Origin of the sequence: Catelliglobosispora koreensis DSM 44566 (assembly GCF_000379685.1) — a bacterium.
In the GTDB taxonomy this organism is placed as follows: Bacteria; Actinomycetota; Actinomycetes; order Mycobacteriales; family Micromonosporaceae; genus Catelliglobosispora; species Catelliglobosispora koreensis.
This window is the reverse complement of record NZ_KB903254.1, coordinates 1-56,223: the sequence shown is the minus strand read 5'-3', so window position 1 is coordinate 56,223 and position 56,223 is coordinate 1. Positions and strand designations below refer to the sequence as shown.

Below are 56,223 nucleotides of genomic sequence, written 5' to 3'. Positions count from 1 at the left end.
CAGTGCTGATACAGACGAGCTGGCGTTCGCGCATCGTGGTCAGGGTGTTGCCTTCGCCATAACGCGCCGCGAGCAAGGTGTCGATGTCGCGGACGATGGCTTCGGTCAGCCCTGCTGCGGTGGCGACTGTGACAAGGTGGGTACCGGATAGGCGGATGCCGTAGCGGTGGGCGCGTTCGGCGAGGTGGCCCGGGTCGGCCCGGCCGGCAAGTAAATCGTTGACGAATTCGGTGCGCTGGCTGTCGTGATCGGACAGTTCGTGGCGCAGGCGTTGGTGAAAACCGGTGATGGCTGCGTCGATAAGGTCCGTTGTGACGGCGAGGAGATCAGCGGCGCGTGCGTGGATTGCTGCGGCTGATTCACCCGATGATGTGGCGCGGGTGGACCAGGTCTGCGATGCCGCATTCAGCATGGCCGTCACGAGGCCGTCGATGCTGTTGGCGTGATCCGCGGTTTGCGCGCCCAATGCGGTGGCCTGCCGGAGGCGCTGCGCCCCTTGTGGCGTGTGCAGGAGCGTGATGCATTGCTGGGTAAGCGTTTGCGGGTCAGGGGCGGTCATCGGGTCTGTCCTTCGCGTGGGGTGGCCGCCACATCTGGGTGGCGGCCACCGGGTCCGGGGTTAGACGCCGACATCACGCCGGTCGAACAAAGCAACTCCGGCAACCGCTGTTGCCACACCGATTCCAGCGAGCAGGAGCAGGTGTGCGGGGTGCCATCCGGTGTGGAGCGGATCGGCGCCGATGAAGTAGTAGAACGGCGAGAGCCATTTCAGCCACGACATGCCATCGCTGACGTTCGACAGCGCATTGGCCATATATGTGGCCACACCAATAGTGCCGGCCACAGCCAAGACGGTGCCGCGTTTGCCCGACATGGCCCCGGCGAGAAAAGCGATCCCGGTGAAACACCACGCCAACGCGATCAGGCCCACGCAGGCAGCTGACACGTTCCCAAACGGGACATCCATGCCGATGGTGGGGATGAGGATCGCCAGCAGCAGCCACGGCACTGCCGCCACCACGCTGATCGCCGATGCGGCCGCGGTGAGTCGCTGAATAGCGAATGCCTTACGCGATAGCGGGTTGGCCAGCAGGAACTCCATGCCGCCGTCTTCTTCCGGGCGGGCGATAGTGCGGGCGGCCAAAGTGATAGCGCACATCAGGATCAGCGCCGGCCCTATCAAAGAAAAGACAGTGGCTTGCAAGTACCCTGCTGGCGAGAGCATGTCGGCGATACCGAGGAAATCCAGCATCCCTTGGGGCAGCGCATCCTGTTTGAGCTCGGCGGCGCCCTGGAATTGGCTGTAGAAGCCAGTGTAGATCGCGGTGAACGCGCCGACGCCTGCGGCCCAGCCGATGATGGCACGGCGGTCGTCGCGCCAGGTTTTACGCACCAGCGGCGGCAACATCGGGTGCTCCTTCGGAGTGGTAGTAGTACGACAGGAATGTCTCCTCGAGGTCGGGTTCGGCCGAGAGCAGGTCGATCACCTCATGGCATGCGGCGGCTTTAATCAGTGGATCGAGGCGGCCATCAACAGTGCACCGCAGTACCGGGCCAGCGACTTCCACATTGGACACGCCGGGCAGGCCTGTGAACTCGGCGGCCGTGACGGGGTCGCCGAAGTGGATTTCGACGCTGCGCACCGCACGGCGTCCCAGTGATTCCACTTTTTCCACCGCCGCTAGGCGGCCGTCGCGGATTATGGCGACGCGGTCGGCGGTGGACTGGACTTCGGCCAGGACGTGCGAGGACATGAAGACGGTTTGCCCGTTGTCGCGGGCGTCGCGGACCATTGCCAAAAATTCTTGCTGCATCAACGGGTCTAGGCCGCTGGTGGGCTCGTCCAGGATGAGCAGGGCGGGCTGGTGCATGAACGCCTGAACCAAACCGACCTTTTGCTTGTTACCCTTGGACATGGCCCGCACCGGCCGGGACAGGTCCAGATCGAGCAGTTCGGCCAGCCCGGTGACCCTACGCCATGGCACGCCACCCCGGGCGTCACCGAAAAACTTCAGGAGTTCTGCGGCGGTTTCCCTGCCAGGGAAAGCGAGTTCGCCGGGCAGGTAGCCGATCTGGCGGTGCAGCACCGCTTTGTCCCGGCGGGGGTCCAGGCCCAGGACGGTGGCGTGCCCGCGCGTCGGGCGCAGGAAATCCAGCAGCAGGCGGATGGTGGTGGTTTTCCCGGCGCCATTGGGGCCCAGGAATCCCATCACCTCACCTGTTTTGACGTCGAGGTTGAGGTTTTCGATGCCGCGCCGGGTGCCGTAGAACTTCGTCAGGTCTTCGGCCAGGACGGCGATATCGCTGGTCATGCCATACAGCATTCGTGTACTCCTGGTTCGGGTTCTAGGGCGGCACCCGGACAACTAACCGCAGGTGTTGTTGCCGGGTTCCGGCAAACACCCAGCTCATTGCTGTGATCTGGCTATGCGGATAGCAGCAGCGGCATGATCAGTGCATATGCGGCAAGCAGTATGAGCCCTTCGGGTTTGGACAGGGCAAGGCCGCGCCGCAGCAGGGCCCAGGCCAGCCCACCGGTGAGGATCATCGCCAGGACAAGTGTCACGCTGGCGCCTTGCGCGCCGGTGGGTGCGGCGAAGGCGATGACGGCACCGCCGGCGAGGCTGTTGAACAGGTTGGAGCCGAACAGATTGCCCACCACGAGGTCGGTTTCGCCGCGCCGCTGCGCCTGAATCGTTGTCACCAGTTCCGGCAGCGACGTGCCCAGGGCGACGAGAGTGAATCCGATGATCAGCTGCGGCACGCCCAGATCAGTGGCGATGGCAGAGGCGTTGGCGACGAGCAGCTGTGCCCCTGCCAGCACTCCGGCCAGGCCGAGGAGAGCACGGACCGGCTCGAACCACGCCGGAGGATTCCAGCGTGCCCTTGCTGGCATCGCCGCAACCGGTTCGGCAGCGTCTGCTTCGGAGGACTCCTCGGTGTAGGAGATGACTTCTTTGGCCAGTTCGGTGTTGCGGCCCTGGCGTGCCCAGCGCAGCAGCAACAGCAGCGCCCCCACGGCGGCAACGATAAGAACGATACCGGTGGCGAGGGTGAGCCCGGCCCAGGCCAGAAAGCCGAACAAGACCACCGCCCCGACGGCGAGCGGCACCTCTCGCTTGATTACCGACGAGGTGACCGCGACCCTGGCGACCAGCGCGGCGACGCCGAGGATCAGGGTGAGGTTGAGGATGTTGGAGCCGGTGATGTTTCCTAACGCGATGCCGGTGTCGCCGCGGGCGGCGGCAACCCCTGAGACCAGGAACTCCGGGGCGGAGGTGCCCAGGCCGATGACGACGACACCGACGACGACGGGGCTGATGCGCAGCCGGGTCGCGAGCCTGGACGAGCCCAGGACGAGGTGGTCGGCGGCGAAGGTCAGCAGCACGAGACCGGCGGCAGCGTAAAGGATTTGAGTAAGCATAGGGGTGCTCCAGGGTCGGCAAACAGAAACGTATTGCTTTGCCGACCAGGCTTCCCGGCACACCGGCGATCAACATACCCCACGGGACGCAGACCCGGCATCGGCTAGCCGGCCGCTAGCCTGCTAGGTGCGAGGTTGTGCGTTTAGCGGGTGTGATCGGCGTGCAGCCACCACCACGCCGTCGCCGCGACGCTGATCACCGTCACCGCCGCAACGCCCAGGTATCCCGCTACTGCGGGGGCGGGCTGGCCCGAGCCGGTGATTCCGGCGTGCAATGCCGGCACGGAGAACGGAAACCACTGCCCGTACCCCAGTGCCGCGACGATCTGTGCGGTAAACAGCACCACGAAGAGGGTGCCGATCGCTGGCAGATAGCCGCGCCCGGCACTGGCAGCCAGTCCGAATAGGGCAGTCAACGCGATGGTCAGCGCGGCGGTGATTACGACCCGTGCCACGCCTGCGCCGATGACACCGCTTCCGGCGGGCCCGGGGATGCCGAGCCACCAGCCCACCCCAAGCCCGGCCACGATCAGGTAGCCGGTAAGCAGGAAGCACCATCCTGCCGCGACGGTGAACTTCGCTAACACGATGGCGGTGCGGGAAGTAGGCAGCGCGAGGAGGTCTTTGGCGGTGTGCTCAGCGAACTCGCGGCCGAATACCCACACCATCAGCATGCCGAAAATCCCGATCCCGCCCACGGCGGAAATCTGTGCCAGCAAACCAAGATAGGAATCCCAGGTAGGTTCCAAAGTGGCTAGCTGGGCTTTCGCACCGAGTAGGCCGAGGTCGCGGGCGGCATCGGGGTGCAGGGAGATGAACATGAAAAGCCCGCCTGCTGCGACACCGATGGTGATGGCCAGCAGTGTGGTCCACGGCAGTTTCGAGCGGCGCAGCTTGAGGATCTCGGCGTACAGGGCGGCGTTCACGCTGGCACCTCCTGCCCGGTCAGCCGCAGAAACAGGGTCTCGAGGTCTTCGGTGTGCACGGCCAAATGCAGTGGCGGGCAGCCGGCATCCACGAGCAGAGTGGCGATCTGATCGGGGAACTCCAAAGCCTGCGCCCCTTCTACCGTGATGGCGCCGTCGGATGTGGTGTGCGGCTGATGGCCTGCCTGGCGCAGGATCCAGGCGGCGCTGTCCTGGTCACGCGTGCGGATTTCCAGCCTGCGCGCCACTTTCTCGTGCAGGTCTTCGGCGGTCATTTCAGTGATCAGCTTTCCGCGGTGGATGATGCCGATCCGGGTGGCCAGGCGGGCGACTTCGGCCAGGATGTGGCTTGACAGCAGGATCGCTGTTCCTTGCGCGGCAAGGGTTTTCAAAAGCTGGCGGATCTCGTTTACGCCCGCCGGATCGAGCCCGTTAGCCGGCTCATCCAAGACCAGCAGCTGCGGCTGGCCGAGCAGTGCTTTGGCTAGGCCGAGGCGCTGCTGGTTTCCCAGCGACAAATCGCGGGCTCTGCGGCGCGCATAGGACTGCAAGCCCAGCTGCGCAATAGCCGTTTCAATGGTGTTGGCGGGCAGGCGTTTGAGCCGGGCCATGACCTTCAGGTTTTCGGCTACCGTCAGTTCCGGGTAGGACGCGGGTGTTTCCACCAGAAAGCCCACCCGCGACCACACCGTTGCCGCTTGGGGGCTCACGGTCTGGCCGAACAGCTCCACCGAACCCGCCGATGGTTTGATCATCCCTAGGAGGGTGCGGATCGCGGTGGTCTTGCCCGCGCCGTTTAGCCCGAGCAGGGCATAGATTTCACCGGCTTTGACCTCCAGGCTGATTCCGTCAACCGCCCGGACGTCGCCGTAATGCTTTGCCAGGTCACGGAATCGGGCGGCCGGAGTATCGGTGCTGGCATCTGAGGTCATTGTTTACCGCCGTTGACTAGAGGCTGCGCGAGTCCGTCCGGGCCAGCGATCAGGATGGTGCCGTGTCGCGGCAGGGCATCGCCTGGCCGCCAAGGTCGAATGGTGCTGCCGTCTTTGACCGCTGTGATGGCTCCGGCGGGCAGGCCAGTTCCGGCGAGTGTGGCGGCGATCTGTGGCGCGATGCTGGTGGCGGCGGCGGACAAGCCGGTGCTGGAGTACCGGATCTGCCATCGCCGCCGCCCACCTGCGTGCTGTGCTGTCTGGAGGCCGGCATCGTGTGATGGCTGTACGATCCGGTGTGCGCCAAGGCGCTGCAGCAGGGCCGAGTGTGCCGGGCTGGACGCTGCGGCCCAGATCTGCGGGACGTGCGGCTCCGCTAGGGCGAGGGTGCACAGCATGCTGTCTTCCAGCCTGGAGCTGAACGCCACGATCGCATGCGCGGCGTTATCAACGCCAAGCTGTTTGAGCACCACCAGATCGGTGCCATCAGCGCAGACCACCTGCGGCAGCTCGTCTGCCAGCCGCTGCACCACATCCTCGGCGATATCGATCGCGAGGACATCCGCGCCGCGGCGGGCCAGGCCGAGCGCCACCGCCGTACCGAAGCGGCCCAAGCCGACGACGACCACTGTGTCCCGCCCCGTCATGGCCTCACTCCCGGGTTTCGGGTGGATAGCTGCTGGGCGGCTGGCCGGCGGTCAGAACCTCTTGCACCGGCGGGGCGTCTTGGGTTCCTAGTGCCCATGCGCCGGCGGCTTTGAGACCGTTGATGTAATCGCGTACCCGCTGGGCTGGCGGTGTTGTTTCGGCGTTGCCGTTCTGCGCAGCATCGTCATACCAGGACCGGTCGGGGTCCATGTTCAGCGCCCGCATCAGTCCCAGCACGAGGCCTTCGAGGTAGTCGTCCGGGTGGGCCCGGTACTGAGCGAGGGCTTCGGTGAGCATCGCCTGGATCTCGTCTTCGTGCGGGGCCGATACCGGCATCTGTTGCCTCCCTTCAACTGTCGGCGGTTAGGCGAAGGCGAAGTAGCGCAGCCACAAGTAGGGCACACACAAAGCGATGGTGATGACGGCGACGATCAGCCCATACTTGGTGAACTCCCAGAAGCTGATGCGCTTTCCAGCCCGTTCAGCCATGCCCAGGATCACCACGTTGGCCGACGCGCCGATCGCGGTCGCGTTTCCGCCGAGGTCAGCTCCCAAGGCCAGAGCCCACCACAGCACGTTGCCCTTGCCGTCAGGGAATCCAGCCACGAGGTCGGCCACAATAGGCGACATGGTTGCCACGTAAGGAATGTTGTCAACTATCGCGGACAGGAACGCCGACCCCCACAACAACACCAGTGTGGCCGGCCACAACTGACCGCCGACCGCATTCGTTGCGGCCGTGGAGATCTGGCCGATGACACCGGTGTTCACCAGAGCGCCAACCATGATGAACAGGCCAGCGAAGAAGATGAGCGTCGGCCATTCGACGTCTTTTGCCACAGCCTCGGCATCCAAACGCGACAGGGCGAGTAGCAGCAGCCCACCCACCATCGCCACCACGGATGGTTCCAGATGCAGCACGGTATGAAGCACGAAAGCGGCCGTGACCAAAGCCAGGACGCCCAGGCTGATGATCAGCAGCCGGAAGTCTTTGATGGCGTCTTTCTCGTTGAGCTGCATCACCTTTTCGGCCTTGGCCGGATCGTAGGTGAATGACTTGCGGAACAGCCACCGGCACAGCCCAACGAACACGATCATCAGCAGGATGACGATCGGTGCCATGTGGATGAGGAAGTCGTTGTAGGTCAAGCCCGCACGTGAGGCGATGATGATGTTGGGTGGGTCGCCGACCAATGTTGCAGCGCCGCCAATGTTGGAGGCGAGGGCTTCGGCGATCAGGAACGGGATTGCCTTGACCCCGAGGCGGTCACAGACCAGGAACGTCACGGGTGCAATCAGCATGACGGTGGTGACGTTGTCCAAAAAGGCCGACGCGACTGCGGTCACCAGTACCAGGATGACCATGATCCGGAAGGGTTTGCCTTTGGCTTTTTTTGCCGCCCAGATGGCGACGTATTCGAAGCCTCCGGTGCGTTTCATGACCGCGACGATGAGCATCATTCCTAATAGGAGGAAGATAACGTTCCAGTCGATGCCGGTGTGCTCGTCAAAGAATGCGTGATGCGCGTCGGTGGCGCCGATGAGCAGCATCACCGCGGCGCCACCCATCGCGGCGGCGACGCGGTGAATCTTTTCGGTGGCGATCAGAATGTAGGCGACAGTGAAGACGGCCACAGCCGCCCAGGCAAGAAGGGTCACTTGCCGTCACCGAGGATCCGGTCGAGGAGGGCGTGCATTGTCACGACACCGGCGAGGGTTCCGTCCGGGTTGGTCACCGCTACTAGGGGGCTGCGGGTGCGGGCCATCAGCGCCGACATCTCCAAAGCCGTGGCCCGGCCATCGACTATCGGCGGTTCCTTCGGCTGGTCTGGCAGGCACTCCTGCACGGTGCGGCCGTCGAGCTCGCGGACGAACACATCCGCCGCGGCTTCGTCGATGACACGGGCAAGGGTGGGGTCATCCTGACAGTACGACGGCACCGCCAGCCGCAAAACCTGCGTGCCCGGCAGCACCACAAGGGGTTTGCCGGCGTCGTCGACGACGATCAATCCGGGCAGGTCGCCACCGGCCAGGATTTGGGCGGCCTCGATCGCGGGCGTAGACATGGTGACGGTCGGGTACTCGACGGCAAGATCAGCAGCGCGCATGGCGTTAGCCTCATTCGGGTCTGGTATGGGCGGATACGAAACATTCGCCGACCAGACTTCCCGGCACGCCAGATCTGACCTTATCGGCCGCCGACGGCCGCTGTCCAACATCGAGTCTTCAAGACAAGCAAAGAGGTGCTGGCAGCAGCGGCGGCGCCGAAATGCATGGAATGCTGACGACCGCACGGGTGGCGCGCTGGATGATGTTCTTGACGAAGTTCGGCGCATGGTTCCCGACGTTGTAGTCGAGCGCCTCGACGTGACTCATCCCAGCGATGATGACAATGTGTACTTCCTCGGCGAGGATTCAACCCTTGATCTAGTGCAGGTCGATACGGGGTTCCGGTGGCCAACTCCCGTTGTCCATCGCCAGCTTTCACGGGACCATCATCAGTGCTAATGGCCAAGTCGAAACACACGACCCCACCGAAGCCGTCCAGCTCATCTTCCATGGCGTGCGTCCGGCTATGGAGCAGCTCGATGTAACGGGCTGTGCCCTTTTGTGGGCGTGTCTTTGGGTGCGTTTGGGATGTCGTACGCATCGCCTAGGGTGCCGCGCATGAAGATCGATCACGAAGTTGCGTTCGTCGTTCTCACCGACCGGGTCGGGCGGGTGTTGATGCAACACCGTGGCCCTGATAAGCGTGCGGAGCCGGGACGGTGGTCGCCGCCCGGGGGATTGGTTGAGCCCGGAGAGGACGCCCTGACCGCTGCCCACCGTGAGTTGCTGGAGGAGACCGGGCTGACCGCCACCCTTAAGCCCTGCCGCGTGCTGGATCAGGCCGGTGCGGACGGAACCTGGGTCCGCTTCCATGTGTTCGAGGGCAGCACGGACGCCCGCCAGGAAGACGTCGTTCTTGGTGAGGGGCTCGCGATGCAGTTCCTCACCCTTGAGGAGATGGGAACCAGGGAGCTGGCCAGCAACGCTTGGGCGTTGCTCGGCCGGGAGTGACGACACTTCCGATCATGAACCCCTGCGACTCATAGCACCACGATGCCACCTAGCCCCATGCCATGGCTGTTCAGCTCGATGTCTTCAGGCGGGCCTGGTTTGAACGGGCCGCTATCTGGATTCGTTACGTGAGTGGCGAACCGTCGAGTTGACGTTGTGCTAGGAATGTGATGCCCGGTTCCCAGATCCGCCAATCATTACCGGCATTCGTGGCACAGGATCGTTGCCATAAGCAGTCGGCAGCCAGGGCCAATTGCGCATTTACGTTTTACGATGAGTTCGGCGGAGTGAGCCGCCCGGGGGATGCGGGACGCAGGGGCGGAGAGGTTGAATGACTGTCAATGGGTTACGCCTTCATCAGCTATAGCCGGTCCGACCAGCATTATGTCGAGCAGCTGGCCGGTCACCTGCACGAGGCCGGGGTACCGGTCTGGTACGACTTCGAGATCGAGACGGGTGAGTCCTTCTCTCAGCGAATCGCGGCCGCTATCGACGGCTGCTCGGCATTTGTTGTGGTTTTGACACCTGCTTCGGTGAGCTCGCGCTGGGTTCTGCGTGAGATCGCGCGCGCCGACGCGCAGAACAAGCCGCTGTGGCCACTGATGCGGGCCGTGTGCGCGCTGCCGCTGGAGCTTGATGGCCTGCATTATGAGAATGTCGTGGATGGACGGTTGCCATCGGCCTCGTTCGTCAATGGCCTGATGGTGCACACAGGCTATGTCCCGCCGGAGCCTAGGCCGGACCCGTACTCCAGCTATCCGGTACAGCCGGCTGTTTACGGCGCCTACGGCGACACCACACCTCCCTATACCGGTTACCCGCAAACGGCTGGTGGGTACCCGGTACCGGCTTCTGGTGACCCCTATGGTTACCCGCCATCGACAGGCGGCTACCCATCTGCGCCCTATGGGGAAGACGAAGGCTCACGCTGGCGGTGAATCCGTAGCCTCGCGTTCTTCGAGGGCAAGCGCCGGAAGGCACGTGGCACCACGCGGGAGGCGCCCGATCCCGCCCGACGGCACCGCCCGGCCAAGCCAGTAGGAACCGGCCGATGCGGCATCACCTGGCGGGTACCGACGCCGAACAAGCCGCGGCTGGGTCCGGGGCCGCGGCGACCCCAGGCGGGTTGCCGTCACGGGGCATGCCAGTGAGCCCTCGCGCGGACACCGGACCATTCGTGACACTGCCTTCTGCGTGTCCCGTGGCTGAGCTGGTCACGGGCTTCACGCCGTAGGACTTACACCGATGCCCGCTGTCGAAGGTCGGCCGTCGCCGGACCGGCTGAGGCGGGGGTACGAGGCCATGTCCACGCGGAGCGCAGGATGAAGGCCAGGAGCAGTACCTCGATGCCGATGGAGAGGCCGTAGAAGGCGGCCCAATTCCAGGACTCACCTGCCCCGTTGATCGCCGAGAAGGGGATGTAGAGCGATGCAATGACGAGGTTCGTAGCGCGGTTAACCCGGGCGGGCAGCGCCATGGAGAGCATCACCATCAGGGCCGGGATCGCCACGGACGCCAGCAACATGGTCAACAACGTCGGGCTGATGGCGAACTCAAGGATGAGGCCGGCGCGGAGGTTGTCGATGATGCCGGGCTTGTGGAGGTGGAAGTAGTCGACGTAGATGTAGAGGAACATGAAGCTGGTCCATGCGGCGGCGAGCTTGGCCTGCACGGGGACCGGCGGGTTGTCGAGCGGGGCTTTCGTTCGGATGGTCATCGGTTCTTCTTTCGAGAGGAGCGGTCCGTCCGCCGGAGTGGCGGCGGGTTTGGGCGTGTATACGCACGGGTGGTCGAGATCGAGGCTGTGGCTGCCATTCCCGGGCGGCCCTTCACGGAGTCTTCGCCCGCGTGCGCGACCTCGGCGCTGCCCTCATCTCGGTCACGACCGGACGAGGCGCACGCCGGTCACGAGCACCCAGACGAGCCAGGCGACGAACCCTAGGAGCCCGACGAAGATCAGCGGCGAGCCGTCGGCGATCGCGAGGTTGCCCACCCCCGCGACGAGCAGCAGGCTCCCGCCCACGAGACCCAGCAGGCGCTGCCAAGCCGGAGTCAGCCCGCTCGCGTGCGTGGCGAGGGCGGAGCCGATGCAGGTGGTGCCAAGCATCGGCAGCGCCAGCGCGTACGCCGCCGCGTGAATCTGCCAGATGAGCCCGAACGCGGGCGTCGGCTCGGCGAGCCCGTCGGCGGAGAGCGCGAGCCCGATCTGCAGGACGTTGACAAGCACGAAGATGGCCGACAGCGTCGCGCCAGCGGCCAAGGAAAGGCGCGACCAGTCGGTGCCCGCTCCGCCGCGCCGCTCCACGAGGCCGTGCAGGCCAGTCAGGAACACGAGTAGCAGCGGCAGGTACAGGGCTACCAGACCGGACTCGATCGCGACCGCGTCGCGGTTGGCCGCATAGTAGGCCAGCACATCCTCGATCGGAGCGTCGTAGGGCGGCGAGCCCGTTACCGCAAACAACACGTTCTCTGCTATCAACAACACTGCGAAGGCGATCGCCGCGGCACCGACGAACCGGCCTCGAACGAACCAACTGCGGGATGGCGTGGCGGCGGCGTTCTCCGGTGATCTCATCTCTTACTCCTTCGTTACGGTCGGATGATGCCGGCGGCCCGCATCGTCGTCGCCCCGGCCGGACTCGCCCCCGGCACCACGTCCGAGCTGCGACTCTCGCTGGTTCGTACACCGTACTTCGTACACTGTACTACAGATCGTACACCGTACCAATGCCGTACTCTGGACGATTGTCAAGCCCGTTGGAGCGAGCGAGGAGACCCGTGTCTGCAAGGGAACAAAGCCAGGTCGCGTCGGATGCGGGGCTGAGCAAGCAACGCGTGGTGGCCGAGGCGCTCCGGCTCGCCGACCGCGAGGGGGTCCACGGGCTGAGCATGCGCCGGCTGGCTAACGCGCTCGGCGCGGGCGCGATGTCGCTCTATCACTACGTGGCGAGCAAGGAGGAGTTGCTGGACGCCATGATCGACGTCGTGTTCGAGGAGATCGAGCTCCCGTCGGCAGAGATCGACTGGCAGTCAGCGATGCGACGGCGCTCGGTATCCGCCCGCCGGGTTCTCGCAAGCCACCCGTGGGCGATCGGCCTGATGGAGTCGCGGACCTCGCCCGGGCCCGCGAACCTCCGCCACCGCGAAGCGGTCACCGCCTGCCTGCGAAGGGCAGGCTTCACGGTCTTGATGGCGACGCACGCCAACTGGTTGCTCGACAGCTACGTCTACGGTTTCGCCCTGCAGGAAGCCAGCCTTCCGTTCAAGACCGCTGACGAGCTCGCGAACATGACCGAGGACGTCTACCTGCCCCAGCTTCCTCCCGACGAGTTCCCCTACCTCAACGAGTCCGCCGCGGCGCTCGTCGCTGCCGGCTACGACCCAGCGGAGGAGTTCATCTTCGGCCTCGACCTCATCCTCGCCGCCCTTGAGCCCCTAAGAGCCTCCGCATAGCGACGCTCACGGACCATCGCGCGCGCCCTCTGTGCCGGGCGACCAAACACGACGGTCCTATTTGGAGTCCGCTTAGGACCAGGCAGAAATACGCCCGGCCGTTAATTGACCACGGCTAATGACTTCATCGAGATGGTCGTCAATGCGGTGCGCCTGTCGAAGGAAATTGCGGCGTTGATTACTTTCGATGCCGTCGCTAGGATAGGCAAACTGATTGCCTATTCTGGGAGGCTGCTTCATGGAACGCCGGTCCTTATTACGCGCAGGAGTTGTCGCCGGTGGCGCGCTCGCGCTTGGTGGTGCGGCCTGGAAGGAAGCCCTGGCCGCACCCGCTACACCCGGCGCTAGCCCGTACGGCCCGCTGCAACCGGCTGATGCCAACGGGATTGCCCTTCCCGCTGGCTTCACCAGCCGGGTTATCGCCCGGTCTGGACAGGCCGTCGCCGGCACTGGCTATGTATGGCATGGCGCGCCGGACGGCGGGGCGTGTTACCCAGACGGTTCTGGCTGGATTTATGTGTCCAATGCCGAGCTGGGCAGCAATGCCGGTGGTGCGTCAGCGGTACGTTTCGACGCGGCCGGAGCGGTGACCGCGGCATACCGCATTCTCGGCGGGACAAGCTATAACTGTGCCGGCGGGGCGACACCCTGGAACACGTGGCTGTCGTGTGAAGAGATCTCCAAAGGCTACGTCTTCGAGACTGATCCCTACGGCACCAACGCACCCGTGCGCCGTGACGCGATGGGCCGCTTCTCGCACGAGGCGGCCGCCTGCGATCCGGTGCACCAGATGGTTTACCTGACCGAAGACGAAAACGACGGCTGCCTCTACCGTTTCGTTCCTGCCGTCTGGGGAGACCTGTCCGCGGGCGTGCTGCAGGTCGCCATCGGCACCTCCGAAACCGCCACAACGCTGACGTGGGTGAATGTCCCGGATCCGCTGGCCACCAAGAAAAACACGCGTAAGCAGGTCCGCGGCGTCAAGCGATTCAGCGGAGGAGAAGGGGCCTGTTTCGCTGGCGGGATTGTTTACTTCACCACCAAGGGCGACAACCGGGTCTGGGCCTATGACACGGCAACCTCGAAGATTGATCTGTCCTATGACGACTCGCTGATCAGCAACCCGCCGCTGACCGGAGTGGACAACATCATGGGTGCTGGATCTGGCGACCTGTACGTGGCTGAGGACGGGGGCAACCTCGAGATCTGCATCATTGCCCGCGAAGGCACGGTCGCGCCGTTCCTGCGTGTCGACGGCCAGTCCAGCTCCGAGATTACCGGGCCCGCGTTCAACCCCGCAGGAAACCGGCTGTATTTCTCCTCGCAGCGCGGCACCACAGGCTCATCGTCGGGTGGGATCACCTATGAGGTCACCGGTCCCTTCCGCGCCTAGCCAAGACAACTCACAGCCCACATCAATTCAGGGAGGCCCCATGCGGAAGGTCCTGTTTGTTCTCTCCACTGTCCTTTTAGGACTGATGCCCGTTCCGGCGCAGGCATCGTTAGCGACACCGGTGGCAGTCAATGGCCAGCTGCGGGTGTGTGGCACCAAGCTGTGCAACCAGTACAATCTGCCCATCCAGCTGCGGGGCATGTCCTCACACGGCCTTCAGTGGTACTCACAATGCCTCAACACCGCCTCACTCGACGCCCTGGCAAACGACTGGCAGGCCGACGTGCTGCGCATCTCCATGTATATCCAGGAAGGCGGCTACGAGACCAACCCCCGCGCGTTCACCGACCGGGTCCACAGCCTGATCGAGGAAGCCACCGCCCGTGGCATGTATGCGATTGTCGACTGGCACATGCTTAGCCCCGGCGACCCGCACTTCAACTTGGCCCGTGCCAAGACGTTCTTTACCGAAATCGCCAACCGGCACAAGAACAAAGTCAATGTCATCTACGAGGTCGCCAACGAGCCCAGCGGCGTTTCGTGGCCCACCATCAAGTCCTATCACGAGCAGATCATCCCGGTGATCCGTGCCGAGGACAGCGACAGCGTTATCCTACTGGGCACCCGTGCCTGGTCCTCTCTGGGCGTGTCCGATGGCGCCAATGAGTCCGAAGTGGTGAGTAACCCGGTCAGCGCCACGAACGTGATGTACACCTTCCACTTCTACGCCGCCTCACACGGCACCGAGTACCTCAGCGCTCTTTCCCGTGCCGCGGACCAGATCCCCATGTTTGTCACCGAATTCGGCACGCAGAGATACACCGGTGACGGGAAGAACAACTTCACCCGGGCACAGGAGTATCTGGACCTGATGCGGGCCAAGAAGATTAGCTGGGTGAACTGGAACTACTCTGACGACCGTCGCTCCGGCGCCGTTTTCAACCGTGGCACCTGTCCCGGCGGGCCTTTCGCTGGCACGTCATCCCTCAAGCCGGCCGGGGTGTGGATACGCGATCACATTCGCGTCCCGGCTGACGATTTCCCGACGAGCTAAAACCATTCGCCGGTACGTGTAAGGAGCCCAGGCCATACGGAAATCCTTGTGGGCCTGGGCTTCTCACCCCTGCTGCTATATTTGTGCGAGCCGTACTTCGCGCTGCGCCGGTGCCTCGGTGAGCAGCAGGGCATTGGCGGCTGGTGAACGCCGTGTTGTTTAGGTAACGCAGATGGCCCTAGCCTTGACAGTCCAGTCGTGGGTCGCGCCGCTGTCGATGGCGCCGATGGTGACGGCTGTGCCGCGTGGCATCGCCGGAATTCCCAATGGTGACGTGACTTGGGCGTCGACCAGGAACAGGCGGCCCAACGACAAGCTGATGTAGGCGCCTGCGCCGGTTACGCGCTTGTAGCCCGGGCAGCTGAACCCGGCCTGGTACCCGTTGGGCAGGCTTGACGAAAAGACAGTTTCCCAGCCGGCGGGTTGGGCGGCGCAGACCGACCAGGTCTCCAGCTTCCAGTCGGAGTTGTAACCGCCCGCCATTTCGACAGCGCCGGCTTGGGAGCCGTTGCCGGTGCCAGTCGGCTTGACATAGGTGAGGAAGAGTTTCCCGGGGTTAGCCGCGGTGATCAGCGCGCCCGATCCAAGTACGACACTCCCGGGAGGACAGAACGCGTAGTCCGAGATGGACGATACGTTCGCCGGCGTTTCGACCGTCTCGTGGGCGTACCAAAGATCATCTGGTTCCTCAGCGCAGACCGCCTGGGCGGTCAGTGTCCACGGCATGTTCGTGGCGTGATGTTCAGCGGCTTTAGCGACATAGGTGTTGGTCAAACCGTTGGGCACCATTCCCGTGATGTGCACGTCGTTTCCGCCGCCGGTGATGTTCGCGCCGCCGCCAATGACCCGCATGCCCCCTGGACAGGCAGCGATAACGGTTCTGTTGTCGGACGCGCTCGCGGCGGAGCTCACGACAACCCTGGTCAGCGTCAAAGTCTCCGCCGCCACGGCGGGGCTCGGCGCGACTAGCACCGCGGCTACTCCGATGGTTGCCGCAAGCAGCCTGTTTCCTAGCATTGGTTCCTCCTTAAGGATCGACTCATTTACATGAGCTTCAGGAGGATGGATGGACAACAGTTTTAGCCGGAGAAAAGTCTGAACCCGCTCACCGGGCGAGGCGAGCATGACCCACGACCGCACTCACTGACCGGATAATTCCGCTATCCGGCAAAGAATCAAGGCCGGCGACCTGGGAGTTTGCCCAGCTCACCGGCTCCTGTGTTCGGGATTCGAAGGTGACCACCTCACCGTCCTTAGGCCGTCAAATGGCGCGGACGTGGAAGATCGCCAGGCGCGCGTCATGCCCGTCGACGTTCATGTTGATGGTCTTGGTGGTGTTCAAGGTGATCTGGACGGAACCGTTGCCGGGCAACCAATGCAGGCGATCGATACCGGTACCGAACGCTTTCTGCTCCGCGGCCAGATCCGACGCGGTGCCGAAGTTCGGGCGGTTGGTGTCCGCGCCCCAGATCACCAGCCGGCCCACGTTGTGGTGCGCGAGTGCCCTGGCCTTGTGAATGTCACGCATCAGCCACCATTCGTCGCGCAGGTCTGTGCGCTGGTCGCCGTTGAACGCGTTCGCGATGTAGTGGGTGTTGAGCACCGCGAACTCTACGGCCGGATGGTCCTCGTGCTGGACGACGACCTCGTTGAACCAACGCGGTGGGGTTACGCCGGGGATGCCGCCGTGCGCACGCTGGGTCCGGCTGGACACGACAACCCACGGCCTGCCGACGCAGATCGGGATCCGGAACGACGTCTCGTGGCGCAGGAAAGCCTTGGTGTAGAGCGGACCGAAGTAGTGGTCGATCATATTTTCTTCGCCGGTGTCGCCCTCGCTGATCTCCTGGAAGCAGACCAGCGGCCTATGGTCGCCGTCGGCGTTGCGAACGGCGTCGAATGCGGCGTCCCGGGCGCCGAGGTTGTCCCGGCCGATGTTCGCTGTGATCACCGGCAGCCGGAACCAAGCGGTCGCCGCCGATGCGGTGCCCGTGCCCGCGATGGCGGCGGCGAGTACGCCGCTGCCGACCGCGAGTGCCTTGCGCCTGCTCATCATGCTGGTCATTTTCGGACTCCTGTATTTGCCGAATGTGGATGGGATGTCGGACGGGCGAGGCGGCCCTTGCGCCGTAGCCGCGCAACTGGAGGATCGAGCTCGCCTCACCCGCACTGCGAAGCAGTGACAGGACTCGGGATGCGCGTCACTCGACGTAGAAGCCGCCGGAGTTGAGCTTGAGTTCGCCGATGATCGGGTGGCGCTTGCCGGTCGCGGGGTTGTACCAGGCCCAGACGACGCACCGGCGGTTGCCTTCGGTGTAGAAGGCGGCCATGGCTCCGGGGCCGGGGTGGTTGCCGGGCAGACCCCGATACGGCCCAAGTCCGCCAGTCCCCGTGTAGCCGAAGTATGGCTGGCTGGCGCCGTTCTTCAGCAGTGTGCACCGGGTCGACGGGAGGGGGTTCGTGCCGCAGTCAGCGATACCGGTCGCGTACCTGGCGCTGTTCCAGTTGTTGCCCGAGAACAGCAGGTAGTAGTGGCCTGCGCCGCCGACAAAGATCGAGGGATTCTCGATGACGTGGGTTCCGCCAGCCGCGTTCTCGGTGTCCCACGTAAGGTCGGTGCTCTTCAGCGCGTCGCGGCGGGTGCTCCAGATGGCGAACCCGTCTGAGCCGACCTGCACGATGGAGATGCCGGTCTCCGGGTACGAGGTGATGGCGTCATCTCGGTAGGCGACGTAGAGTTTGCCGTCGGCAACGAAGGGATTGGCGTCGATGGCCCATCGGCCACCGCTAGGGCAGGCCCACTCGCCCTTATTGGTGAATGGCGACTTTGCTCCGCCGGAGGTGGCCAGCCCGATGCACTTCTGCCCGGTGCCCGCCTTCGTCGCTGTGTAGTACATGTAATACGTGCCGTTGAACGATGCCACACCTGGCGCCCAGATGGCACCGTTATCCACAGCCCATGAGCCTGGGCCGGAGGGCAGCGCGTCGCCGGCGACGCAGTCGGACATGCCGACCGCGTCACCTTGTCCGTGATTGAGGAACGGCACGTACAACGTCACCCCGGTCGGGGCGCCGCAGCGGGGGCCGGCGCCGGAGCCGACCGTTGTGCCGTATGTGACGTAGGTGCCGTCTTTGGCCTGCACGGTGCTCGGATCGGCAAGGCTGAAAGACGACGATCCGGTGGATGCCAGGGCTTCCGGTGCGCCCCATGACACAGCTGCTGTAACCGTCAGCACCGTTGCCAGTGCTGACGCAAGCAGCGACTTCTGCCGAGGTTTGGTCATGAACCCTCCTTGGTCGAACCCGGATCTCCGTCCGGGTTCGTGAAATCCGCGACTTCTATCGCCATCGATTTAGGTGTGCGGCCTGACCGTAGCGAGCCTGCGGCCGGGGAAATATAGCGTCCGTATAGGCGGCGTATAGGTCAGCGAGCAATCCTCGGCTGACCGGGACGGCCGGCATTAAGCGCGTGCCGGTGGCACTGCGGCGACAGCGAAAGGCGTTGGCTCCCATGCGGTTCAATCTGCTCGGCCCGCTGACCGTCGACGACGCCATGGGCCGGGCCCTGCCGCTACGCTCCGTCAAACAGCGCACCGCACTAGCGTCCTTGCTCCTCCAGCCCAATGAAAAATTGACAAATGCCGATCTTATTGTGGCAATGTGGGGCGATGAGCCGCCGATCTCAGCTACTGCCAACTTGCGAACCCACGTGCTGGGCCTGCGCCGGCTCCTCGACGAACCGGATGCGCCGCCGCGAATCCAGGCCAAGGCCGGTGGCTACCTATTGCGGGTGGGGCCGCAGGAGAGGGACCTGGACCTGTTCGATCTCGCCGTCGTTCGCGGCCGGACGCATCTGGCCTCCGGAAATCCGGCCACGGCGCAGGCCGAGCTACAGGAGGCGGTTGGCCTGTGGCGCGGTGACCCGCTGGCCGATGTACCGCCATCGCCATTGATCGCTGGAAAGGTCGCTGGCCTGGAAGAGCGGCGCCTGCTGGCGGAGGAGGATCTTGCCGAAGCACTGCTACGGTCGGGCGCCGTGGCCGAAGCGGTCCGGCTCCTGCGTACGTTGCTTGAGCGTAATCCCTTGCGGCAGCGGGCCTGGGAGCATGTCATGCTCGGCCTGTACCACCTCGGTGACGTTTCCGGTGCGCTCGACAGCTACCGCGTGGCGAGACACAGCCTGATAGAACAGCTCGGTCTTGAGCCGGGACCGCGTTTACAACGCCTGCACGAAGACATCCTGCACCGCCGCGACCCGGCTGGCACTGCCGTGCAGGTGGCCCCGCCAGCGGGCCCAGTAATCCACGATCTGCCGCCGTCGGTGGCGCCGTTCACCGGCCGGACCGCCGAGAAAGCAGCGATTCTTCAAGAACTTCATGGGAGTACCGGATCAGTGGTGGCCCTGCATGGGACAGGTGGAGTAGGCAAGTCCGCTCTTGCTGTGCACGTCGCGCATGCCGTCGCCGCTGACTTCCCCGACGGCGTGCTCTACCTTGATCTGCGCGGCACCGCTTTCGATGGCGTCCCCGTCCGCCCGCTCGACGCGATCGCGCGGTTGTTGCGGGCGCTCGGCGTACCCAATGGTGCCGTGCCCATCGATGAGGCCGAGGCGGCAGCGGCCTACCGCCGCCACACGGCGCATCGCCGTCTCCTTCTGGTCCTCGATAATGCGCACACGGCGGCTCAAGTCGCCGCGCTGCTGCCTACCGGACCGGGCGCTGCCACGATCGTCACCAGCCGGCGCCACCTGGCAACCCTGCCGCGTGGCCATCATCTGTGCATCGAGGTGCTGCCTGAGGCCGAAGCGATGGACCTGCTTGGCCGGGCTGGCGCAGGTCACCGGGTCGCCGCCGATCCTGTTGGCGCACAACGGTTAGCGCGGTTATGTGGCTATTTGCCGCTGGCCCTGCGGATCGCTGCGGCACGGATGGCGAGCCGGCCGGCCTGGCCGTTGCGCGCGTTCGCCGACAGACTAGCCGACCCGGCCCGCCGTCTCGACGAACTGTCCTATGACGACATTGGTGTCCGGAGAACGTTGCGCCTCGGCTACGAGGCCCTGTCCGAAGGTGGCCCGCATGAGCAACGGTGCGCGCATGCATTTGGGCTCATTGGCGGCGCGCCGCTAACGATAGTGAGCGTGGGCGCCATGGCGGCCCTGCTTAGCGAGGAACCTGAGCAGGCTCACGATGTGCTGGAAACCCTTGCCGACCACCGGCTACTGGAACCGCGCCAGCCTGGCCGCTACGAGTTGCACGATCTGCTGCGCATCCTGGCCCGGGAGGTCTCGCACGCCACTGTGAGCGCCAATGAAAACGAGGCCGCATTGCATCGGCTAATGGAGACTTACATCGCGGCGGCCGAGCGCGCCATCGCGTTAGACAACGACAGCATGAAGCCCCGCGGCTTGCTGCGCGGACCGGCTGGACCATGGCAGACCTGGCCCGAGACGGCGGCCGATGTCACCGGCTGGCTGGACACTGAGCACCTCAACATGGCCGCGACGGTGCGGCGCGCCAGCGAGATCGGAGGCGAGCTGGCGCATCGCGCGGTACGGCTGGGCTGGCTGAGTTACGCGCTGTGCTGGCGCCCCGGCTACTCGGCGGAAGCCCCTGCTCTGACTGACCACCCCCTGGCCAGGACCGCAGCCGCGGACCTGGCCACCGATCACGCGGTGACATTCTTCTATCGTGCCAGCCTGCGCCGTGTCCGTGGCGACCTGATCGGTGCCGAGGCTGAGTTGCTGGCCGGCATTGACATGGCTAGGCGCCTCGGGGATCACCGGTACTTGTCCAACTGTCATGACGCCCTCGCCTGCCTGCACTATCTGAGAGGGGACCCGCTGCAGGCGTTGCGCTGCCACGATCTGGCACTGGAGCTGCGACGGCGGCACGGAACACCGCTTCAGGCGGCGGGGAGCCTGAGCAATATGGCGGATGCCCGATTCGACGCAGGGCAACAGGAACTGGCGCTTGCCGGGGTTCGGGAAGCGCTGAGTGTCGCCCACCGCATCGGTTCAACGGCTCTGGAGGGCGCCGCCCTGGCCATGCTCGGCCAGCTCGAGTGCCGCCTGGGTGAGGTCACTGCGGCAGAGGCGAACTTGACAGTGGCGATCGAACGCACCGGTGCCATCTTTGATCTGCCAACCCGATGTGAGGCAACACTTGCCCGCTGTGCGGCGCGATTGGCCTCAGGCCAGGCGGCCGAAGCCCTCGGCGATGCGGTGGCGGCACGCGAGCTTGCTGTCCGGATGGGCGATCGCTACCTGCGGGCCATCTCCGGCAAGGCGATGGCAATGGCGACGTTCGCCACGGGCGGCGAACAGGAAAGCCGGCGGCTGGCAGGGGAGGCTGAAGCAGACCTGTTGCGGCTCAAAGGTTTCCGCTCACCCATGTATGCCGCACTCTTCGGCGCCTGATTCTGGCTGATTCACGTTTGTTCGGCTGCGACGCGAGACGTCGCGTTAGCTCATGACGGCCTGTGCCACCGCGGCGATCGCCTCATCAAGGTGGGCCGGGCTCATCGCACCGAACCCGAGCACAAGGCCTGGAGCTAGGTCCTCGCGGTGGGCGAACTCGGACAGGCCTGAGACCTGAATGCGTTGTGCCGCAAGCAGATCGACGACGTCCTCGGTGATCCCCGGCGGGAGTAGCACGACGACGTGCAGGCCGGCGTCGATGCCGACGACGCCCCAGTTCGGGACATAGCGGCGCAGCGCCTGCAGGAGGGCGTCGCGGCGCTCCCGGTAGAGCAGGCGGGTGCGGCGCAGATGCCGGTCGTATGCCCCGTTACCCAGCAGCGTCGCGAAGGCCGCCTGCTCGAAGGTGCCGCAGGAGCGGGTGGCGTGCCAGCGACGGTCCGGCAGATCCTGGCGAAGCGCGGCGGGCACCACCATCCAGCCCAGCCGGATCGCGGGCACCAGCGTCTTCGACAGCGTGCCAACATAGACCACCCGATTCGGGCAGAGTGCTTGCAGCGCCCCGACTGACGGCCGGTCATAGCGGTATTCAGCGTCGTAGTCGTCTTCAATGATGATGCCGTCACAGGCGATGGCCCACTCCACCAATGCCCGCCGCCGTTGCGGATGCAGGGCGACACCCATCGGAAACTGATGGGCCGCAGTCACAATGACCGTCCGGCAAGCGGTTTGGGCCAGCAGGTCCACCCTTATCCCATCCTCATCCACCGGGATCGGCGCGTAGTCAAGACCATGCATGGCCAGCATTTCGGCCTGGTCTGGGCCGCCCGGATCCTCGATGGCGACCGGTCCATTCAGCGATGGCGCGAGCAGACCGATCCCGTCGAAGGTGCCGTGGGTGATGACGACGTCCTCGGCGGTCGCGGAAACAGCCCGCACGCGGCCGAGGTAGGCGGCTAATACCTGCCGCAGCGCTGGAAAGCCGAGGGGGTCGGCGTAGCCGAGATCGACATCCGGCAACCCGGTCACCGCGCCACGCAAGGCCGAAGCCCACGCCTGGCGCGGAAAGCTTGCCAGGGAAGGCATTCCCGGACCGAGGTGGTACCGCCAGGCAGGCTGCGCCGCGGCGACAGGCTGCTCCGGGGCGATAGCGGCCACGCGCGTGCCCGATCCACGCTGAACGACGACGTAGCCTTCAGCGGCAAGCTGGTCATAGGCGGACGTCACCGTCCCGCGCGCCACGTTGAGCTGCGCCGCAAGGTCGCGAGTGGACGGAAGCCGCAACCCCGCGGCGAGCCGCCCAGACCGGATGGCGTCCCGCAGCGCCCGCTCCAGCCCGCGCTTGCCCGAAGCGGTCAACAGCGTCTCTCGCAAAGTGGACCAGTCTGATGCCATGAATGTGGACCTTAAGCATGGTCCAGCGACACGGCAACCTAAGGGACATGTACACCAATCTTGGCCGCACCGGTTTGCGCGTGAGCCGCATCTGCCTGGGCACCATGAACTTCGGTTCCTACACCGGCGAAGACGCCGCTGAAGGCATCATGGACCGGGCACTCGACCACGGCATCAACTTCTTTGACACTGCCAACAGCTATCCGTCGCCCGGTGGGAAAGGCGCGACCGAGCAGATCATCGGCCGCTGGTTTGGCCGCGGTGGGGGCCGGCGGGAAAAGGTAGTGCTCGCGACCAAGGCCTATAGCGCCCTTGACTCCACCGCGCCCGCCTGGCCAAACGATCGTGGGCTCAGCGCACGCAACATCATCGCCTCGTGCGACAGCGCTTTGCGGCGGCTCAACACCGACTGGATCGACCTGTTTCAGATGCACCACATCGACCGCAGCACACCCTGGGAAGAAATCTGGCAGGCAATGGATCTGCTTATCTCCCAAGGCAAAATCCGCTACGTCGGATCGTCCAACTTCGCCGGGTGGCACCTAGCCGCGGCTCAGGAGGAAGCTATCCGGCGGAACCTGCTCGGCCTCGTGTCGGAGCAGCCGATCTACAACATGATCACACGGCTTCCCGAACTCGAAGTCATCCCAGCCGCCGTCCACTATGGAATCGCGGTCATTCCCTGGTCGCCTTTGCAGCGAGGACTTTTAGGCGGCATCTTGCAGAAAATCGAGCTGCACGGCTCGGCCCGCGATTTCATCCAAGAAGACCTTAAACGCCATTTAGAAGCCATTCGTGGGTACGAGAAACTCTGCGCCGAAGCAGGCATCGCACCCGCAGCGGTCGCCATAGCCTGGCTCCTGAGCCGGCCAGGTGTTACCGCACCAATCGTCGGCGCCAGGGTCAGCGAGCACCTCGACCAGGCGATCCAAGCGCTCAGCGTGGAGCTCACGCCGGACGTCTTGGCCCGCATCGACGAATTGTTCCCGCCACCGGGTCAGGGCCGCCCAGCACCCGAAGCATGGGCCTGGTAATTACTCACGCGACAGATGGTCCGCGCACCGGTTTGCTTGATCGCGGTCAGGCAAACCGTTCGCGGCGTCGCGACTTCCGGACAGTCCGGTTGCCCTGGAAGTAGGCTCCGCGTATGGCAGATAGCGGATTCCTTCCATCGCCAACCGCTTTGGCGCCGCTCGTTCGTGAGATTGAACTGGTGGCCGCGGCAAATGCTATGCCCGTCTTGACATTCGGGGCTTACGAAGACTATTTCCGCACAGGCCGGCGGCTGGTCTATGAAGAACTCTACTTCCGCCGTCGCGCGACGCTGACTGCCCAGGTGGCTGAGGCCTTGCTGAAACCCGGTGTCAGCACCGCGATGCTCTGCGACACCTTGTGGTCAGTGTGCGACGAGTACACGTGGGCATTGCCAGCGCACGTTGGCGGCTGCGCTGATCCCCGTCAGTGCGTCGATCTGTTTGCGGCTGAGACCGCGCATACGCTTGCCGAAACCGTTGCGGCGCTGGATAGCCGGCTGGATCCGATGGTAACCGCCAGAGTCCGCGAAGAAATCGACCGCCGTGTGTTCGTGCCCTATTCCGGCAGCCTTCCGCTGGCGTGGGAGGGGTTTGGCAACAACTGGGAGTCCGTGTGTGGTGGGGCGGTCGGCATGGCGGCGCTGGCTTTGCTTGGCCGCTCCACAAAGGATAGTGACCGGCTGACCGTCATGCTGGACCGCAGCCGTCGTGCGATGGATCGTTTTCTGGCCGGTTTCGGCGACGACGGCGGTTGTCTGGAGGGAATTAGCTACTGGGTTTACGGCTTTGGATACTTCGTCTATTTCGCTGAGGCGCTGCGGGAGCACACGGGCGAAGATTTGATGGTGGCACCGAAGATACGCGAGATCGCGGCGTTTGCGAGCCGGGTCGCTTTAGGCGGTGGCGCCTACGCATCGTTTTCTGACACGACCGATAGGCCCTGGTTCCCGGCCGGATTGCTGACCAGGCTCGCTGAGCGATTTGGCACTCCACCGCCGGAAAAGGTTCCGTCATTTCACGACGATCACTGCTACCGGTGGGCGCACGTGTCGCGCAACCTCGCCTGGTTCGATTCGATCGTGCCGCAGGTGCGCGGCCAGTTAACGTCATTCTTGCCGGATGCGGGCTGGGTGATCGACCGTGGCCGGCATGCGTTCGCTGCCAAAGGCGGCCACAACGACGAGCCGCACAACCACAACGACTTGGGGCACTTCATCTTGCATACGCACGGCGAGAGCGTGCTAGCTGACCTCGGCGCGGCTGAATACACCTCAGAATACTTCGGTACCAACCGCTATGAGTCGCCATATGCCTCTGCCCTTGGGCATTCGGTTCCGGTGGTTGATGGTAACGAGCAGTTGCCCGGGCGCGAACGAGCGGCGAGAGTCCTTCATTACCAAGCCAATGATGACGGGGCCGAATTCGACCTCGAGCTCACCGCGGCATATGAGGTGGCCGGGCTGCGTTCGCTGGTGCGGCGATTCAGGTGGTCGCGGTCGGGCCGGCTAGAACTGACCGACGAGGTTACGGCCGACCGGCCGCTGACCGTGGACGAGATGTTCATCAGCAGACACCGACCGTCGCTTTCGGACATTGGCGCTAACTGGAGTGGTCTCGTTGTCCTAGAACATGAAGGCGCAGAAGCATCGGTTGATGAGCTACTTCTCACGGACCACTTTCAGCGCCCGGACCGGGTGTTCAGATTGCGCTGCAGGCGGCTGGCGCCCGCCGGGTACTCGGCCCACCGGTTCGTGTTCAGGCTGGATTAGGTTCTGCTTGAATCCCGGACCACCAGTTGCGGGCTAATCCGGATGCGGTGCACCGGACGGCCGGGCTCGGCGAACAGCCGCCTGGCTTGAAGCTGTACCGCCGCCTCACCAATCGCGTATTTGGCCGGCCGGATCGCGCTGAGGGCCGGGTTGGCCAGACCCGCGACCTCATCGTCGTAAGCGACGACAGCCAAGTCGCCGGGCACCTTTATGCCGCGCTCTTCACAGCGCGCGACTAGGGATATCGCTTCGCGGTCCGAGTGGACGAGCACGGCCGTGGTTCCCGTTGCCAGACATGTGTCCAGTGAGCTATCCAATTCGTCGTGCCAGCGTGGATCGCGGTAGTCCGGCGTAGTGACGTCAAGGGTTGCCGTGACGTCAAGGTCGGTCTCCGCTGATGTTTCCATCCAGCCGCGGCGGACCGCCGGTGTCGTTGGGCTGGTAGATGATGCCAGGAAGCCAATTTTGGTGTGGCCAAGGCCAACGAGGTGACGCACGGCCAGGCTGGCGCCAAACGCGTGGTCGGTCGACACCGATTCGACGTGCTCGCGGTAAGGCCCGACCGTCGCGGTGCGCTCCACGAATGTGACAGGGATAGCGAGGGAGGCTAGCCAGGTGATGAGCCGGGAAGCCTCGTCGCCGATCGTGGGCGGAGCGATAAGAAGCCCTTGGATGCCAACGGTTTCCAGCAGCCAAGTGACCTGGCGGCGAACGTCATGGACGTCGTCGTAGGACGAGCCGCGAAGCACAAGGCGCACCCCGGCGGCCGGTGCGGCGTCTCGTGCGCCGCGGATGATTTCTGGCCAGTAGTAATCCAGGGAGGGCACGACCATGCCCACTGCCGGGTGGCCGCCTTCCTCCAGGCCCGGGGTGGCTTCAGGATCTTCAGACATTTCCTGGGTACGCGGAAGCCTGATCCCGCCGTGGACACGCTCGATGGCGCCTTCGCCGGCAAGTTGTGCGATGTCTCTGCGTACCGTGACCGGGGTGACGCCCAGAGCCCTTGCTATGTCACTGACGCGCAGAGTGCCTCGCGCGCGCAGGTCGGCTAATAGCCGCTCGCGGCGCTGAGCCGCTAGCAGCGGAGGTTCGGACACGGTCACTGTTGCGCCTCCATCCCGATGCCGTGTAGGCGCCATTGAATGTCCTCGGTCGCTCAATACGAACATATTCGATCACAAGAAGCCATTTCCAATCCACTGCGCACATGTCACGGATTGGTAACAAGCTCTTGCAGTGGTGTTACGTGATGCTGTCTACTTCCTGGCACTGATCGAACACACATAAACGAACATAATCGCTCGGACTTCTTCCCGGGCGATGTCGGGAGGGCAAGGCGCATGTACCGTCCGCAGGCACTGCTCGTGATGCGGCCTGACACGTTCCGGATGCAGTTCGGTGACCGCGAGATGCAACGGCTTCGCTCGCTTGCCGACCTTGGCGATCCGGTTTGGTCAGACGACATCGACGCGCCATGTACGCGGACTCGCCTGGCCGAAACAGAAGTGCTGTTCACCTCCTGGGGCTGTCCTTCCCTTACGGCGGAGCGTCTCGACGCGGCGCCAAAGCTGCAGGCGGTGTTCCACTGTGCGGGCAGCGTGCGTGGCTTGGTCTCAGATGAGTTCTGGCGGCGGGAGATCGTTGTCACCAGCGGTGCCCAGGCCAATGCCACGCCCGTCGCCGAGTACACGCTGGCGGCCATCATCTTCGCTGGCAAGAAGGCGCCTCTGCTCGCCGCTCAAACGCGCATGGCACGCAATGACTGGTATTCCGTGGCGGCTCGCGAAGATCTATCGAATTATGGCCGGACCATTGGCATCCTGGGGTTCTCACGCATCGGCCGGCTGGTGGCGGAGCGGCTGCGAATGCTCGATACCGCGGCGGTGCTCGTGACCGATCCCTACGCCGATCCGGCCGCGGTAGCCGCGGTGGGTGGCCGTCTCGTCAGCCTTGACGAGCTTCTGTCCACTTGCGACATCCTGTCACTGCACCTGCCAGAATTGCCGCAGACCCGGCACACCATTGGCTCGCGCGAGCTGGCGCTGATGCCCGATGGGGCCACGGTTATCAATACGGCCCGCGGCGGCGTTATCGACACCGCCGCGCTGGAGCGTGAGTGCGTCAGCGGCAGGCTCAACGCCATCCTCGACGTGACCGACCCCGAGCCATTGCCCGCCAGCTCACTGCTCTACCGGCTGGACAACGTAATGATCACTCCGCACATCGCGGGCTCGCTTGGCTCGGAAACCCGCCGTATGAGCGCGCTGGCGCTAGACGAGCTGGAAAGGTTCATCAATGGATTGCCGCTAGCCGAAGCCGTTACCAGTCAGATGCTGGAGGTGAGCGCATGACGATTTCGCCTTACACGGGCTGGACTCGCGGCGACTGGGCGAGCCTGGCTGACCGGTTACTCAGCTCCGCGTGGCGCTATGCGTCACCTTCCGGTGCCACGATCACGCTGCCCGGCGTACCAGGAGGATATGGGTCTGCTGTCGATGGCCTCGAAGGCTTCGCGCGGACCTTTCTGCTCGCGGGTTTTCGCGTAGCGGGGGAGTGTGGGCGCGATCCGCGCAATCTGCTTGAGCGGTATGCGTCCGGGATCGCCGCGGGAACCGATCCCCAGTCGCCCGAGCGGTGGGTGACACCCAGGGAGCACGCACAGGCCAAAGTGGAGGCCGCCTCGATCGCACTCGTTCTTGACCTCACCAGGGAGTGGCTGTGGGACCGCCTCGATCCTGGGGTGCAGGAACGGGTTGTCGCCTATCTGGCCCAGATTGTCGGTGACCACACCTATCCGCAGACGAACTGGGTATGGTTCCGGATCGTTGTCGAGCAGTTCCTGTCATCGGTTGGCGGGCCATGGACGCTTGCGGATATGGAAGCCGACTTGGCCGCGCACGAATCGTTCGCGCGCCGCAGTGGGTGGTATTGCGACGGAGACGAACGCAGCTTCGACCATTACAACGGCTGGGCACTGCACGTCTACCCTCTGCTTTGGAGCCGCATGCGGGGTGCGGAAACGCTTGCTGCCCAACGACTCCCCGTTTACCTGGGCCGGCTCGATGAGTACCTGCTGGATGCTGTCCGCCTGGTAGGAAGCGATGGAAGTCCGCTTATTCAGGGCCGCAGCCTGGTCTACCGGTTCGCCGCCGCGGCACCATTCTGGGCCGGGGCACTGGCTGAAACCAAGGCCGTCCACCCAGGTTTGTTACGCCGGGCGGCATCCGGGATCGTGAAGCACTTCGCCGATCGTGGTGTCCCCGGCGCCAATGGGTTGCTGACGCTCGGCTGGTTTCACCCATGGCGCCGCATGGCGCAGCGGTATTCCGGGACTGGCTCGCCGTACTGGGCGTCCAAAGGCATGCTCGGCTTGATGCTCCCGGCGGAGCATCCTGTGTGGACGGAGACCGAGCAGCCGCTACCGGTCGAGCTTGGCGATCAGCTCGCTATCGTCGCGGCGCCGGGCTGGGCCGTCGCCTCGACCGCAGCCGATGGCATTGTGCGGGTCTACAACCATGGCACGGACCATGCCCGCGAAGGCGACCAGACAGGCGACTCGCCGCTGTACGCACGGTTCGGCTACTCCACGGCCACCGCGCCCTTGATGGACGATGCCGGGTGGGATGAACCATTGGACCAGTCAGTGGTTCTGCTTGACGCACAAGGAAAGGCGACCCATCGTACGGGATTTCAACTCCTGCAAGCGTCTAGCGATGGGGTTGCCGCCGTGCTGGCGTCCCGCGCCATGTGTCACTGGGTGGATCCAGATAGGACTGTTCCCGACCACGGCTCTGGCAGGCCAGGAGCGGCCATCGATGCAGCGGCTGTCACCACCGTTTCCGTAGTTCGCGGGGCGTGGGAGGTGCGTCTTGTGCGCATCGAATCACCGGCGGCGGGGTGGGAACGAGTGGCGGCGTTAAGACTTGGCGGCTGGCCGGTCACGGCTTCGGGCAACCTTCCAGACCGCGTCTATGACGGGCCGTTCGCAGTCGCCGCCGGAATGGCGCAAACATCTGCGGTGTATGGACTTTTCGGCTTCACCACGGCTGGCGTTCATACGTCACACAATGCGACTCCGTTGGGGGAAACGACGCTCACGCCCTGGCTGCGAACAACACCGGTACTTGGCTCCTGGGTCGTGGCGGCCCTCGCTCTCAACGGAGAGGAAAACCCGCCAGCCGTAAAGGTTTCTCCCGGTGTGCCGGTCGTCGAGATTTCGTGGCCCGACGGCGTGGTCACGAAAGAACAACTCCTTTGCCGCTGAAGCGGCCGCGCTATAGGAAGGAACGCTCGTGAACAGAAGGAAAATGCTGGCGGCCGTGGGCATGGCGGCTGTCGGCCTGCCATTAGCGGCATGCGGTTCCAGCGATGAGAGCAGTGAAACTGGCCCCGTTGAGCTGACCGTCAGTGTGTGGAGCCTGGCTTCGACGCCGGAGTTCCAGGCCTTGTTCGACGCCTTCCAGAAGGCGAACCCAAACATCACCATCAAGCCGGTCGACATCGTGGCCGCGGACTATCCCACGAAGGTGACGACGATGCTCGCCTCAGGCGACACCACCGACGTCATCACTATGAAGAATGTCATTGACTACGCCAGGTACGCCGGCCGTGGCCAGCTCAAGGATCTCACTTCCCTTGCCACCACAGGCAATGGCGCCAAACTCAACGGCCTGGACGCGTTCCAGCAGAACGGCAAGTACTTCGCCTTGCCATATCGCCAGGACTTCTGGGTGCTGTACTACAACAAGAAGCTCTTCGACGCGGCAGGAAAGCCATATCCGGCAAACCTGACCTGGGACCAGTATCTCGAACTGGCGAAATCATTAACGTCGGGGTCGGGCCAGAACAAAGTCTATGGCACTTATCAGCACACGTGGCGTTCCGTGGTGCAGGCCGTTTCGGCCGCGCAGACCGGCGGCAACCTTCTCGGCCCCGATTACGGGTTCTTCGCCGATCAGTACCAGACGGCTCTGGCATTACAGGACGCCGGGGCGACCTTGGACTACGGAACCGCCGTCACTCAGAAGACCGGCTACGCCTCGATGTTCGAAACCCAGAAAACCGCGATGCTTCCCATGGGTACCTGGTACATCGCCAAGATTCTATCCGAAAAGAAGAAGGGCACGACGGCCGCCGACTGGGCCATCGCACCCTTCCCGCAACGGGCCGGATCGCCTGGAGTGACGACCTTTGGCTCACCAACCGCCTTCGCGGTCAACAAGAACGCCAAGCACGCGGCGGCGGCCCAGAAGTTCATCGAGTTCGCCACCGGCCCCGAAGGTGCCAAAGCGATCGCCGACATCGGAGTTGTCCCGGCTCTGCTTTCCGACGAGATCCGCCAGGCGTATTTCGGCCTGCCCGGCATGCCAACAGATGAGGCGTCTAAGAAGGCGTTTACTCCTGACAAGATCGTCCTGGAGATGCCCGTCAGCGACAAGACCTCGAAGATCGACACCATCCTTAACGAGGAACACCAGCTGATTATGACGAAGGACAAATCCATCGCCGACGGAATCAAGCAGATCCAAACCCGGGTCAAGAACGAAGCTAGCTGAGTTTGTCTGTTGGGGGCGGAACGCCGTCCCCAGCAAACCGCAGGAGGGCCAACGATGGCAGACCTAAGCACACCCGCGCGACGGTGGCGCAAATCGCTGATCGGCTGGAGCTTCATTCTGCCGAATTTCCTCGGCTTTGTGGTGATTACCTTGCTACCGGTTATCGCCGCCTTCGGGTTGTCCTTTATGGACTGGGACTCCTACAACCCTCCTAAGTGGATTGGGCTGAAGAACTTCGAAAGGTTGCTCAACGACGAATCCACCATGGTGGCGTTGCGCAACACGGCCTATTACGCGCTCGGGCACGTGCCGCTGACAGTGCTGGCGTCACTTGGTCTCGCTTTGCTACTCAACCGCAAGCTCGCCGGAGTCGGGTTTTTCCGTGTGGCTGCGTTCTTCCCTTACGTCACCTCGCTGGTTGCGGTCGCCGTCGTTTGGAACATGCTGTTCAATCCGGAATTCGGTCCGATCAACCAATTCTTGTCGTTCCTGGGAATGGACGTTCCGCCGCGCTGGACGACGAGTACCACCTGGGCGATGCCTGCGGTGATCATCACCAGCGTGTGGCGTGACATGGGTTATTACATGATCCTGTTCCTGGCGGGGCTGCAAGCCATTCCACAGGAACACTATGAAGCGGCCAAAGTGGATGGTGCCACCGCGTGGCAGCGTTTCCGCGCGGTGACCTTGCCCGGTCTGCGGCCCGTGACCTTCCTTGTGCTCATTCTGCTGACCGTGCAGAGTTTCAAGGTATTTGACCTCATCGTCGTGATGACCGACGGCGGCCCGGGGCGCGCCACTCTGGTGTTGTCGCAGCAGATCTACCGTCAGGGCATCATCGAAGGCGAATTCGGTTATGCCTCAGCCATTTCCCTGGTGCTGTTCCTGCTGGTGCTCGTCCTGACGCTGACGCAGTTCTGGCTCAACAACCGCAGGGAGCGCTAGATGAAGACCATCGCTGGCCGCGTGACGCTGTATGCCGGTCTTATCGCTGCCGCGGCAGCCGTTCTCGTGCCATTCCTGTGGATGATCAGCGCCTCGCTCAAACCCAACAACGAGGTCTTTACTGTTCCCATTCAGTGGATTCCGCAGGAGTTCCGCTGGGACAACTTCATCAGCATCTGGCAGCGGGTGCCATTGGACAGCTACCTGCGCAACACGGTTTTCCTCAGCAGCGTCATCACCTTGCTTCAGGTGCTCACGGGCAGCTTCGCGGCATACGGGTTCGCCAAACTGCGTTTCCCGGGGCGGGACATCTTGTTCTTTGGGTACATCGCCACCATCGCCGTGCCGTGGCAGGCGTACATGATCCCGCAATACATCATGATGCAGAAGGCTGGGCTGACGGACACCTTCTGGTCGCTGATCCTGCTACAGGCCTTTGGCGCGTTCGGCGTATTCCTGATGCGCCAGTACTATCTGACGATCCCAGACGAGCTCTGCGAGGCTGCCCGGATGGACGGCCTGTCCGAGTACGGAATTTGGGCCCGTGTCATCCTGCCCTTATCCAAACCCGCGCTGGCGAGCCTGGCTTTGCTCACGTTCGTCAACACGTGGAACGACTATATGGGCCCGTTCATCTACCTGACCAGTAATGATCTGTGGACGATTCAGCTCGGCCTGCGTTCGTTCGCCGGTCAGTTCGACGCCGACTACGCGATGATCATGACTGGTTCAGTGCTTTCAGTACTGCCTATTCTCGTCATCTTCCTGCTAGGCCAGCGGTACTTCATCCAGGGCATAGCGACTTCCGGGATGAAGGGGTAATCAAAGATGTCCTTCTTGGCGAGGCTTCCGTATGACACCATCTTCAGTACCGTCTACTTTGGACTCCGGCTGAACCTGTGTCTGGCAGCCGCGTGCTCGCCGCTACTGCTCGCGCTCGCGATGAGCCAGGATCCGCTCGCCGCATGGCCATTCTTTGTCGCCTTGGCCTCGCTTTGCGCGCCCGCAACCGCGGCGGGATTCGCCACCTTCACCGGTTCTTCATTCTGGGCGGCCTACCGGCGCCGGTTCTGGCGCTCTATGGCCGTCGGCGGTGCCGCGTCAACGTTTGCGGTCGTCCTTGGCATCGAGGTCACATTCGCGGCCCGAACCCGTTTCGCGGTCGTTGTCCCGATGCTGCTCGTGCTGGCCGCCCTCATTCCCGTTGTGTCGGCGCAGCTGCTGGCAGCAAACGAAAGCCGTCTTCTCGCGGCCGCTTACCAGTGTGTGCGCAGGTGGTACCTGAGCCTGGCGAACCTTGCTGTGCTCCTCATGGTCGCGGCGGCTGTCACCGTAAAACCCGCAGTGGGGCTGTTCCTGCTGCCCGCTCCGGCTCTTTACCTCGTGTGGGCAAACGCCCGCCACATGGCCAGCACAACGGGGTGATGGCCGCTCCCGGCTCTTCGAGAAAGGAAAGGCGATGGCTAGCTCCCGTCCCAAACGCTCGCTCGCCCGGACCCTCGCCTGCGCACTGACGGCGCTTACGGCGATTCCACTTGGCATTGTTGGCAGTGCCACGCCCGCTGCCGCCGACACCAGCCAGTTCATCGGCGTCAACTGGGCCCGTACCGGGGACAACTTCCACGGCGGAACCCTTGTCCTGCACGGGCTCAGCAGCACAGATAGCTACGCGACGGTCAAGGCCAAAGCCGACGTCATCTACGCCGGTTTCCAGAACAATCTCGGCATCAACACCGTCCGGCTTCCCATCAACACGTACACCGTCGGCACGGCCTGGTGGAACTCGTACACGGGCGCGATCGACGCCGCCACCGCGAGGGGCATTAAAGTCGTTCTGTCCTATTGGGAGGATGGCGTCGCCGCCAGCGGCGGCAGGGTCGTCAACACCTCGGCGTTTAACTCCATGTGGAACACCGTTGTCGCCAAGTACGGCGCCAACAGTCTGGTCTACTTCGAGCCCATGAACGAACCCGGCGGCCACAGCGCCACCGAGTGGGCCAACATCGCCGCGACCTGGATCACGAGCCGCCCATCCGTTCCGCGGAACCGCATTTTCGTCAGCGGTGCCGGCTTGAACACCAACACCAAAGCCATGTGTGCTGATAGTCGTCTCGATGGCACCGTCTTGTCTCTGCACCACTACACCTTCTTCAGCGGCGCGAAGACTTACGACCAGTGGGTGAGCTACCTCAAAGACGCGATCGGCACCTGTGCGTCGAGGACGGTGATCGACGAATTCGGCGCGCCGATGGACACCGGACTCAATTATCACGACGCCAACAGCACCGACAACTTCGTCCGCTATCTGCGCGCGACCACCGCGGTGCTGCGCGAGCTGCGCATGGGTTCTATCTACTGGCCAGGTCTTGGCGGCAAAATCACGGCGGGTCAAAGCGATGACTGGTACTCGCTGCAGAAGATGCAAGGCAGTGGTACCAACCTAACGCTTACCACGCCCAATGTCAGCGGCGCGCAACGCCTCAAGTATGGCTGGGGGATCGGCGGAACTGACCCGGTCGCCGCCAATCTCCGCAACGTCGGCACCGGACGTTGCCTCGACATCCCGGGTGGCACGGGCAACGTGCAAACCCAGGTGTCCACCTGCAGCACCTCGGCCGCCCAGCAGTGGACCGTGACCGCCACGGGTCAAATCACCGTCCTAGGCGGACAAAAGTGCCTGGATGCCTACGGCCAGGGCACGAGCAACGGCACCGTGGTCGGAACCTACGACTGCAACGGCGGCGCGAACCAGCGATGGGCCTTCAACTCCGATGGGACTATCCGTGGTGTCCAGTCAGGGTTGTGCGTTGATGTGAATCAGTCCACCTTCAAGGTGCAGCTCTGGTCCTGCTGGGGCGGCAACAACCAAAAGTGGCAGACCTATACGCCTTAGTCAACCGTAGGTATCGAGAGCCGGCTACCGCCCGTGCCCGCCGCATCGGGCGGTAGCCCCGCCAGTTAACCCACGCCAAAATGATCCTGGCAAAGCAAGCAGGGCGCGAAGTGCAAACAAAAGGGCGGGCTGTGCGTCTACCCTGTCGCCAGCATCAGGCCTGGCTGGGATGAGACGGGGAAAGATGTTGGCTCGCTGGGCTGCGCTAGCGCTCGTGTTTCTTACTGTCCTAGCCGGAGCCACAGTGCCCGCTGCGGCGGCCGCTAGTCCGGAACGTCCAGAGGTGGACATGTACCTGCCTGATCTCGTGGTGGCAGGCAACCAGCGAGGCGCGGTGCAAGTAGCAGTTAGGACCGGGCCGGTAGTCGGCGCTGTCCTTACCTACGACTTAACCCGGGCCGCGTCAATCGTGACTGTGCCCGCGCCGGCTGGTTGTGTCGCCGAAGGGCAGTTCATCACCTGCCGCCTTGGAGAGCTCACCACTTTCGGGCCGGTGCCACCAACCTTCTTTGACTTAAGCCCGGTTTTCACCGCGCGGCCGAAAGACTCAGGCACCTTGAAGGTGACCCTTTCGGACCGCTCGGGCATCGTGGCAACTGCCTCGGCCACAGTCAGTATCGGACGGGTTGTGAACATTCGCGGACAGTTGGTGCCCGGGCCCCCGCCGGCGGTCATGCGGGGCGGTGAGATCACTGTGCCCCTTGAGGTGAAGTCGAGCAGCCTGCTGAAGGCGTGGTGCTGATGCTGGCCGGCGGCCCGCCTCTCGCCACCTCCGAGTCGTTCTCCAATTGCACTTACAGCAAGGGAATGCTCGACTTTTGCTTGTTCAATTACCACTTCGAGCCAGGCATGGTGTATCAGAATCTAAGCACGCTAAAAGTCAAGCCGGTCAACATAGCCGAGGTGGACATCATTTGGCTGACACCGGCGGAGCATCGCCTTAGGGTCGACGCGGACGCCCGCCTGGGATTCCATGGCGAGCCCGGAACAGGCCCACCACTGGTGCTGACTACGGCGTCTGGAGCCAAACCGGCCGAGGCGGACCCTGACTATTTCACCGTCGACCTTAACTACGGCGATAACCATACGGTGCAGACTATTGCTCAGGCCGACGGCGACGAACTGAGGGTCGCGGTGCCTATCGCTGTTGCGGCCGTGGCTCTCCTTCTCCTGCTGCTGTGGCACCGGCGCCGACGCAAAGGCAGTCCGGGGAACTAAAAGGGACCTCTACCGAGTACCAGCGAAAGGGTTTATGGAGCAGCGAGGACCGCGAGCCGTTCCAGCGCCGCCTGCCGGGGGATGGCTGCTCCCCGGCGGAAGGCTTCGCCGTAGCCGGCCTTGCCAAGTGAGGCATTGAGGTGCACCATAAGCCGGGCTAGGAACAAGTCGGAGTCCTGAGACTTACCGCGGATAGCCTCGGCCGTTCCGGGCATCTCAGCCGCGCCTTATGGCCGTGTGTTGTGGACCGGGCGCTACGGCGACAGGCGCCGCGCATTGGTTCGCCACGGCCGGAATCGTTGTGCTGCTTACTCTCGCGACCAGTTGATTCACTATCGCGTTAGGACTGTCGGCAAAGTCGCCGAAGACGGCGCGCATGGCAACCGTTGCACTGGTGATGCTGCCTTTCTTCAGCAGCGCGATCGTGCCGGCTGAGAAGATGGGGCAGGGCATCCGCCAGTTCGTGGAATATCAGCCGGTTACCTCCATCATCGAAACCCTGCGCGGATTCCTCAACGGCACACCCAACACCGGCTACACCATCACCGCCCTCGCGTGGTGCGTCGCGATAACGGTCGTCGGTTACATGTGGGCTTCCTCCATGTTCAAGAAGCGGGCCTGAAACAGTTGGCACCTATCAACGAGGATAGGTGCCAGTCACACTACCTATCTGTCGGCGCAGACCGCGTATGCCCGGAGGATGTCGGTTTCCCCTCCGCCCCTGACCCAGATGCGCCAGCTGGTCTCGTTGAGGGGATAGGAATCGGTCGTGAAAAGCTGATCGCCGTAAATGTGGGCGCCGCCAGCGATCGCCACTGTGCCCTCCGGGCAATCGACGGTCACCGGAATGTATTGCCCGGTGCTGATGACCGCCTCGCGGCCGGTGACGACGTTGAACCCGTCAACCGCCCAGCCGCAGACCGCGAATACCCGCATGTCCACGGGGAATGAGTTGAAGTTGTACATCTCGGTGGCCCACATGTGCCTGGTGATCGGATAAGTGCCGAGGACCAGCGACTGAGTGCCGCCAAGGAAAACTCCACCGCCGCCATAGGTGACGAACGCGTTTTCGCATTGCTGCGCTTGGAAGCTGCTGGTGTTCCCATTCACTGTGACGAGATCAGCCATCAGGGTGTGGTAGGCCTGCACGAATCCGCAGACTGCTATCCCGTACGCCCAAAGGGTCTCGCCTTCGCCGCCGACATAGCGTGCTTCCACGGCCCAGGCGTCTCCCCACGGATAGCTGGCGGCCATTTGCACGCTGCCGGTTCTCGAACCGTTGACCAGCCCGGCCCCTAGCGGCATCCGCCCGCCGGTGCACCGTGGATACAGTGTGATCCCTTCACCAGGTCTAAGAGTCGCCGTCTCGCTGCGCACGATTTCATAGCGCCCCAGATTTTTCGCCAGAACAGGCGGTTCCTTATGCACGGGCTTAGCGGCAGCCGTGCCAGCCAACAGAATTACGGCCAGCACGGGCATTGTCCATTTTGCTCTAAACATGCCAGTCATCATGCCGAACACATAGCCCATGACCTGGGCTTTTGTTGCGCCCGGGCGTGCCGCGACGGGTATTCGCTTTCTCGCGGCACGCGGGCCCCGACGGCTTTGACCGCGCCTAACTGACGGCGGTGAAAGAAGGAAAGGTGGGCGGGAATAATTCGCTGACGGGGCGATGGCGCAGATCCCGTTCGGGGTAGGCGGCTCGCATCTTCTCGAAGAGGGCATGAGCCCGGTGGTGCAACGCTTCCAGATCGATGCCGCCCAAGCCGTCGCGGCCCAATGCTTTTGACCCACCGAGGGTAGCCGCCTCGACGTAGGCTTCGGCCGGGGCATCCCACGGATGAGATCCGGCGGAAACGAATCGGTGCCAAGGCAGATGTTGATTCCAGCGCGGCGGTAGCGGCCGAAGGAATGTAAGGCATCGCCGTAGCGCAGCGACGTCTGCGGACAGTGCACAATGGACACTCCTGCCGCGGCGAGCGTCGCCAGATCACCTCGGTCCTCACCGTAGACTTCGGGATGGACATCAATGACTATACCGTGTGGGATCAGGAGCCTGGTCTCGAAGAGACCGTGCGTCGGCATCGACAATGTTCACCCCAGGGCGGTAGCTAGGGCCGAGGTAGCCGCGTAAGCCGATCCGCCGCGAAATCTCAGCCATAGCAACGAAATGGCGAATCGTCCCCTCATTGTCGCCATCCTCGATATTTGCTCGACACGCCGGCGGCGCACACGCTTGAATCAGCGGGCCCCCATGGCCAACGGCGAATCAGCCGGAAAGACGAGGCGCTCATGAGTGAAGCGTTCTACTCGCACGCGAGGCTATACGACCTCATGTTCCCCGTCAGCTGGCCCGCGGTCGATTTCTATCGGACCGAGGCCATTCGGCACGGCGGGAGCGTTCTGGAACTCGGGTGCGGGACGGGGCAGAAGCTAATCCCCATCGCGTCTGACGGGCTGGCGTGCGTTGGCTTGGACTTCTCATCAGACATGCTGGCCGAGGCTCAGCGTAAGGCGAACGAGCGCGGTGTAGCGGCCGAATGGATTCAGGGCGACATGCGGGCCTTCGATCTGGGCCGCACCTTCGACTTCGTGTTCATCACAGCCAATTCATTGCTGCATCTGCACGAGGCTGGGGATTTGGTGAGCTGTTTCCAGTCGGTTAGAAGGCACCTGGCACCTGGAGCACGGCTCGTCTTCGATGTATTCAACCCGGGTGTACGACAGCTGGCCGAAGCCGATGGCGTGCGGCGCACCCGGGAATCGTTGTCGTTCCTGGATCCTGACCGTGGCAACGTTAGTGTCGATATCGCTGAGACCTACGACGCGTCGGCGCAAGTGACCCGGGGCACGTGGCATTTCTCGACTGACTCCGAGTCCGACTTTGTGGTCGCACCACTGGAAATCAGGAGTATCTTCCCGCAGGAGTTGCCGCTACTCATCTCGCTAGGCGGCCTTCGGCTCGTCGAGCGCTTCGGCGATTGGTCCAGTCGGCCCTTTGAGGCGGATTCGCCGCTTCAACTCTGCCTCTGCGAACCGGCGTGATCGAAGGCTTACTACGGCACCGGGCGAACTTCGGCGAGCCGTTTAACCGCGTAATCGTCCTTCCAGCAGACAGCGGCTTCCCATGCGGCTGACGCTTGCGCGGCGATGTCGTAGGCACTGTCTTCGAGTCCGGCGGCGTTGCCGGGCAGCACGAGGTCGAGGTCAGGGACGTCGACATGCGCCTCGTCCCAGTCGATTAGCGCCACCTGATTCGCGGTCATGCGGATGTTGCCGGGATTGGGGTCGCCGTGCACCACACAGGTCTCACGTCCCACGAGCCGTGCCCACGCTGCCCTGCATCGAACAACACTTTCAGCGGGCATCGCACCGAGGTCGATTTTCGTCCCGGTGTCGGCGTGCAGGAGGTCCGTTGACGATCGCCACCCTGGGCGCTGCGGCCAGCCCCGCGTCAACCGGTGCAGCTCGCGCAGCGTGCCGGCCACGCGCCGCCAATCGTCCGGCGTCTCGGGCGGTCCGCCCTCCAGATAGGTCATCACCACCAGCCCGTCGGCGAATAGCCGGCCGTCCATGGTCGGGATCGGCACCGGCACGGTCAGGCCCGCACGGTCCAGGTGCTGGAGGAGTGCGGTCTCCCACGCCAGGTCAGCATCGCTTCTGGTGCCAAGACGGCCGACCGCGAGCTGTCCGTTGATGCGCACACTCCACACGTCATTGGCGATACCGCCGGCAAGTGATTCGATGCGAGTAGCATCTTCACCCCAGTGCCCGAGAGCATCCCATCCCACCGGCCACACTTTACGGCGTACCGGCGGTAGCGTGATCAAGGAGTCCCGCACCAATTGACAAGGAGCACGCAGTGAAGTTTCGCACCATCGTCGAGCCACCAGAACCCATGCGCGGGCTGGAAGTTCCGCCCGAGGTCGTGGAGAAGCTCGGTGGGGGCGCGCGGCCGCCAGTCACCATCACGGTCAACGGGCATTCCTGGAAGAGCCGGGTCGCCATCATGCGCGGCCGCCACCTGCTCGGTCTCAGCCACGCCAACCGGAAAGCCGCCGGTGTCGAGATCGGCGAGGAGGTCGAGGTCGAACTAGAGCTCGACGCCGAACCGCGCGTCGTGGTCGAGCCCGCCGACTTCGCTCAGGCTCTGGACGCCGACCCGGTCGCCCGCGCCGCCTACGACAGCCTTTCGTTCAGCCACAAGCGCGAGCATGTGCACGCCATCGAGAGCGCGAAGAAACCCGAGACGCGCCAACGGCGTATCGAGAAGGCCATCGCCACGCTGCGGGGCTGACACCACAGAGCAAGCCTCCGCACGGCGATGTCATCGCGGTGCGGAGGCATTATTCTGCCCAGTTTAGACCTGTGTCAGCCTGACAGCGTCGGCGATGACCAGGCCGGTGCCCGCCGTCCAGCGGCTGACCGCGACCGCGTTGTAATCGCCGGCGGCCAGGGTGAAGGTGCCCAGCGTTACCCATCCGCCACCGTTGACGCGTTGGTCGACGATGACCGTCTGGCTACCGCTGCTGGTGACGATGACGTGTGGAGCGGCGGAGCTGTAACCGGGCAGTGCCGGGTACCAGACGTCCACTTTGTATTGATCGGTTGCCGGGATGTCGAACTTGTACCAGGCACTGTCTGACTCCGTGATGGGGCTCGCATAGCGGTAGTCGGCACCGTAACGTTCGGCCGAATACGTGGAGGTGCCCCAGTTCGCCGAGGCGGTGAAGCGGCCCGAGGTGGCGTTGTCGACCGTCTGGGTCCATGCCGCTACACACGCGTTGCTGCTGGTCACTGCCTTCTTCTGGCCGAGCGAGATGGTCACGCCGTCCACGGTGGGGCTGGTGTGCACCGTGCCGCCGGAGCTGCGCTGCTCGTAATGCAGATGCGGGGCAGAGGAGCCGCCGGTCGAGCCGACCGTGCCGATCACGGTGCCTTGGCTGACCGGCATGCTCTGGCCTGGCAACCGAACCTGTGTGGCCAGGTGCGCGTAGCGGGTCTTCGTGCCATCGGAGTGCACGATCTCGACCCAACGGCCATAGCTGGTCGAGCCCGCGTTGTAGAAGTAGGCGGTGCCGGCCGCGGTGGCCCGGACGTTCTCCCCGTTGATCGCATCGGAGCCGTAGTTCTGCCAGTCGAGGGAACCCGACGGGCTGTGACCCGGACTCCAGTTGTTGGCATAAAACGTCTTGCCACAGTCAAACGGAGACTTGTGCGTCGCCGCGTGCGCGGGAGCAGCCGGCACCAGTATCCCGACCGTGGCGATCGTCGCGGCGAGCGCCCATCGGGCCGGATGTTTCATGGACCTGTTCACGGCGGATCTCCTCATCTGGAGACTCAGGGGTAGGGATTCGCCGCAACCTAAGCCGCGATCTTCCAAACCGTCTACAGATCCGCTACAGCGCCGCCGCCGCCGCCGCACACGCGGCGGTGCTGTTATTCCGCCTGGGCAGTGTCGTCAGGCGGTTCGCCGAGCGTGATAAGGGCGCGCTCCGGCGGCACCGTGACGTCGTCCTCACCTTCGCTGCTGTCCGGTCCTTGCGCCTTGAGCCGGTAGCGCCCGGCCTGCATCTCTCCGAAGGAGAAGCGGCCGCTTTCGTCGCTCACCGCGGCGATGTCGGGGACCGGCCCGGGTGCCTTCACGATGACGACCGTTGCCTCGGCGACTCCATGACCTGTTCCGTCGACAACCTTTCCTCGTAGCTTGCCTTTCATCGCTACCACCTCCAAGGCGGTTGGCGGTCTGCCGCGCACCGGGTGGGCGCGGCAGACCTATTCAGTTGGTTGTCACATATCCAGTTCGTCGCCGGTCGCGATAGCTATCCCACCGGCCATGGCCGGAGTCTGGGAAGCCTGCGCCATTTTGGACGACGTTGCTGGCGCTGCCGTGCTCGTAGGCGGCGGAGTTGGCGTCGCGCCGATCGCTCCCCATTTCTTGAAGTTCGCGATCACCGCTGGCGTCACGCGCGTCGCCGAGTTCCCGGTGGAAGCGCCGTAGTTGTGGATGCCCACGACGAAACGCTTGCCGCCTTGTCTGATGTAGACCGGCGCACCACTTTGCCCGCCCATCGTGTCGATGTCGTAGACAAGGTTGAGCGCTGTCGCCGCCTTGATCTTCCGCTTCATGCCCCACATTTCCGCGAACGGCTTGTCGCCGGGGTAACCAGCGACCACGGCCGGCACTGCCAGCAGTGCGTTCGACGCGAAGGCCCTCAAAGCGAACTTGCCGAACTTCTGTCCGGGAAACGCGTTGCTGGGCAGGATGATCGCGCCGTAGTCGGCCGCGGCCGTCTTGCTCTTCGTCCACCCGACCGTGGACTTGAATGACGTGGCGTAGGCGGCGCCGAATGGCTTCTGGCTGCCGTTGCAGGCCGGGATGACCTGGATGCGGCGAGCCCAGCCGCCCTGGCTGTGCATGTAGACGCAGTGGCCAGCGGTGGCGAGGACCCGGTCGCCGATGAAGAATCCAGTGCCGCGGTAAACCGCGCCCGTCGGGAACTCGATGCGCAAGGCGCAGTAACGACGCCAGGGCACCTTGACCGTGTTCTTGATGCGGATCCGGTCGTCCGTGCCGATGATGACCTCAATGGTGGCGGTCATCTCCTCGACCAGAGCTTCGTCGACCGGTGTGGCCTCCTCCTCGGACTCCTGCCGCTTGGCTGCCTGAGCCATTAGCTTTTGCAGCACCGACACCATGTCGCCGCCTGGGCGTTTCTTAGCCAGCAGCCGCTTGGCTTTCGGACTCAGCTTGCCCATGACCGCGCGGGCGAGCGCCGGGCCGGCGCTTGACAGCAGCATCGGGCCGACCTTCGCGGCCAAGCCCACCAGGAGCGGAATGAACTCCTGGCCGCCGAGGGCGGAACCCGCCTCAGGCAACATCTCTTCGGCTTCACCGCCGTCGGCGCTGGACTCACTGCTGTCGGTGAGTTCGAGGCCTTCGCCGACAAGGTCGCCGGCCGCGCTCTCCCCGGACTCGGGCTGGGCGAGCGCCTCCGGGCTGGCCTCGAAGAACTCCTCGCCGCCTTCTCCGCCTTCGTTATTGGCCTCTTCGTGTGCCTCCAGCGCCTCGGGATCAGATTCGTAGACTTCACTTACCGAACCCGACTCCTCCTCGCCTTCAGCGTCTGACTCTGAGCCGGCGGCCCGGAACGGAAGCTGCCCATCCTCACTGATCGTTTGACCGCTTCCTGCAAGCACGCTCGTTTGCATGACTGCTCCCCGTTTGATATCGCCGCGACGGTCTGCCCCCGTTGGCCGCCGCCCACGGCGGATTGCCCTCCTGGCTCAAGTGTTAGGCGGATCACGTTCAGCTGCAAGCGAATCCGCTCTAGGCGATCCTGCAACGACAGGTCGTAACATTCGGTTTTCTGCGTGCTACCTGGATAGGTATGTTGGTAGATAAGACTTCTAAGCCATCCGCGGCGTTCGCCGCATACGTGAGCCGTTTTGCGGCAAGGTTTCCCAGAGTGGAGTCGCGGCGCCAGATGCGTGCTTACGTGTTCGGCCTGCTGGGCGAGGCGCGTCGCAAGAACAGCTGGACGCTTGCGGAGGCCGCCGGCGATGCGGGGCCTGAGCGTATGCAGCGGTTACTAAACTTCTACGCCTGGGATTGTGACGGTGTGCGTGACGATCTGCGTGCGGTCCTCGTGGAGGCACTCGCCGGCACCCGTGATGCCGTGCTGATTGTTGGCGAAGCCCAGTTTCTAAAGAAAGGCAACAAATCCGCGGGTGTCTCCAGGCAGTACTCGCGTACCACCAACCGGATGGAGAATGTCCAAACCGGAGTGTTTCTTGCCTATGAGACAAGTCATAAGCCTTCCCTAGTGGACCGAGAATTGTTCCTGCCCAAGGAATGGGCGACCGATCGTCACCGCCGCCGCATCGCTGGGATCGCCGACGAGACGGCGTTCGCCACCAAACCGGCGCTCGCCCAGAAGATGATCGATCGCGCGATCAAGACCCGGGTGCCGTTCGGTTGGGTAACCGATGACGAGTCGTGTGGTCACGACTCGGGTTTGCGGATGTGGTTGGAGACCAAGGAAATCGCGCATGTACTGGCCATGCCGCCGCGCGAGATGACCGTGTCCGCGTGGGCCGGCGGTAGAGGCCGGCCGCACCGGACACATCGGCATGACTGGAAAATAATTGAAATTCGCAAACTTCGGCGGCCGGGCTGGGCCCACTGGTTGCTGGCCAGGCGCAGCATCAGCGAGCCGCGCGAGCTAGCAGGCTACGTTTGCTTCGCACCGGTGCAGACCAAGGTCGCCGAACTGGCTAGGGTCGCCGGCAGTCGCGAGGCGATCGAGCAATGTCTGCTGGCTGCCAGGCGCCAGGCCGGACTGGACCAATACCAGGTCCGTGGCTACGAGGCGTGGTATCGCCACATCACGCTGGCCATGGTCGCGGCGGCATTTCTGGTCATCACTAGCAGGCGGTAGCCACGCTGCCCCGGGCTAGCAGGGCCGGTGCCGCCGGGCAAAGCAGCACCGGCTCCAGCCGTCATGGAAAGCTTAGAAGTACTTAAGATACGAGTTGTGCTGGTAGTACTTAGTCCACTGGATGACCTTCGCACTGTTGGCCGTGCTCGCGCCCTGGACGTTTAGCACCTTGCGGCTGTGATATGCCATCACCCAGCTCCACGGATCGCCGACGACGTCGTTGGCGACGAACGCGAAGTATTCGTTGTTGTAGGCGCCGCAAGTCCATTGGATGATGTGGGCGCCGTCGGCGCTGCTGTTGCCTGCGACATTGACACATTTGCCACTGTTCTGATTGCGAATGCGGTAGTAGCTGATGCCGTCGCGGGTCGTCGCGTAGTCGAGGTACCAGTTCTGGTTGGTCCCGCCGTTACAGGTGTACTGGATGAGCTGCACCCCGTTGTCTTTCGACTTCCCGGGCACGTCCAGGCACTTGCTGGAGTGAGCGAACTGCAACCGGTAGGTGTCCGCCGCGTGCGCTGCCGGTGCTCCAACAACAACACCGGAAAGCAGCGTGGCGACAATCATTCCGAGGCTAAAGATTCTTCGCATGCTGGCAGTGGAACACCGCGAAAATACGGCCAACAAGCCTTCTGGCTGTTCGGACTCGTCCGGATAGTGGCGGGAGCGGTCAGGGTAAATACGGTCGAGGGCGGGGCGCGGGTGGCCGTAGACTGCGCCGATGAGCTCCCTGTCTGAGGCTGTCGACGCGATAGCGGCTGAGCACGGTTTCTCCGGTGTGGTGTCAGTGGACCGGGGCGGTGAGGTTGAGTTCGCCAAGGCCTATGGCCTGGCTCATCGCGCACATCAGATCCCGAACACGGTCGATACCCGGTTCGGGATCGCGAGCGGGGCGAAAGGGCTGACGGCCCTCGTGGTGGTGAGCCTGATCGAGCAAGGCGTGCTGGAGTTGTCGACCACGGCACGGTCGGTGCTGCGGGAGGATCTGCCGCTGATCGATGACCGGGTGACGGTCGAGCAGCTGCTGGCGCACCGGTCCGGGATCGGGGATTACCTCGACGAGGACAGTGAAGAAGAGCTGGACGTCAACGACTATCTGCTTTCGGTGCCGATGCAGGAGCTCGCTGAACCCGAGCAATATCTCAAAGTCCTGGAAGGTTTCCCGGCCAAGTTCGCGCCAGGGGAACGATTCTCCTACTGCAACAGTGCCTATGTGGTGCTGGCGTTAATCGCCGAGCGCGCCAGCGGAGTGTCCTATCACGACCTGGTGCGGGCGCGGGTTTGCGAGCCGGCCGGGATGCGCGACACCGCGTTCCTGCGCTCCGACGAGCTGCCGGACCGGACCGCGACCGGCTATGTGCCGGCAAAGGACGGCGGCTGGCGCAGCAACGTTTTCCATTTGCCAGTGCGCGGTGTGGGCGACGGCGGGGCATACACCACCGTGGCCGACATGAGCGGCTTCTGGCGGGCTCTGTTCGCTGGCAAGGTGCTTCCAGCGAAATGGGTCGCCGAGATGGTGCGGCCGCACAACGACGTGCCGGGGGAGGCAATGCGTTGCGGGCTCGGGTTTTTCCTGCACGAGTCGCGGGACCGGGTGATGCTGATGGGCCAGGACGCCGGGGTGTCGTTCATGAGCGTGCATGACCCAGCGCCTGGCTTCACCTACACCGTCATCTCGAACACCGCCGACGGCGCGTGGCCGGTGCAAAGGCTTCTGCGCGAGCGGTTCCCGGCCTGACCGTTAGTCGTCGAAGACGAAACCGGTCGCCTCCGCGTGCGCGACGATTTGCCGCATGCGCTCTGGGCTTGACGCGACCGCGGCCATTCGCGTGCCAAGTTCCTCAAGGGCTGGCAGGTCTTCGCCGTAGGCGCAGAACATGCTGCTTTCTGGATCGAACTTGAGACGTCCTTCGAGGCCCGGCGCTTCCGTGCTGATGAGAAGCTGGGCGACGCCTTCCCAGAAGTAGCCGTGGGGTTCGTGTCCCAGGTCCTCTATGAGGCGTTCGACCTGTGTGGTGCCAGCGTTAAGCAGAAGCGAATACTTCCCAGGCGAAGTCTCTACTACCTTAAGCGGATTCATCGGTGCAGCTTCGCATGGCCAGGAAGCCCGATGTAACCGGGATCGAATGCCGCCGCCATCAGGATCTCTTCCACGGCGCGTACGATGGCGATCTGCTCGTGGAGCGAAACGATCCGCGTGTCGGCCAGAAAGTTGTAGCTAATCGCGTCTGGCTCGCGGTTGATGTCAAGGTAGGCCTTGAAGTCTGGCGAGTTCGACTTGACCGCCCACGACAGGCGAGACAGCGCGAGTGCGTCCCACATCTGTTCCTCGGTCGGCGTGGTCTCGGCCATGGGCTGCGCCGTTCCCCGTCTTCCGTCGTTGAAATACCAGCCGAAGTCGATTTCGGAGCCGCGTTCCTTTTCGATGCGGTCCCGTAGCGCCCACATGTCGCGCGGATCGTAATACCCGTTCTTCGCGGCGTTGAGCTGGCTATGCCAGGCGCGGGTGACGGCCTCGTCGAACGTGCAGTCCCTGACATCGATCAGGCAGAGGCTCGGCTCGCCCAGGCCACTGACCGAATCGGCGAATCCCGGGCGAAATCTGTTACTCACCACGATGCGCACCAGAACGGGATTGATTCCGGTCACCCGGGCGACGGCCACCGCGTAGGCTGCCAGCAGAACCGGGCCGGTGTGCAGCCTGGTACGCGCCGAGATGGCGTTGGTCGCGATATAGGCGGCGTGCGTGACATACGTGCACTCCCACCATCGTGGCTCTTGCCCCGGATACGGGCCGTTGAACGGGTTCACCGGACTGCCTCGCAGCACGCGCTCCCAGTACTGAATGGAGTTGTCGTTTAGCCGCCGAGAGGCCGGCGTGCGTTGCTGGCGCGCGAGCTCCATCGGCTGCGTCCCGGAAACGGGAGCGAGGTGCTCGCCGGTAGAACGGTCCAAATTGGCCAGATCACGGATCAACGCTTCGAAACCATATCCATCAATCGCCATATGGGAGTAAATAGCTACGAAGTGATCGGGCACGCCGTCCTTGCGAATCACGGCCATCCGCACGGGCCAGTCTTCGGCGATGTCGAAGGGCGTCTCCTTGTAACGCAGCCGCACGGCCTCAGCGACCTCGGCGGGATCCTCATCCAAGGGCGTGTCGATGATTTCCAGCTCGACCTCGCCGGCGTCGGCGACCAGTTGCATCGGCGTCCCATCGGGCTGCACCCGGATGCGCGTGCGCAGCGATTGATGGCGGCTGACGATGAACGAGAGCAAATGCACGATGTGATCGACAGTGGTGCCTTTCTCCAGGCGCATCGCCCCGCCGACCATCGGCATCGACCCGAAGTCAGCCATGAGGCCCCATACGTACCACTGACCCCAGGTCAACTCCTCCAAACCCGAGCCGTCGCCAGCGAAAGGCACCAGGAGTCGTTGCTGCATAAACACGTCACCGCCACATTGAGGAAACAAGCCGAAGACCCCGCGAGCCTCATCATCAGCGGGACAAATGATTAGGTCAATGCTCTCTTAGTCTCATTTGACAGGTCCGTGAAGTGGGTGTTTCGCAGCCACCGGTGTCTATGGAATGCTGACCCCACTCGTGCCCCGGCGCGGCGGCGCGCGCCGGGTGCCACCCCCACCGTCCGGAAAGGATCTCCATGTCCACCGCCCCAGCGCGCCCTGTGCGCCGGGTTGCCTCCGCGCTGAGCGCCGCAGCGACTGCCTTCGCCGCAGCGGCTTTCGCGATCCTGGCACCGACCGCCCCGGCAATCGCCGCACCCATTCCCGCCGCTGACTACCAGCAAGTCCAGCTCGCCATTGGCACCGCTGAAATGGGCGAGCCGATGTCGCTGGCCGTGTTGCCCAACCGGTCCGTGATTCACACCGCCCGCAACGGGACTGTCCGCCTGACTGATGTCAACGGCAGCACCAGGGTCATCGGCAACATCCCGGTTTACACCCACGATGAAGAAGGCATGCAAGGCGTGGCCATTGATCCGGGCTTCGCCACGAATCGCCATATTTGGCTGTACTACTCTCCGCCCCTGACGACACCGGGAGGTGACGCACCCGCGACCGGCACGGCAGCCGACTTCAACGTCTGGAAAGGACACCTGCGGCTGTCGCGGTTCACCCTCAACATCGACGACACGATCAACATGTCAAGCGAACGTATCGTCCTGACCGTCGCCAACGACCGCGGCATGTGCTGCCACGTCGGCGGCGATATCGACTTCGACGCGGCCGGAAACCTTTACCTGACAACAGGTGATGACACGAATCCGTTCGAGTCCAGTGGATACAGCCCAATCGACGAGCGCACCAACCGCAATCCGCAATACGACGCCCAGCGAACGTCGGCCAACACCAATGACTTGCGCGGCAAACTGTTGCGCATCAAGCCGCAGGCCGACGGCACGTACACCATCCCGGCTGGCAACATGTTCGCCTCCGGGACACCTAACACGCGGCCCGAGATCTACGCCATGGGCTTTCGCAACCCGTTCCGGATGAGTGTCGACAAGCCAACGGGCGTCGTGTACCTCGGCGACTACGGGCCGGACGCTGGCTCAACGAACGCCAATCGCGGGCCCAACGGGCAAGTCGAATTCGACCGCGTCACCGGGGCCGGGTTCTACGGCTGGCCCTACTGCACCGGCACCAACACATCCAGCGAAACCTACAACGAGTGGAACTTCGCTACCAACGCGACCGGGCCGAAATACAACTGCACGGGCGGTCCTGCGAACAACTCGTTCCGCAACACGGGTCAGGCCACGCTCCCCGCCGCGAAGGCAAGCTGGATTCGCTACGGCGGCGACGCAGGAACACCACCAGAATTTGGTACCGGATCCGAGTCGCCCATGGGCGGCCCGGTCTACCGCTACGATCCCGCGCTCAACTCGCCCATCAAGTTCCCTCAGTCGCTTGACGGACGCTACTTCGCCGGCGAATACGGCCGTCGCTGGATCAAAGCCATCGTGGTGAACAGTAACGGCACCTATGGCGAGATCTCCGCGTTCCCGTGGACGGGCACTCAGGTCATGGACATGGCCTTCGGCCCTGACGGCGCACTTTACGTTCTGGACTACGGCACGGGTGCCAACAACGCCGGTCTTTACCGCGTCGAGTACATCGGCGGTGGCAACCGTAGCCCGGTGGCGGTCGCCTCAGCGAACAAGACCTCCGGCCCAGCCCCGCTGACAGTCAACTTCTCCTCAGCGGGCAGCAATGACCCAGAAGGCGGCGCGCTCAGCTACCTGTGGACGTTCGGAGACGGCACGACGTCCACCGCGGCCAACCCCACGAAGACCTACAACACCAACGGAACCTATACGCCAACGCTCAAAGTGACTGACCCGCAAGGGCTTAGCGGTACAGCGAGTCTCATCGTCACGGTCGGCAACACCGCGCCAACGGTGACGCTGAGCGTGCCGTCCGACGGTCAGCTGTTCAGTTTCGGCGACACCGTGCCGTTCACCGTGAACGTGACCGACCCGGAAGACGGCACCATCAACTGTTCGCGAGTGACCGTCACGTATTCGCTTGGCCACGACAGTCACGCGCACCAGATCACGTCTAAGACGGGCTGTTCGGGGACGATCACGGTGCCGGTGGACGGTGAGCATGACACGGCAGCCAACATCTTCGGTGTCTTCGACGCGGCCTACACCGACAATGGTGGCCTGACTTCACGCAGTGTCCGCACCCTGCAGCCAAAGCACCGTCAGGCCGAGCACTTCGGTGCGACGTCAGGCGTTCAGCTTGCGATGCACGCGCCAGCCGAGGGTGGGGCCACCGCCGGCTTCATCGAGAATGGCGACTGGATTTCGTTCACGCCCTACAACCTGTCAAACGCGACTGGCTTCACCGCACGCGTGTCATCGGCGGGATCCGGTGGCACCATTGAGGTTCGGGCTGGATCGCCAACGGGCACCTTGCTTGGCAGCGTCGCGGTCACCAACACCGGCGGATGGGAGACCTTCGCCAACGTTTCCACCGCGATCTCACCTGGCAGCACTGGGGTGCTTTACCTCGTGTTCAAGGGCGGCAGCGGATATCTGTTCGATGTGGACGCGTTCACGTTCACCACTTCCGGCACCGGGGGAGTGGCGTTGCGGGCGCGGGTCAACAGCAGGTACGTCACCGCGGGCACCGCGCCACTGATCGCCAACGCGACGACCGTTGGCACGGCACAGCTGTTTGACCGCATCGACCTTGGCTCAGGCAATATCGCGCTGCGCGCACGGGCCAACAACATGTATGTCTGCGCCGAAAACGGTGGCGCGGCCGCACTGATCGCCAACCGAGCCGCCGTTGGCCCTTGGGAGACGTTCGCGCTCGTCAGCAACGCTGACGGAAGTGTCAGTCTGCGGGCACAAGCCAACGGAAAGTATGTGGTGGCGGAGAACGCCGGTGCGGGCAACCTCATCGCCAACCGTGATGCGATTGGCGCTTGGGAGAAGTTCGATCTAGTACCACAGTAGGCACCTATGGCTGGGGCTGCTCAAGCGGCTCCAGCCTTCCCGGTGGAGGGAAACTCCTATAGGATATTCCCAAAATTAAATATCCACTTTGGAGTCTGGTATCGGCGGCCAGGCAACATTCTCCAAGGAGCTACAGCGCATGCGAAAACGCGTTATATCGCTGGCCGCCGCCATTGTCACCTTAGTCGGGGCGATCGTCGTGCCAGCTGCGCCCGTTTCAGCGGCCCCGCTCACAAAAGTGCTGGTCTTCTCCAAGACAGCGGGGTTCCGGCACTCCTCGATCCCCAATGGCATCGCCGCCATTCAGACGCTCGGTTCAGCGAACGGATTCACCGTCACCGCGACCGAAGACGCGAATCAGTTCACGACGGCCAATCTCGCGCAGTATCAGGCGGTGATCTGGCTATCCACGACGGGTGATGTTCTGAACGCCACCCAGCAAACGGCTTTCCAGTCCTACATCGCGTCGGGTGGCGGTTACGTTGGCGTTCACGCCGCGGCCGACACCGAATACGACTGGCCCTGGTATGGCGGGCTGGTTGGCGCCTACTTCCTGTCGCACCCGGCGATCCAGCAGGCGACCGTCAGGGTGGAGGCACCGACTAACGCGGCCACGGCACACCTTCCGGCCAACTGGGTGCGCACGGACGAGTGGTACAACTACCGCACCAACCCACGGTCGAATGTCCGCGTGCTGCTCAACCTCAACGAGGCCACCTACAGCGGCGGCTCCATGGGCGACCATCCGATTACGTGGTGCCAGAATTACGGTGGTGGGCGGGCGTTCTACACCGGTCTCGGCCACACCGAAGCCAGCTACACGGAATCCAACTTCACCCGCATGCTCCTCGGAGGCATCCAGATCGCCGCTGGCGCGGTGACCGCGAACTGCGCTCCCGCTACGCCAACGGTCTTCTACAGCTTCCGCGCCCGGGCCAACAGCCGTTATGTCTCCGCGGTTGGTACGACGCCACTGATCGCGAACAAGACGGAGCGTGACTGAGCAGTTCGAGGTGATCGATCGGGGCAGCGGCAACATCGCCCTGCGGTCGCGTTCCAACAGCATGTATGTCTGTGCCGAAAACGCTGGCGCGGCAGCGCTCGTGGCCAACCGGGCCGCCATCGGTGGATGGGAAACCTTCGCCCTGATCCGCAACTCGAACGGAACGGTCAGCTTCCGCGCCCAGGCCAATGGCCGCTATGTCGTCGCGGAAAACGGTGGTGCGGCACCGCTTATCGCCAACCGCACAGCGATCGGACTGTGGGAACAGTTCGACATGATCGCGCAGTAGCGACGTCTATCCTCAGCGGGAGGTCCGTCCCCATGCGCCTGAGAAGCCTTGCTGCCACGGCAGTGCTCACCGGCGGTCTGTTAGCGGTTGTCCACCCAGCCGCCGCGTCAACGACCGACGCGGCCTTCAACTCATCGACCGGCATCCTCAACGTTGACTACGCCGGTTATCTGTCCAAGCACGACATCGTCTACAACCGCCCGAATACCAAGGCTTTACACGGCTTGACGGTCGGCAACGGGAAGACTGGAGCCATGGTCTGGCAGCAAAACGGCCTGATGATGCAGGTCTCCGGCGTTGATCTGTCCCAGCAGTCCGCGTTCGCCGCGGGCAACGCGACCTTTGCCACGACCCAACCGCACCGCCATCGGTGCCTGGGAGAAATTCGATCTGATCACTTCATAACCTGACGCACGCGGACCGCCCGGAAAGGACGGTCCGCGTGCGCGATCACATAAATTCATCGCGGCGCCGGGGGCGCGCTGGCTAAGGTGCTGTCCATGATCTCGCTCGCGCGGCACCGCCTGATCGCTGCTGAAACCGGCCCAGCGCTGCGCGCGCTTGCCGAATGGATGCCCGCCGACGCCCCCAGCGGCGGCCTTCACCCGGGAGACGTGGGGTGGCATCTGCGGTCGGAAGGAGCGGCCATTTTCTTGTGGACGCACGACACGGTGCCCGTGGCAGCCGGCTTCCTCGACAGTCACGTCCTGCGTGTGACCACAGCACCGGGGGCCGATCTCGCCGCGCTCGCGGCCGATGCCCTGGAACTGCTTGAGCCGGGCGACGATTGGTCCGACGGCTTGCCTATGCCCGGCTGGGATCGCGACGACGACTCGTGGGTTGTCCTGTCATGGACCCCCAGGGCGGTGTCGAGTCGCGCGACCCCGGTCGGTGCGGCGGATGTGGCCGACCGCGTGCTGGTGCAGCGGTCCGCGTTCGCGAGATCCACGTTCACCATCGAGCGCTGGCACATGATGAAGCAGTCGCCGGCGGGTGGGCTCGCGGTGGAGACAATCGTGCGTACGCCGTCGGGGGAGCCCGCAGCCGCGGCGACCGGATGGTTCGCGGGCGTGGGAAGGTGCGGCCTGCTCGAACCGGTCGGCACGCATCCGGATCACCGCGGGCACGGCTATGGGCGTGATGCCGTGCTGGGCGCCTGCGCCGCTCTAGCCGACCTGGGTGCGAGCGCCGTCGCTGTCTTGACGCCGGCGAAGAACGAGGCGGCCGTGGCGCTCTACCGATCGGCCGGATTCACTGTCCTGCGCGAGAATCGCGATTGGGTTCGCCCAGGTCGCCCAGCGCTCTAGGCCGGCAGCCGTCCTTTGTGGACGGTTACCGCACCCCACGGCCCCGTACTGATCCTTTAGGGTCGGTCCGTGGGTAACGATCGCAGGCGCTGGGTGGTGCTCACCGTCGGTCTGCTGGCGATGACCGTAGGCAGCACGTTCCAGTACGGGCTCGCCTATCTCATCCCGGCACTACGGCACGAAGGCTTTTCGCTCGAACAGGCCGGAGTCCTGATCGCCTGCCCCACCGCTGGGGTGATGCTCACCCTGATCGCGTGGGGTGCCGCGGCCGACCGCTGGGGCGAGCGGGTAGTCCTGGCGACGGGTCTTGGGCTGGAGGGAGCCCTGCTAGTCGGTGCCCAGTGGGTGGAAGGCACGCCGGGCCTGGCGGTCTGCCTCATCCTCGCCGGTGCCGCGGGCGGGTCGGTGCTGGCAAGTGGGCGGCTCATCCTCGGCTGGTTCGCGCGGCGTGAGCGCGGCCTCGCGATGGGCATAAGGCAGATGTCGCAACCGTTTGGACTCGCGCTGGCCGGTGCCCTTCTGCCCACGCTCGGCACCGATGGCATAGGTGTGCCGCTTTTGTTCCTGGGCCTGCTCTTCCTGGCTACGGCGACCATAGTGGTGGTGTTCGTGCGTGATCCGGTTTGGCCGCAGACGGCACCGGACCTGAAGGTGACATCGGCCTCGCCTTACCGCACTCCCGTGCTGTGGCGCATTCACGCCGCCAGCGCGCTTCTCGTCGTTTCGCAAGTCACCGTCGGCACGTTCGCCCTCGTCTTCCTGACCGACGCTCATGGCTGGTCGCCCGTTGACGCCGGCCGTCTCCTGGCCGGTGCGCATATCTTCGGCGGGCTCGCTCGCCTCGGCGCGGGTTACTGGTCGGACCGCGCCGGCAGCAGGATGCGTCCGATGCGGATACTCGCGGTGTCGACCGGCGTCGGAATGGCGGCGCTGGCGGCCACCGTCGGCTCGGGACTAGCTGTGCCCTTCCTGCTCGTCCTAGGCGTCGTAGCCGTGAGCACCAATGGCCTGTCGTTCACCGCGGTCGCCGAATACGCCGGGCCTGCCTGGGCCGGTCGCGCCCTCGGCATCCAGACCACCGGCCAGAACACGGTCGCGGCTGCTACGTCGCCGGTGCTGGCACTGGTAATCGGAGTCGCGGGCTTCGGGCTGAGTTTCGCCACGGTTGCCGTGTTTCCCCTGGTCGCAGCGATCCTGATACCGGCTGCTGCGGAACGGGCCGCGACAACCGCCGCGGCACAAAGCACGTCCGCTTAGAGCGAATCTTCCAGGGTTCTAGAGCATGCCGGCTGGCCGGTATATTGGCCCGTAGGCGGTGCGCCCGCCCGAGCTGAGCCCGGTCACCACGCCTGACCAAGGCGCCGCCAAGAGTCCCGGACTCAGCGCCGGTTTCATCGTGCAAGCGGCCAGTTTCTCTGCAAGGGCGTGGCTTGAACCGGGAGGAACGACCATGACTGACCGCCAGAAACGACGTGAACCGGCAAAGGACAGAGCCCGTAAGCGCGCGATCAGGGCGCACGCCGCCGCGTGGGGCGTGTCCTATTCCGTTGCGGCACGCCAGCTTGGACTGCATCCCCGCACGACTCAGGTCACCGGCTGCGGTCAGTCCAGTGTGGACACTGAGCAGGCGGTCGTGCTTCCGTGCGGACGGGCCGCTCACCTGGGGCAGCGATTCACGCCGGCGCGAGGCCAGCACGGCGCCGGGCCCTTTTACTACGGCCAGGGCCGCGAAGCGACTCTAGCCATGACCTACCTCGCGGTGTGCTGGAAACACCCTTATCTGGTACCAGATAAAGCTGATCTGGCCTGGATAGCCGGCTTGGGTGAGTCAGCCGCGGTCGATCTCGCCTGCACGGGAGTGGATCGCGCGGCCCGCCGCATCCTCGGTGGCTCGCTGGCCGGCGTGACCCGCATCCTGGCGGGGGTTTTGATCCAGGCGGCCGCCGGCACGAAGCCTGATCTGCGTCAGCCAGCGATCTACCTCGGCGAGGTGCTGACCGCGATGCGCCAGCCCGATGCTGGCGGCCTCCCGGTGACGGGCGCCCGGCAAACGCTTGACGCGGTGCTGGTCGCGGTCAACGACGGGTTCGCCCCCGGAGCCAGAGTGCAGATGGGTGACGAGCCTGGAACGGTGGTCGGTGTGCACTGGGAGGCGTCGGGACCGCCATCGGCCTATGACGTCCGGCTCGACAATGTCCTTTTGGGACAGATCATCGCCGAGCCGGGTTCGCTGTCGTCACTGTCCGGTCAAGACGCTTTCCCCGGGAACTGAAATCGAGAACGTCAGCGATTCGCCGTCGCTGTCCACGAGCACGTTCTGTCCTGGCTTGAGTTCCTGGAACAGGATCTTCTCGCTGAGCGTGTCTTCCAGCTCGCGCTGAATCGTGCGGCGCAGCGGACGGGCACCAAGGACCGGGTCGTAACCCTTCTTCGCCAGGTAACGCTTGGAGTTTTGGGTCAGCTCCAGGCCCATGTCCTTGTTGCGCAACTGCTCCACGATCCGCTTGATCATGATGTCGACGATCGAGAGGATCTCGGATTCCTGCAGCTGGTGGAACACGATGGTGTCATCGAT

Annotated in this window: 54 protein-coding genes and 3 pseudogenes (1 of these 57 only partly in view); 29 read left to right on the top strand and 28 right to left on the bottom strand. The window is 64.0% G+C overall.

Features of this window, described 5'->3' with window-relative positions:
* The 11 genes from A3E1_RS0115095 to A3E1_RS47095 all read right to left on the bottom strand — a co-directional run.
* Positions 1-559, bottom strand: the 5' portion of a protein-coding gene (locus A3E1_RS0115095; RefSeq protein WP_020521620.1) for a PucR family transcriptional regulator. 506 nt of this gene lie to the left of the window's left edge; the window shows 559 of its 1,065 coding nt (coding positions 1-559); the start codon lies at positions 557-559; its stop codon lies off the left edge, out of view.
* Between the two features lie 60 nt (positions 560-619).
* Complete coding sequence (locus A3E1_RS0115090; RefSeq protein WP_020521619.1) at positions 620-1,408, bottom strand: ABC transporter permease subunit; 789 nt, start codon at positions 1,406-1,408, stop codon at positions 620-622.
* On the bottom strand, positions 1,386-2,312 hold the full coding sequence (locus A3E1_RS0115085) for an ABC transporter ATP-binding protein (protein WP_040390896.1): 927 nt from the start codon (positions 2,310-2,312) through the stop codon (positions 1,386-1,388). The genes A3E1_RS0115090 and A3E1_RS0115085 overlap by 23 nt, the downstream gene beginning before the upstream one ends.
* 113 nt (positions 2,313-2,425) lie before the next feature.
* Positions 2,426-3,424 (bottom strand): calcium/sodium antiporter, encoded by a 999-nt coding sequence (locus tag A3E1_RS0115080; RefSeq protein WP_020521617.1) that lies wholly within the window; start codon positions 3,422-3,424, stop codon positions 2,426-2,428.
* A 143-nt stretch (positions 3,425-3,567) separates the two neighbouring features.
* Positions 3,568-4,350 (bottom strand): ABC transporter permease, encoded by a 783-nt coding sequence (locus tag A3E1_RS40375; protein ID WP_020521616.1) that lies wholly within the window; start codon positions 4,348-4,350, stop codon positions 3,568-3,570.
* Entirely contained in the window at positions 4,347-5,282 is a 936-nt protein-coding gene (locus A3E1_RS0115070; protein ID WP_020521615.1) for an ABC transporter ATP-binding protein, read from the bottom strand. Before A3E1_RS0115070 ends, A3E1_RS40375 begins: the two co-directional genes overlap by 4 nt.
* The gene (locus A3E1_RS44715) at positions 5,279-5,929 is read right to left on the bottom strand and encodes a potassium channel family protein (protein ID WP_020521614.1); all 651 of its coding nucleotides are present in this window, start codon (positions 5,927-5,929) and stop codon (positions 5,279-5,281) included. The genes A3E1_RS0115070 and A3E1_RS44715 overlap by 4 nt, the downstream gene beginning before the upstream one ends.
* 4 nt (positions 5,930-5,933) lie before the next feature.
* Positions 5,934-6,266, bottom strand: a complete 333-nt coding sequence (locus tag A3E1_RS0115060) for a hypothetical protein (protein WP_020521613.1) — start codon at positions 6,264-6,266, stop codon at positions 5,934-5,936.
* Between the two features lie 27 nt (positions 6,267-6,293).
* Positions 6,294-7,589 (bottom strand): ArsB/NhaD family transporter, encoded by a 1,296-nt coding sequence (locus tag A3E1_RS0115055; protein ID WP_020521612.1) that lies wholly within the window; start codon positions 7,587-7,589, stop codon positions 6,294-6,296.
* On the bottom strand, positions 7,586-8,038 hold the full coding sequence (locus tag A3E1_RS0115050) for a CBS domain-containing protein (RefSeq protein ID WP_020521611.1): 453 nt from the start codon (positions 8,036-8,038) through the stop codon (positions 7,586-7,588). Before A3E1_RS0115050 ends, A3E1_RS0115055 begins: the two co-directional genes overlap by 4 nt.
* Positions 8,039-8,156: 118 nt before the next feature.
* Complete coding sequence (locus A3E1_RS47095) at positions 8,157-8,306, bottom strand: hypothetical protein (RefSeq protein WP_020521610.1); 150 nt, start codon at positions 8,304-8,306, stop codon at positions 8,157-8,159.
* A gap of 291 nt (positions 8,307-8,597) precedes the next feature.
* Here A3E1_RS47095 and A3E1_RS0115040 point away from each other — a divergent pair, with 291 nt between their 5' ends.
* The gene (locus A3E1_RS0115040) at positions 8,598-8,990 is read left to right on the top strand and encodes an NUDIX domain-containing protein (protein WP_040390878.1); all 393 of its coding nucleotides are present in this window, start codon (positions 8,598-8,600) and stop codon (positions 8,988-8,990) included.
* 341 nt (positions 8,991-9,331) lie between these two features.
* Entirely contained in the window at positions 9,332-9,928 is a 597-nt protein-coding gene (locus A3E1_RS0115035; protein WP_026208456.1) for a toll/interleukin-1 receptor domain-containing protein, read from the top strand.
* Positions 9,929-10,227: 299 nt separating this feature from the next.
* Here the strand turns inward: A3E1_RS0115035 and A3E1_RS40365 are convergent, their stop codons facing one another.
* Both A3E1_RS40365 and A3E1_RS0115020 read right to left on the bottom strand, forming a co-directional pair.
* Positions 10,228-10,707, bottom strand: coding sequence for a DUF6326 family protein (locus tag A3E1_RS40365; RefSeq protein ID WP_020521607.1), 480 nt, complete (start codon positions 10,705-10,707; stop codon positions 10,228-10,230).
* Positions 10,708-10,869: 162 nt separating this feature from the next.
* A complete protein-coding gene (locus tag A3E1_RS0115020; RefSeq protein ID WP_245571196.1) occupies positions 10,870-11,454 on the bottom strand; it encodes a hypothetical protein in 585 nt (194 codons plus the stop codon).
* Between the two features lie 314 nt (positions 11,455-11,768).
* Between A3E1_RS0115020 and A3E1_RS0115015 the strand changes: the two genes are divergently transcribed.
* The 3 genes and pseudogenes from A3E1_RS0115015 to A3E1_RS0115005 all read left to right on the top strand — a co-directional run.
* Positions 11,769-12,443: a TetR/AcrR family transcriptional regulator gene (locus A3E1_RS0115015; protein ID WP_020521605.1), complete on the top strand. Its 675-nt coding sequence runs from the start codon at positions 11,769-11,771 to the stop codon at positions 12,441-12,443.
* A gap of 238 nt (positions 12,444-12,681) precedes the next feature.
* Positions 12,682-13,836 (top strand): alkaline phosphatase PhoX, encoded by a 1,155-nt coding sequence (locus A3E1_RS0115010; RefSeq protein WP_020521604.1) that lies wholly within the window; start codon positions 12,682-12,684, stop codon positions 13,834-13,836.
* Between the two features lie 115 nt (positions 13,837-13,951).
* Positions 13,952-14,890 (top strand): annotated as a pseudogene (locus A3E1_RS0115005) (glycoside hydrolase family 5 protein); the annotation flags it as partial.
* 159 nt (positions 14,891-15,049) lie between these two features.
* Here the strand turns inward: A3E1_RS0115005 and A3E1_RS0114995 are convergent.
* The 3 genes from A3E1_RS0114995 to A3E1_RS0114985 form a co-directional block, all read right to left on the bottom strand.
* The gene (locus A3E1_RS0114995; protein WP_020521601.1) at positions 15,050-15,907 is read right to left on the bottom strand and encodes a hypothetical protein; all 858 of its coding nucleotides are present in this window, start codon (positions 15,905-15,907) and stop codon (positions 15,050-15,052) included.
* Positions 15,908-16,151: 244 nt separating this feature from the next.
* Positions 16,152-16,955, bottom strand: coding sequence for a hypothetical protein (locus tag A3E1_RS0114990; RefSeq protein WP_020521600.1), 804 nt, complete (start codon positions 16,953-16,955; stop codon positions 16,152-16,154).
* Between the two features lie 136 nt (positions 16,956-17,091).
* Positions 17,092-18,174 carry a family 43 glycosylhydrolase gene (locus A3E1_RS0114985; RefSeq protein ID WP_020521599.1) on the bottom strand — a complete coding sequence of 361 codons (1,083 nt, stop codon included), beginning with the start codon at positions 18,172-18,174 and terminating at the stop codon, positions 17,092-17,094.
* Positions 18,175-18,401: 227 nt separating this feature from the next.
* Between A3E1_RS0114985 and A3E1_RS44710 the strand changes: the two genes are divergently transcribed.
* Positions 18,402-21,305 carry an AfsR/SARP family transcriptional regulator gene (locus A3E1_RS44710; protein ID WP_020521598.1) on the top strand — a complete coding sequence of 968 codons (2,904 nt, stop codon included), beginning with the start codon at positions 18,402-18,404 and terminating at the stop codon, positions 21,303-21,305.
* 45 nt (positions 21,306-21,350) lie between these two features.
* On the opposite strand, the gene pdxR is transcribed toward A3E1_RS44710, so the two are convergent.
* Positions 21,351-22,700, bottom strand: a complete 1,350-nt coding sequence (gene pdxR, locus A3E1_RS0114975; protein ID WP_020521597.1) for a MocR-like pyridoxine biosynthesis transcription factor PdxR — start codon at positions 22,698-22,700, stop codon at positions 21,351-21,353.
* A gap of 17 nt (positions 22,701-22,717) precedes the next feature.
* On the opposite strand from pdxR, the gene A3E1_RS0114970 reads away from it, so the two are divergent.
* A complete protein-coding gene (locus A3E1_RS0114970) occupies positions 22,718-23,734 on the top strand; it encodes an aldo/keto reductase (protein WP_020521596.1) in 1,017 nt (338 codons plus the stop codon).
* A 113-nt stretch (positions 23,735-23,847) separates the two neighbouring features.
* Positions 23,848-25,503: a heparinase II/III domain-containing protein gene (locus A3E1_RS40355; protein WP_020521595.1), complete on the top strand. Its 1,656-nt coding sequence runs from the start codon at positions 23,848-23,850 to the stop codon at positions 25,501-25,503.
* Here the strand turns inward: A3E1_RS40355 and A3E1_RS0114960 are convergent.
* Positions 25,500-26,606, bottom strand: coding sequence for a substrate-binding domain-containing protein (locus tag A3E1_RS0114960; protein WP_020521594.1), 1,107 nt, complete (start codon positions 26,604-26,606; stop codon positions 25,500-25,502). The genes A3E1_RS40355 and A3E1_RS0114960 overlap by 4 nt on opposite strands.
* Positions 26,607-26,843: 237 nt before the next feature.
* Here A3E1_RS0114960 and A3E1_RS0114955 point away from each other — a divergent pair, with 237 nt between their 5' ends.
* The 9 genes from A3E1_RS0114955 to A3E1_RS0114915 all read left to right on the top strand — a co-directional run bounded on the left by A3E1_RS0114955 (position 26,844) and on the right by A3E1_RS0114915 (position 36,114).
* The gene (locus A3E1_RS0114955) at positions 26,844-27,854 is read left to right on the top strand and encodes a hydroxyacid dehydrogenase (RefSeq protein WP_020521593.1); all 1,011 of its coding nucleotides are present in this window, start codon (positions 26,844-26,846) and stop codon (positions 27,852-27,854) included.
* Positions 27,851-29,767: a DUF2264 domain-containing protein gene (locus tag A3E1_RS0114950; RefSeq protein ID WP_020521592.1), complete on the top strand. Its 1,917-nt coding sequence runs from the start codon at positions 27,851-27,853 to the stop codon at positions 29,765-29,767. Before A3E1_RS0114955 ends, A3E1_RS0114950 begins: the two co-directional genes overlap by 4 nt.
* Positions 29,768-29,795: 28 nt before the next feature.
* A complete protein-coding gene (locus tag A3E1_RS0114945) occupies positions 29,796-31,058 on the top strand; it encodes an ABC transporter substrate-binding protein (protein WP_211215936.1) in 1,263 nt (420 codons plus the stop codon).
* Between the two features lie 54 nt (positions 31,059-31,112).
* On the top strand, positions 31,113-32,003 hold the full coding sequence (locus A3E1_RS0114940; protein ID WP_020521590.1) for a carbohydrate ABC transporter permease: 891 nt from the start codon (positions 31,113-31,115) through the stop codon (positions 32,001-32,003).
* Positions 32,004-32,825, top strand: coding sequence for a carbohydrate ABC transporter permease (locus A3E1_RS0114935; RefSeq protein ID WP_020521589.1), 822 nt, complete (start codon positions 32,004-32,006; stop codon positions 32,823-32,825).
* A 6-nt stretch (positions 32,826-32,831) separates the two neighbouring features.
* The gene (locus A3E1_RS0114930) at positions 32,832-33,428 is read left to right on the top strand and encodes a hypothetical protein (protein WP_020521588.1); all 597 of its coding nucleotides are present in this window, start codon (positions 32,832-32,834) and stop codon (positions 33,426-33,428) included.
* A gap of 34 nt (positions 33,429-33,462) precedes the next feature.
* Positions 33,463-34,896: a ricin-type beta-trefoil lectin domain protein gene (locus tag A3E1_RS0114925; protein WP_020521587.1), complete on the top strand. Its 1,434-nt coding sequence runs from the start codon at positions 33,463-33,465 to the stop codon at positions 34,894-34,896.
* Between the two features lie 214 nt (positions 34,897-35,110).
* Entirely contained in the window at positions 35,111-35,638 is a 528-nt protein-coding gene (locus A3E1_RS0114920; protein ID WP_157631529.1) for a hypothetical protein, read from the top strand.
* Complete coding sequence (locus tag A3E1_RS0114915) at positions 35,629-36,114, top strand: hypothetical protein (RefSeq protein WP_020521585.1); 486 nt, start codon at positions 35,629-35,631, stop codon at positions 36,112-36,114. The genes A3E1_RS0114920 and A3E1_RS0114915 overlap by 10 nt, the downstream gene beginning before the upstream one ends.
* 32 nt (positions 36,115-36,146) lie before the next feature.
* Here the strand turns inward: A3E1_RS0114915 and A3E1_RS0114910 are convergent, their stop codons facing one another.
* Positions 36,147-36,329: a hypothetical protein gene (locus A3E1_RS0114910; protein ID WP_020521584.1), complete on the bottom strand. Its 183-nt coding sequence runs from the start codon at positions 36,327-36,329 to the stop codon at positions 36,147-36,149.
* Between the two features lie 161 nt (positions 36,330-36,490).
* Between A3E1_RS0114910 and A3E1_RS40350 the strand changes: the two genes are divergently transcribed.
* The gene (locus A3E1_RS40350) at positions 36,491-36,736 is read left to right on the top strand and encodes a hypothetical protein (RefSeq protein ID WP_020521583.1); all 246 of its coding nucleotides are present in this window, start codon (positions 36,491-36,493) and stop codon (positions 36,734-36,736) included.
* A gap of 44 nt (positions 36,737-36,780) precedes the next feature.
* Here A3E1_RS40350 and A3E1_RS0114900 read toward each other — a convergent pair whose 3' ends face one another.
* Entirely contained in the window at positions 36,781-37,614 is an 834-nt protein-coding gene (locus A3E1_RS0114900; RefSeq protein WP_157631528.1) for a hypothetical protein, read from the bottom strand.
* 792 nt (positions 37,615-38,406) lie between these two features.
* Between A3E1_RS0114900 and A3E1_RS0114890 the strand changes: the two genes are divergently transcribed.
* Positions 38,407-39,159, top strand: a complete 753-nt coding sequence (locus tag A3E1_RS0114890; protein WP_020521580.1) for a class I SAM-dependent methyltransferase — start codon at positions 38,407-38,409, stop codon at positions 39,157-39,159.
* Positions 39,160-39,170: 11 nt separating this feature from the next.
* Here the strand turns inward: A3E1_RS0114890 and A3E1_RS0114885 are convergent, their stop codons facing one another.
* A complete protein-coding gene (locus A3E1_RS0114885; protein WP_020521579.1) occupies positions 39,171-39,905 on the bottom strand; it encodes a phosphotransferase enzyme family protein in 735 nt (244 codons plus the stop codon).
* Positions 39,906-39,976: 71 nt separating this feature from the next.
* Between A3E1_RS0114885 and A3E1_RS0114880 the strand changes: the two genes are divergently transcribed.
* A complete protein-coding gene (locus A3E1_RS0114880; RefSeq protein WP_020521578.1) occupies positions 39,977-40,411 on the top strand; it encodes a YdeI/OmpD-associated family protein in 435 nt (144 codons plus the stop codon).
* 63 nt (positions 40,412-40,474) lie between these two features.
* Here A3E1_RS0114880 and A3E1_RS48400 read toward each other — a convergent pair whose 3' ends face one another.
* From A3E1_RS48400 to A3E1_RS44700, 3 genes are all read right to left on the bottom strand, one after another.
* Positions 40,475-41,431 carry a golvesin C-terminal-like domain-containing protein gene (locus A3E1_RS48400; protein ID WP_026208451.1) on the bottom strand — a complete coding sequence of 319 codons (957 nt, stop codon included), beginning with the start codon at positions 41,429-41,431 and terminating at the stop codon, positions 40,475-40,477.
* A gap of 122 nt (positions 41,432-41,553) precedes the next feature.
* A complete protein-coding gene (locus A3E1_RS0114870) occupies positions 41,554-41,832 on the bottom strand; it encodes a carboxypeptidase-like regulatory domain-containing protein (RefSeq protein WP_020521576.1) in 279 nt (92 codons plus the stop codon).
* Positions 41,833-41,904: 72 nt separating this feature from the next.
* A complete protein-coding gene (locus A3E1_RS44700; RefSeq protein ID WP_020521575.1) occupies positions 41,905-43,326 on the bottom strand; it encodes a trypsin-like serine peptidase in 1,422 nt (473 codons plus the stop codon).
* 179 nt (positions 43,327-43,505) lie between these two features.
* On the opposite strand from A3E1_RS44700, the gene A3E1_RS40340 reads away from it, so the two are divergent.
* Positions 43,506-44,555, top strand: a complete 1,050-nt coding sequence (locus A3E1_RS40340) for an IS701 family transposase (protein WP_051105033.1) — start codon at positions 43,506-43,508, stop codon at positions 44,553-44,555.
* Positions 44,556-44,627: 72 nt separating this feature from the next.
* Here the strand turns inward: A3E1_RS40340 and A3E1_RS40335 are convergent, their stop codons facing one another.
* Entirely contained in the window at positions 44,628-45,146 is a 519-nt protein-coding gene (locus tag A3E1_RS40335) for an RICIN domain-containing protein (protein ID WP_083929505.1), read from the bottom strand.
* Positions 45,147-45,276: 130 nt separating this feature from the next.
* On the opposite strand from A3E1_RS40335, the gene A3E1_RS0114850 reads away from it, so the two are divergent.
* Positions 45,277-46,293, top strand: a complete 1,017-nt coding sequence (locus A3E1_RS0114850) for a serine hydrolase domain-containing protein (RefSeq protein WP_020521572.1) — start codon at positions 45,277-45,279, stop codon at positions 46,291-46,293.
* Positions 46,294-46,296: 3 nt separating this feature from the next.
* Here A3E1_RS0114850 and A3E1_RS0114845 read toward each other — a convergent pair whose 3' ends face one another.
* The gene (locus tag A3E1_RS0114845) at positions 46,297-46,635 is read right to left on the bottom strand and encodes an Imm51 family immunity protein (RefSeq protein WP_020521571.1); all 339 of its coding nucleotides are present in this window, start codon (positions 46,633-46,635) and stop codon (positions 46,297-46,299) included.
* Complete coding sequence (locus tag A3E1_RS0114840; protein ID WP_051105032.1) at positions 46,632-48,002, bottom strand: condensation domain-containing protein; 1,371 nt, start codon at positions 48,000-48,002, stop codon at positions 46,632-46,634. The genes A3E1_RS0114845 and A3E1_RS0114840 overlap by 4 nt, the downstream gene beginning before the upstream one ends.
* A 218-nt stretch (positions 48,003-48,220) precedes the next feature.
* Between A3E1_RS0114840 and A3E1_RS0114835 the strand changes: the two genes are divergently transcribed.
* From A3E1_RS0114835 to A3E1_RS0114805, 7 genes and pseudogenes are all read left to right on the top strand, one after another.
* Positions 48,221-51,049, top strand: a complete 2,829-nt coding sequence (locus A3E1_RS0114835; protein ID WP_020521569.1) for a PQQ-dependent sugar dehydrogenase — start codon at positions 48,221-48,223, stop codon at positions 51,047-51,049.
* A gap of 139 nt (positions 51,050-51,188) precedes the next feature.
* Positions 51,189-51,953: pseudogene (locus tag A3E1_RS44695) on the top strand (ThuA domain-containing protein); the annotation flags it as partial.
* Positions 51,954-52,044: 91 nt separating this feature from the next.
* On the top strand, positions 52,045-52,341 hold the full coding sequence (locus A3E1_RS46085) for a fascin domain-containing protein (RefSeq protein WP_020521567.1): 297 nt from the start codon (positions 52,045-52,047) through the stop codon (positions 52,339-52,341).
* A 32-nt stretch (positions 52,342-52,373) separates the two neighbouring features.
* Positions 52,374-52,751: a hypothetical protein gene (locus A3E1_RS0114820; protein WP_020521566.1), complete on the top strand. Its 378-nt coding sequence runs from the start codon at positions 52,374-52,376 to the stop codon at positions 52,749-52,751.
* Between the two features lie 90 nt (positions 52,752-52,841).
* Positions 52,842-53,648, top strand: a complete 807-nt coding sequence (locus tag A3E1_RS0114815; protein ID WP_020521565.1) for a GNAT family N-acetyltransferase — start codon at positions 52,842-52,844, stop codon at positions 53,646-53,648.
* 69 nt (positions 53,649-53,717) lie between these two features.
* Positions 53,718-54,905 carry an MFS transporter gene (locus A3E1_RS0114810; RefSeq protein ID WP_211215935.1) on the top strand — a complete coding sequence of 396 codons (1,188 nt, stop codon included), beginning with the start codon at positions 53,718-53,720 and terminating at the stop codon, positions 54,903-54,905.
* Between the two features lie 193 nt (positions 54,906-55,098).
* Positions 55,099-55,920, top strand: coding sequence for a hypothetical protein (locus A3E1_RS0114805; RefSeq protein WP_157631527.1), 822 nt, complete (start codon positions 55,099-55,101; stop codon positions 55,918-55,920).
* Here the strand turns inward: A3E1_RS0114805 and A3E1_RS40330 are convergent.
* Positions 55,885-56,223: pseudogene (locus tag A3E1_RS40330) on the bottom strand (ATP-dependent Clp protease ATP-binding subunit ClpC); the annotation flags it as partial. The gene A3E1_RS0114805 and the pseudogene A3E1_RS40330 overlap by 36 nt on opposite strands.

What these genes read in the sequence shown, in the direction of transcription:
- A3E1_RS0114955 (WP_020521593.1), top strand. Translation starts at nt 26,844, where the DNA reads ATGTACCGTCCGCAGGCACTGCTCGTGATGCGGCCTGACACGTTCCGG.
- A3E1_RS0114930 (WP_020521588.1), top strand. Translation starts at nt 32,832, where the DNA reads ATGTCCTTCTTGGCGAGGCTTCCGTATGACACCATCTTCAGTACCGTC.
- A3E1_RS0115040 (WP_040390878.1), top strand. Translation starts at nt 8,598, where the DNA reads ATGAAGATCGATCACGAAGTTGCGTTCGTCGTTCTCACCGACCGGGTC.
- pdxR (WP_020521597.1), bottom strand. Translation starts at nt 22,700, where the DNA reads ATGGCATCAGACTGGTCCACTTTGCGAGAGACGCTGTTGACCGCTTCG.
- A3E1_RS0115080 (WP_020521617.1), bottom strand. Translation starts at nt 3,424, where the DNA reads ATGCTTACTCAAATCCTTTACGCTGCCGCCGGTCTCGTGCTGCTGACC.
- A3E1_RS44715 (WP_020521614.1), bottom strand. Translation starts at nt 5,929, where the DNA reads ATGACGGGGCGGGACACAGTGGTCGTCGTCGGCTTGGGCCGCTTCGGT.
- A3E1_RS47095 (WP_020521610.1), bottom strand. Translation starts at nt 8,306, where the DNA reads ATGAGTCACGTCGAGGCGCTCGACTACAACGTCGGGAACCATGCGCCG.
- A3E1_RS40350 (WP_020521583.1), top strand. Translation starts at nt 36,491, where the DNA reads ATGGCAACCGTTGCACTGGTGATGCTGCCTTTCTTCAGCAGCGCGATC.
- A3E1_RS0114840 (WP_051105032.1), bottom strand. Translation starts at nt 48,002, where the DNA reads ATGCAGCAACGACTCCTGGTGCCTTTCGCTGGCGACGGCTCGGGTTTG.
- A3E1_RS0114940 (WP_020521590.1), top strand. Translation starts at nt 31,113, where the DNA reads ATGGCAGACCTAAGCACACCCGCGCGACGGTGGCGCAAATCGCTGATC.
- A3E1_RS0114935 (WP_020521589.1), top strand. Translation starts at nt 32,004, where the DNA reads ATGAAGACCATCGCTGGCCGCGTGACGCTGTATGCCGGTCTTATCGCT.
- A3E1_RS40355 (WP_020521595.1), top strand. Translation starts at nt 23,848, where the DNA reads ATGGCAGATAGCGGATTCCTTCCATCGCCAACCGCTTTGGCGCCGCTC.
- A3E1_RS0114820 (WP_020521566.1), top strand. Translation starts at nt 52,374, where the DNA reads ATGCGCCTGAGAAGCCTTGCTGCCACGGCAGTGCTCACCGGCGGTCTG.
- A3E1_RS44700 (WP_020521575.1), bottom strand. Translation starts at nt 43,326, where the DNA reads ATGCAAACGAGCGTGCTTGCAGGAAGCGGTCAAACGATCAGTGAGGAT.
- A3E1_RS44710 (WP_020521598.1), top strand. Translation starts at nt 18,402, where the DNA reads ATGCGGTTCAATCTGCTCGGCCCGCTGACCGTCGACGACGCCATGGGC.
- A3E1_RS0114835 (WP_020521569.1), top strand. Translation starts at nt 48,221, where the DNA reads ATGTCCACCGCCCCAGCGCGCCCTGTGCGCCGGGTTGCCTCCGCGCTG.
- A3E1_RS0114870 (WP_020521576.1), bottom strand. Translation starts at nt 41,832, where the DNA reads ATGAAAGGCAAGCTACGAGGAAAGGTTGTCGACGGAACAGGTCATGGA.
- A3E1_RS0115090 (WP_020521619.1), bottom strand. Translation starts at nt 1,408, where the DNA reads ATGTTGCCGCCGCTGGTGCGTAAAACCTGGCGCGACGACCGCCGTGCC.
- A3E1_RS0114845 (WP_020521571.1), bottom strand. Translation starts at nt 46,635, where the DNA reads ATGAATCCGCTTAAGGTAGTAGAGACTTCGCCTGGGAAGTATTCGCTT.
- A3E1_RS0115035 (WP_026208456.1), top strand. Translation starts at nt 9,332, where the DNA reads ATGGGTTACGCCTTCATCAGCTATAGCCGGTCCGACCAGCATTATGTC.
- A3E1_RS0114925 (WP_020521587.1), top strand. Translation starts at nt 33,463, where the DNA reads ATGGCTAGCTCCCGTCCCAAACGCTCGCTCGCCCGGACCCTCGCCTGC.
- A3E1_RS0114985 (WP_020521599.1), bottom strand. Translation starts at nt 18,174, where the DNA reads ATGACCAAACCTCGGCAGAAGTCGCTGCTTGCGTCAGCACTGGCAACG.
- A3E1_RS0114890 (WP_020521580.1), top strand. Translation starts at nt 38,407, where the DNA reads ATGAGTGAAGCGTTCTACTCGCACGCGAGGCTATACGACCTCATGTTC.
- A3E1_RS0114995 (WP_020521601.1), bottom strand. Translation starts at nt 15,907, where the DNA reads ATGCTAGGAAACAGGCTGCTTGCGGCAACCATCGGAGTAGCCGCGGTG.
- A3E1_RS0115060 (WP_020521613.1), bottom strand. Translation starts at nt 6,266, where the DNA reads ATGCCGGTATCGGCCCCGCACGAAGACGAGATCCAGGCGATGCTCACC.
- A3E1_RS0114815 (WP_020521565.1), top strand. Translation starts at nt 52,842, where the DNA reads ATGATCTCGCTCGCGCGGCACCGCCTGATCGCTGCTGAAACCGGCCCA.
- A3E1_RS0115070 (WP_020521615.1), bottom strand. Translation starts at nt 5,282, where the DNA reads ATGACCTCAGATGCCAGCACCGATACTCCGGCCGCCCGATTCCGTGAC.
- A3E1_RS0114970 (WP_020521596.1), top strand. Translation starts at nt 22,718, where the DNA reads ATGGTCCAGCGACACGGCAACCTAAGGGACATGTACACCAATCTTGGC.
- A3E1_RS0114990 (WP_020521600.1), bottom strand. Translation starts at nt 16,955, where the DNA reads ATGACCAGCATGATGAGCAGGCGCAAGGCACTCGCGGTCGGCAGCGGC.
- A3E1_RS0114950 (WP_020521592.1), top strand. Translation starts at nt 27,851, where the DNA reads ATGACGATTTCGCCTTACACGGGCTGGACTCGCGGCGACTGGGCGAGC.
- A3E1_RS40340 (WP_051105033.1), top strand. Translation starts at nt 43,506, where the DNA reads ATGTTGGTAGATAAGACTTCTAAGCCATCCGCGGCGTTCGCCGCATAC.
- A3E1_RS40365 (WP_020521607.1), bottom strand. Translation starts at nt 10,707, where the DNA reads ATGACCATCCGAACGAAAGCCCCGCTCGACAACCCGCCGGTCCCCGTG.
- A3E1_RS0115010 (WP_020521604.1), top strand. Translation starts at nt 12,682, where the DNA reads ATGGAACGCCGGTCCTTATTACGCGCAGGAGTTGTCGCCGGTGGCGCG.
- A3E1_RS0114850 (WP_020521572.1), top strand. Translation starts at nt 45,277, where the DNA reads ATGAGCTCCCTGTCTGAGGCTGTCGACGCGATAGCGGCTGAGCACGGT.
- A3E1_RS0114805 (WP_157631527.1), top strand. Translation starts at nt 55,099, where the DNA reads ATGACTGACCGCCAGAAACGACGTGAACCGGCAAAGGACAGAGCCCGT.
- A3E1_RS0114910 (WP_020521584.1), bottom strand. Translation starts at nt 36,329, where the DNA reads ATGCCCGGAACGGCCGAGGCTATCCGCGGTAAGTCTCAGGACTCCGAC.
- A3E1_RS40335 (WP_083929505.1), bottom strand. Translation starts at nt 45,146, where the DNA reads ATGCGAAGAATCTTTAGCCTCGGAATGATTGTCGCCACGCTGCTTTCC.
- A3E1_RS0115085 (WP_040390896.1), bottom strand. Translation starts at nt 2,312, where the DNA reads ATGACCAGCGATATCGCCGTCCTGGCCGAAGACCTGACGAAGTTCTAC.
- A3E1_RS0115050 (WP_020521611.1), bottom strand. Translation starts at nt 8,038, where the DNA reads ATGCGCGCTGCTGATCTTGCCGTCGAGTACCCGACCGTCACCATGTCT.
- A3E1_RS0114900 (WP_157631528.1), bottom strand. Translation starts at nt 37,614, where the DNA reads ATGTTTAGAGCAAAATGGACAATGCCCGTGCTGGCCGTAATTCTGTTG.